The following is a 55,862-nucleotide window of genomic DNA, read 5'->3' on the forward strand; positions in this document are numbered from 1 at the left end:
CTTTTCGGGCTCGGCATCGACAACATCGTCATCGAGATCGACGGTCATGAGGTTCCGATCCTCGATGGCAGTGCGGTGGCGTTCGTGGAAGCCATCGACCAGGCCGGCATCGAGACGCTGGCGGTCAAGCGCCGCTACATCAGGGTGGTCAAGCCCGTCCGCATCGAGAATGGCGCGTCCTGGGCCGAGTTCAGGCCCTATAGCGGCACGCGCTTCGAGGTCGAGATCGATTTCGAAAGCCCGGCGATCGGCCGCCAGCTATTCGCCTCCGACATCAACCCCGACATCTTTCGCCAGGATATCGCGCGCGCCCGCACCTTCGGCTTCATGAAGGATGTCGAGCGGCTGTGGGCGGCCGGCTATGCGCTGGGCTCCTCGCTGGAGAACTCGCTGGTGATCGGCGACGACAACCGGGTGATCAACATGGGCGGCCTGCGCTACCCCAATGAGTTCGCTCGTCACAAGACGATGGACGCGATGGGCGATCTGGCGCTGGCCGGCGCCCGTTTCATCGGTTGCTTCCGCTCCTATCGCGGCGGTCACCGGATGAATGCGGCTGCTTTGCGGCGGCTTCTGTCCGACCGTTCGGCCTTCGAGGTCGTCGAGACCACGCGCCGCGAGCGCGGCCGCACCGCCGAGATGAGCGCCGTCACCGGCCCTGTCTTTGCGCCCTGGGTGATCTGATTCTTAACGATTTTCTGGCTTTCTGAACGCTGGCCGGTGTTGCACGAAAGCATCACCGGCCTGTGAAAGTGCGTAGCATTCGGGGCAACACCAAGCCGCCACAAAAATGTGCGATTGGCTAGACATAGCGTTGCTGGGCAAGGCAGTTATGGTTTATGGCTGCTGCCGTCTGTTAGGCGCATGTCGCTCAAAAGTGGGGATCAGTTTTGAGGGAACGCCATGCGAAAGGCATTGAACTAACGCCGAAAGGGCGCAATCCAATCATGTTCTTCAAGCGAGTTGGTCAATCGAAAGCGCCGTATCGGGCTGTTTTCCTGGCGCTTTCGGTGGTTGTGCCATCGCTCTTCCTCTCGGCCTGCATGTCGTCCGAGAAAGACGTCGACCTGTCGACCTATGTCGACCAGACCGAACCGGCCGACGTCCTTTACAATCAAGGCCTTGCCAATCTCAATGCCGGCCGCCTGGATGAGGCGAGCAAGAAGTTCGACGCCGTCGACCGCCAGCACCCCTATTCGGAATTCGCCCGCAAATCGATGGTGATGGGCGCCTTCGCCGACTATCGCGCCGGCCGTTATGACGAAGCGATCGGCTCGGCCAAGCGCTATCTCACGCTTTATCCGTCGACCGACGACGCGGCTTACGCCCAGTATATTATCGGGCTGAGCTACTACAAGCAGATCAAGGACGTCACCCAGGATCAGAAGGAAGCACGCCAGACCGTGCAGACGATGCAGGATCTGGTGACGCGCTGGCCGACGTCGGAATATGTCGACGACGCCAAGGAAAAGATCCGTTTCGCCAACGACCAGCTGGCCGGCAAAGAGATGCAGATCGGCCGCTATTATCTCGAGCGGCGCGAATACATTGCTGCCGTCAAGCGCTTCCGCAACGTGGTCGAGAACTATTCCAACACCCGCCATGTCGAAGAGGCGCTGGCGCGTCTGGCCGAAAGCTATTACGCCATGGGCTTGACCTCGGAAGCGCAAACCGCCGCTGCGGTGCTCGGCACCAATTATCCCGACAGCCAATGGTACAAGGATACCTACAAGCTGTTGCAGAGCAACGGGCTTGAGCCGCGCGAGAATGCCGGATCGTGGATATCCAAGGCCGGCAAGCTGATCACCGGCGCCTGACTCCCGAGCATCGACTGAGGCGGAACGCGCTTTTCGGATTGATCCGACGCTCAAACAAAAAGATAGTGCGGCGCTGCGACTCCATCGGTCGGATGCCGCTTCACAGCGGTTCAGCGGTTTGATTGAGGCGCTGAACCGTCCTAACTTTTTGTTCTACGCAATTCCGGACGGAAAACCGCTACGCACTTTTCCTGGAATTGCTTGAGGTCCGGCTTCTGATGCTTTCCAGACTGTCGATCCGCGATATCGTCCTGATCGAGAAGCTGGATATCGACTTCCAGCCCGGCCTTTCCGTGCTGACCGGTGAAACCGGCGCCGGCAAATCCATCCTGCTCGACGCGCTGTCGCTGGCGCTTGGCGCGCGCGGCGACGCCTCGCTGGTGCGCCACGGCGCGGCACAGGGCCAGGTCATTGCCGTCTTCGATGTGCCGCGCAACCACCCGGTGCGCGCGCTGCTGGCCGAAAACGCCATCGAGGATGACGGCGACATCATCCTGCGCCGGCTGCAGACCGCGGATGGCCGCACCCGTGTCTTCGTCAACGACCAGCCGTCCAGCGTCACCCTGATGCGCGACATCGGCCACGCGCTGGTCGAGATCCACGGCCAGCATGACGAGCGCGCTCTGGTCGATCCCGGCGCGCATCGCGAATTGCTGGACAGTTTTGGCGGCCATCTGGGCGCTGCCCGCGCGACCGGCGAGGCGTGGCGCTATTGGCGCGGCGCCGAGCAGGAGTTCGTCAGGCACCGCGCCAAGGTCGAGGCGGCGGCGCGCGAGGCCGATTATCTCAGGGCCTCGGTGGCGGAACTGGCAAAGCTCGATCCGCAGCCCGGCGAAGAGACGCAACTGGCCGAATTGCGCGCCACGATGATGCGGGCCGAAAAGATCGCCTCGGAAATACACGATGCGCAGGATGTGCTGTCAGGCCCGTCCTCGCCACTGCCGCAACTGGCCAGTTTGCTCAGGCGCCTGCAGCGCAAGGCCAGCGAAGCGCCGGGCCTGCTCGAGGATGTGGTGAAGTCGCTGGATGAGGCGATGCTGTCGCTGGATGCCGCGCAATCGGGCGTCGAGGCGGCATTGCGCGCCACCGAATACGACCCGCAGCGGCTGGAGAAGGCGGAGGAGCGGCTGTTTTCGCTGCGTGCGGCGTCACGCAAGCACAGTGTGGCCGTCGACGATCTGGCGCAACTGCGCGACACCATGTCCGCCGATCTCGCCGATCTCGATGCCGGCGAGGGGCGCCTGCATCTCTTGGAAAAGCAGGCCTCAGCGGCGCGCGAAGCCTACGATATTTCCGCAGCCCAGCTCTCCGCGCTTCGCCACGCCGCGGCGGTCGGTCTGACCAAGGCTGTGATGGCCGAACTGCCGGCGCTGAAGCTCGAACGGGCCGAGTTCATCGTTGAACTGGCCAGCGATGGCGAGAACCGCATGGAAGAAGGCATCGACCAGGTCGAGTTCTGGGTGCGCACCAATCCCGGCACCAGGCCTGGGCCGATGATGAAGGTCGCCTCCGGCGGCGAGCTGTCGCGCTTCCTGCTGGCGCTCAAGGTGGCGCTGGCCGACCGTGGCTCGGCGCCGACATTGGTCTTCGACGAGATCGACACCGGCGTCGGCGGCGCCGTGGCCGATGCGATCGGCCAAAGGCTGGCCAGGCTGTCGAAGCGCGTGCAGGTGCTGTCGGTCACGCATGCTCCGCAAGTGGCGGCACGTGCTGCGACGCATTTCCTGATCTCCAAATCCGGCGGCTCGGACAAGGTCGCCACCGGCATCGCCGAAATGGACCGGGCGGCGCGCCAGGAAGAGATCGCGCGCATGTTGGCCGGCGCTATCATCACCGACGAGGCGCGCGCAGCCGCGGAACGGCTGCTGCGCGAGAATATTGCTGCAGCGTAGTCGTCGCAAGGCTTTCGGGCTGAGTCAGGATATGGCTCCATCCCGCTGTTCAGGAATGCTTTTTCCGAAATCCTGATTTATGGTGTCGCGCCACTGTCCAGGGACCGCTGCATGTCTGAAAAACCAGTCGAATCGTTGAGCGAAAGCGAAGCCGCGGATGAGCTCCAGCGGCTGGCCGAGGAGATCGCCGGTCATGACAGGCGCTATCATGCCGAGGACGCGCCGACGATTACGGACGCGGAATATGACGCGCTGCGGCGGCGCAATCTTGCCATCGAGGAGCGCTTTCCCGGTCTGGTGCGCGAGGATTCGCCCTCGCTGCGGGTCGGCGCCGCGCCGGCGGAAGGCTTTGCCAAGGTGCGCCATGCGGTGCCGATGCTCAGCCTCGCCAAGGCCTATACAGACGAGGACGTCACCGATTTCATCGAGCGTGGCCGGCGCTTCTTCGACCGCGACAAGGATCTCGACATCGCGTTTACGGCCGAGCCGAAGATCGACGGGCTGTCGGCGTCGCTGCGCTATGAACGCGGTGTGTTCGTGCAGGGTGCTACGCGCGGCGACGGCGCTGTCGGCGAGGACATCACCGCCAATCTCAGGACCATCGCCGACATCCCCGCCAAGCTGAAAGGATCGGGCTGGCCCGAGACCATCGAGATCCGCGGCGAAGTCTACATGACCTATGCGGAATTCGAGGCACTGAAGGCCCGCTCGGCGGCGGTGGGGGGCCAGGACTATGTCAATCCGCGCAACACGGCAGCGGGCTCACTGCGACAGAAGGATGCGTCCGTCACCGCCAGCCGCAATCTTAAATTTTTTGCCTATGCCTGGGGCTACACGACAGCGGATCCGGCGCCGACCCAATATGATTCGGTGCAGAAATTCGCCGAATGGGGGTTCAAGGTCAGCCCATTGATGGTGCGGGCGAAGTCGGTCGAGGAGCTGATCGCGCACTACCACAAGATCGAGGAGCTGCGTTCGTCGCTCGGCTACGACATCGACGGTGTCGTCTACAAGGTCGACCAGCTGGAATTGCAGCGTCGCTGGGGCTTTGTCACCGGCGAGCCGCGCTGGGCCGTTGCGCACAAGTTCCCGGCCGAACAGGCGATGACGACGGTGCAGAAGATCGATATCCAGGTCGGTCGTACCGGTACGCTGGCGCCGGTGGCGCGGCTGGCGCCCGTCACGGTCGGCGGCGTGGTGGTCGAAAACGTCACGCTGCACAATGAGGACTACATCAAGGGCTTCGACAGCAACGGCCTGCCGATTCGCGACGGCATCGATGTCCGCATCGGTGACACGGTTGTCATACAACGGGCGGGCGATGTCATTCCGCAGATCGTCAGCGTCGTCGTCGACAAGCGGCCGGCTGATGCGGTGCCTTATGAATTCCCGCACATTTGTCCGGTCTGCGGCTCGCCGGCGACGCGCGAAATCAACGAGAAGACCGGCAAGGAGGATTCGCGCCGGCGCTGCACCGGCGAGCTGATCTGCGCCGCGCAGGCTGTGGAGCGGCTGCGTCATTTCGCGTCGCGCGGCGCGCTCGACATCGAGGGGCTGGGCGCCGAGAATATCGACCTGTTCTTCAATTCGGGACTGGTCAAGACCGCCGCCGATATCTTCACCCTCAGGGATCGCCGCCCGGCCGTCACCAGGGCGCTGGCCGAGCGGCGCGAGGAGCAGGCGCGGCTGCGCGAGGCGGCATCGGGCAAGGCGCGCAAGAATGTGCGCGGTGTCGAGGACCGCAATTATGAAGGTCTCGACAAGCTGTTCGCGGCCATCGATTCGCGCCGCCAGCCGGAGCTCGACCGCTTCATCTTCGCACTCGGCATCCGCCATATCGGCGAAACGACGGCGGCCGTGCTTGCGCGGACGTTTTCGACCATCGAGGAGCTGATCCGCGTCGGCAAGGAAACGGCGGCGGCTGAGGATCCGCACAGCGTCTTCCCCTCCATCAACGGCATTGGCGATACAGTGATCGATGCGTTGCGCGATTTCTTCGGCAATGAACGCAATGACGACGTGCTCGACAGACTGCTCGAACAGGTCAAGCCGAAGCCGTATGTCGTCACCGTGTCGACCGACAGCGAGGTTGCCGGCAAGACCATCGTCTTCACCGGCACGCTGGAAAAGATGACACGCTCCGAAGCCAAGGCGATGGCCGAACGGCTCGGCGCCAAGGTGGCGGGTTCGGTGTCGGCGAAGACCGATCTGCTGGTGGCCGGGCCGGGTGCCGGCTCCAAACTGAAGCAGGCCAGTGAACTCGGCGTCGAAGTCATCGACGAGGACACCTGGCTGCAACGGGTCGGCAAGGCGTGATGGCCGGTTCGTTCAAAGGGTTCGGGCAAAAAGCCATCCCGTTCCTCAAGGCGCTCGACTTCCACCAGAGCCGCGAATGGTTCCAGGAAAACCGCGCGCTTTACGACAGCGAGTTGCATGAGCCGTTCTGCGATCTGGTCGAGACGCTGACGGAGCGCTTCGCGGCGGCGGGTCTGGGCTTGCGCGGAGACCGCAAGAAGTCACTGTTTCGCATCAACCGCGACGTGCGCTTCGCCAAGGACAAGCGGCCCTACAACCAGCATTTGTCGGCCATGCTGTCGCCGGATGGCACCAAGATGGAGCAGGGCGTGTTCTTCGTCTATGTCGGGATCGACCGCTGCTTTGCCGACGTTGCCTGGTGGAACCCGGAGCCGCCCCTGCTGCTGGCGATGCGCAAGGCGATTATCGCCCGGCCAGCCGAGTTCCGAAAACTGCTTTCAACGCTGAAGAAAAACGGCTTCGAACTCGAAACCGAGGGTCGGTTGAAGCGCACGCCGCGCGGATTCGAGCAGGTCAACGAACCCGATCTTGTCGACGCCATCCGCAACCGGCACTTCTATGTCCAGCACATGATCGATCCGGCCGGCATCCACGCGCCAGCGCTGGTCGACGAGCTTGTCGATTTCACATTGCGCGCCAAGCCGTTGCTCGACTGGGGCAGGGCGATCCAGGGCACGGCACCGCGGAGCTAAATCAGCCCGGCGCACTGCACGGCTACATCCGCATCAAAAGACCGCCGTCGACTGCCAGTTCGATGCCGGTGATGTAGCTTGCCGCATCGGAAAGCAGGAATAGCGCGGCATTGGCCATGTCCTGCGGCGTGCCGATGCGGCCGAGCGGCGCATAATTGGCAACGGCCGCGCGTTTCTCCTCGGTGTCCCAGCGCGCCTGCAGCGGCGTCAACGCCATTCCCGGGCAGATCGAATTGGAGCGGATGCCATCGCCCGCCAACTGCATGGCGAGCGACTTCGACAGCGCACAGACGCCGGCCTTCGATGCCTGGTAGGCATCCTGCGGGGTCGGATCGCCGCGATACCACTGGATGGTGGAGAAGTGCACCATGGCGCCGCCGCGTCCGCCGGCCCGCATATGCGGAACCACCGCCCGCGCGGTGTGGACGAAGGATTTCAGATTGATGTTGAAGACCTGATCCCAGACATCGAGGTCCATCTCGAGGGCCGATTTGTCGCGACCGAACCAGAGCACGCCTGCGACATTGGCGAGATAATCGATGCCGCCGCGCTCGCGGCCCGCGGCATTGATGGTCTGCTCGACGAAGGCGGCGTCGGTGAGGTCGCCCTGGGCAAAGGTGAGCCGGTCGTCATAGGCGGCAAGCGACGCCGGACGCGGCTTGACGTCGATGGCGGTGACCGAGGCGCCGGCATCGAGCAGCGCCAGCGAGATCGCCTCGCCCATACCGCCACCGGCGCCGGTGACGACCGCGTGCCTGCCGGTGAAGTCATAAGCGATCATCCGAACCCCCTCATTTGTTTTTACAACATCAGTTTCGCTGATTTGTTGGCTCAAGCGAATTCGTCTGACTTTTCAAACGCCGGCTCCTACATAGCAGCGCGAGATGGGAATGTGACATGTCGGCAGAGACCTTAAGCGAAAATTCCGTGGCCAGCGACTTCTGGGACGGCGTGCGGCTGTCGATGCCGGTGGTTGTCGCCGCGGCGCCATTTGGGCTGCTGTTCGGCGCCATCGCCGTCGACAACGGCTTTTCCGTTCTCGAAGCTTTCTTGATGAGCGCGCTGATCTTCGGCGGCGCCAGCCAGATGGTCGGCATCGAATTGTTCGGCCAGCATGTCGCGCCATGGCTGATCGTGCTGTCGATCTTCGCCGTAAACTTCCGTCACGTGCTTTACTCCGCCAGCATCGGCCGGCGAATCGCGCACTGGCCGGTTATCAGCCAAGCGCTGGGCTATTTCGTGCTCACCGATCCGCAATTCGCGGTGGCCGAGCGTAAGGCCGAAGCCGGCGAGACCGTTGGCTTTGCCTGGTACATGGGGCTTGGCCTGCCGGTCTATGTGTTCTGGGGGATCGAGAGCGCGCTGGGCGCGGTGTTCGGCAAGCTGATCCCGGACACGCATGCGCTCGGCATCGACTTCCTGCTGCCGATCTATTTCCTCGGGCTGGTCATGGGCTTTCGCAACCGGCCACTGTGGCTGCCGGTGGTGATCGCCAGCGCCGCGGCGTCGATCATTGCCTACAAAACTGTGGGATCGCCATGGCACGTCTCCATCGGCGCCATTGCAGGCGTGCTTCTGGCCGTCATCCTGCCGCCGCACCATAGCGGTGTGGAGGCAAAACGATGAGCGCGACCTTGTGGATCATCATTGCCGGCGCGATCGCCACCTATCTCACCCGCGTCGGCGGCCATCTGGTGATCTCGCGCTTCGACCACATCCATCCACGCGTCGAGGCGGGTTTGAATGCCGTGCCGGCCGCAGTGTTGACGACGCTGGTGGCGCCCGCCGCACTTAGCGCCGGACCGGCGGAATGGGCGGCGCTGGTCGTCGCCGCTGTGGTCTCGCTGCGCGGCGGCCTGATGGCGATGTTTCTGGCCGGGGCGGTGGTGCTGGTCCTCGCGCGGCAGTTTGTGGCATAGGGCGCCTGCGCGCGGAACAGTTTCGAACTGTCGGCGCCGCCGCTCATTGCCCTGGCGGGCGTTCGTCACTCGAAAAGCCAAGCAATTGGCTTTTCGTCCGCTTCGCGGACCGCTCCTCACCTCCCCGTATAGTGACGGGGAGAAAGAAGCTCATTTCAGATCTTGGCGTCGTGCGGCAGCGGCGCTGTTGCCTTCTCCAGCCAGGCCAGCGTCTCGCCGTCGAGCATCGGGCCGATCTCGGCCAGCACCCAGGCATGGTAAGTATCCAGCCAGTGCAACTCCTCGCGCGTCAGCAGGTCGGTGCGGATCAGCCTGATATCGATCGGCGCCAGTGTCAGCGTCTCGAAACCGTGCATGGCGATGTCGCCGCCCTCCACCTGTTCAGCCGGTGTCACCAGGATCAGGTTCTCGATGCGGATGCCGTAGGAGCCTTCCTTGTAATAGCCGGGCTCGTTGGAGAGCATCATGCCGGCCAGCAGCTTTTCGGTGCCGGTGCGGGCGATGCGCTGCGGCCCTTCATGCACGGCCAGATACGAGCCGACACCATGGCCGGTGCCATGGGCAAAGTCGCAGCCATGCTTCCACAGCGCCATGCGCGCCACCGCGTCGATTTCCGAGCCGCGCGTGCCGGCGGGAAAGCGCAGCGTCGAAATGCCGATCATGCCCTTCAACACCAGCGTGAAGCGCTCGCGCATCTCCTCGGTCGGCTGGCCGATCGGCACGGTGCGGGTGATGTCGGTGGTGCCATCCTGATACTGGGCACCGGAATCGAGCAGGAACAGCTCGCCCTTTGCCAGCTTGCGATTGGTGGCGCGCGAGACGCGGTAGTGCATGATGGCGCCGTTCGGCCCGGCGCCGGAAATGGTGTCGAAGGAGACATCGCGCAGCGGCATCTGCGTTTCCTCGCCGGTCTGCCGGCGCGTTTCCTCCAGCTTGGTGACAACGGTTATTTCGTCGAGCGTGCCCGGCTCCTGCCGTTCCAGCCAGCACAGCAGTTTCGCCACCGCCGCGCCGTCCCGGCGGTGCGCGGCGCGGCTGCCGGCGATTTCCGCCTGGTTCTTGGTGGCGCGCGGAATGCGGGCGGGATCGGCCGCTGAAACAAATGCGCCGCCATTGTCCTCGACCAGCATTTTGAGCTTTTCCGCCGCCAGCACCGGATCGAGCCCGATCTTGGCGCCGCCCTTGGCAAGGGCTGCGACCGCCGCCTCGAATTCGCCGGGCTCGTGCAGATCGGCGAGTTGGGTGAGATAGGCGGCGACCGTGCGCGAAAACTTGCGGCTGTCCATGAACAGCTGATGCTTGCCGTCGGCGGCGAGGATCGCAAAGCCGAGCGCCAGCGGCGTGTGCGGCACGTCACCGCCACGGATGTTGAAGGCCCAGGCGATCGAGGAGGGGTCGGTGAGCACGGCGTGCGTCGCGCCCTCCTTGCCGATTGCCGCCGCCAGCCGCGCCAGCTTGTCCTTGGCGAGTTCCCCGGCAAAGCCGATCGGGTGGATTTCGACCGGCGCCACGGGCGGCGCCGGCTGATCCTTCCAGATGATGTCGATCGGGTTCCTGTCGAGCGGCACCAGCGTCGCGCCGGATTGCTCGGCCGAGGTTTTCAGCGCCTTGACCTCAGCGATCGTGTGCAGCCACGGGTCGAAGCCAAGCCTGGCGCCCTTGCCGAGATTGTCCTTGATCCAGGAGGCCGGCGGGTTGTCGACGAGACTCTCGATCGCAAAAATGTCGAGATCGACCTCGTGGCGCACTTGCAAGGTATAGCGGCCATCGACGAACATGAAGGCGCGGTCACGCTGCACAAGTGCTACGCCGGCCGAGCCGCTGAATCCGGTCAACCATTTCAGCCGCGCCGAGCGATCGGCGACATACTCGCCCTGGTGCTCGTCGGCGCGCGGCACCAGGAAACCGTCGAGGCCATTATCCGCCAGCCATCGCCGCAGCAACGTCACGCGCGGCTTGCCGACGCTGGGGTCGCCTGCGGAATCGAAGGTCTGGAACATGGTATGCCTCCTGTATCGGGCGCGACCGTAGCGCATGACCCGGAAAACCGGAATCGATTTTCGCCAATCGCAACAGGCTCGGATGGTCCAAAGCGCGTTGCGTCTCAGTGCTTCAGGTGGATCGTCACCCAGCCTTCGCGATGCAAGGTCCTGACATGCCGGAAATTCTGGCCGACATAGGCCGAGATCACCGCATTGCATTGGCGCTCGAGGATGCCGGACAACACGATCGAGCCGCCGAGGCTGATGTGCCTGGCCATCTCAGGCGCCAGCCGCATCAGCGGCCGCGCCAATATGTTGGCGACGATGAGGTCGAAAGGCGCGCGCTTGCCGAAGATCGGGTGGTGGAAACCGGGCGCCGTCACCGTTTCGACCAGCGCCTTGACGTGGTTGAGGCGGGCATTGGCGGCGGCGACCCTGACGGCGATCGGATCGATGTCGGTCGCCAGCACCGGAATATGCGCCAGTTTGGCGACGGCGATCGCCAGCACCGCGCTGCCGGTGCCGAGGTCGAGGGCATTCCTGGGACGTTCGCGGCGCACGACCCGCTCCAGCATTTCGAGGCAGCCGGCCGTGGTGCCGTGATGGCCGGTGCCGAAGGCAAGGCCGGCCTCGATCTCGATGGCCAGTTCGCCGCTGTGGCGCTTCCTGCGGTCATGCGCGCCATGGACGACGAAACGTCCAGCGCGCACCGGCTTCAGTCCCTCCAGCGAGCGCGCCACCCAGTCGATGTCGGGCAAAACCTCGCGCTCGATCGGCTTCGACAGGGACAGTCCGGCAAGGCTGTCCCTTAGCCGCGCCTCAACCGCGTCGACATTGCCGTCGGTGTAGAGCGAAACCTCATAGATGTCGCGGTCTTCATCGACTTCGAGCACGGCGATCGGCAGGCCTTCATCCTCGAAAGCCGGCTCGAGCGCGGCAAAGATGCGGTCGGCCTCGATCTTCCCAGCGATGAAGTGGAGCCTGGTCTGACCCATCAGTTGGTCTCTTGCTTGAGCATGATCTCTGGACAACACTTTTCTGTCCGAGAAAACCGGAATCCACGTTTCGGGATCATGCCTAGCCTGCCGCCAGCCGCTTCAGCTTGGCGATAGCGGTATCGGCGCTTTCGCCATAGGCTATGGTGCCCGAAAACTCGCCCTTGGCGTTGAGCAGCAGCGCGGAGGCGGTGTGGTCCATCGTGTAATCGCCGTCGCCGGTGTCGACCTTCTTCCAGTAGATGTTGAAGGACTTCGCCATGGCGTGCACCTTGTCGGGATCGCCCGATATGCCGACGATGCGGTCGGAGAAATTGCTGACGTAAGTGTTCATCACAGGCGGCGTGTCGCGCTCTGGATCGACGGTAACGAAGTAGGCGTTGAGGTTCTTGCCGTCGTCGCCCAGCGTCTTCAGCCAGCCGGCCATTTCGAACAAAGTGGTCGGGCAGACTTCCGGGCAATGGGTGAAGCCGAAGAAGACGATGCTGGGTTTTCCCCGGAAGGCGGCTTCGGTGATTGGCGCGCCTTTCTGGTCGACCAGCGTGAATGGCGCGCCATACGGTTCGCCACCATAGTGGCCGCGATAGAAGTCAAAGGTGAGCCAGCCGATGCCCGCCGCCATCAGAACGAGAATGCCGACCAGAATTGAACGCATCATCAGGAATTGTCCGTAGCAGAAATCATCGAGCGCCGGATCGGCGCCTCTCTGCCGGCAGTCTTAGCCGGTCGCAGGGGGCAAGGCAAAGATGCCGCGTTGCCGCAACCGGGCTGGGCGCTACCTTGCAAACAGCTGGCCCTTATCCCACCTGAGACCGGCAAACTGAACCTGAGGAGGCTCCCTTGCAAAGACGGACTGGGCAGAGACGGATTGGGCAGAAACTGATCGGCGGCGCGCTGGCCGCATGCATTGCCCTTGGCGCCGGTGCCGCAGCGGCAGAGGAAGTCGGCAAGGTCGGCGTCGATTGGGTCGGCAACGACATCATCGTCGAGGCGATCAAGGATCCCAAGATCGACGGCGTGACCTGCCATGTCTCCTATTTCGACCGCAGCGTCATCGACCGGCTGCACAAGGGCAACTGGTTCGAGGATCCGTCTGATTCCTCGATCTCCTGCCGCCAGACCGGGCCGATCACCATCGGCGACATCGACATGAGCGAGGGCGGCGAAGAGGTGTTCAAGCAAGGCATCAGCCTGATCTGGAAGAAGCAGGTGGTGAACCGCATCTACGACAAGAAGAACGAGACGCTGATCTATCTCTCGCATTCGCGCCAAGTGCAGGACGGCTCGGCGAAAATGTCGGTGACGACCGTGCCGCTGTTCGGCCAGAACGTGGTGTGGACCGGCGGCAAGCCGAAATAACGATCCTCCGGGCGCAACGCGACAATTGCTTCCGCAATTGCGCGGGGGTAAATCCGCCAGATGGACCGTACCGAAAACCTCGTCCTGAAAGATCCCGAGCCGCGCATCCATTCGACCGCGGAGCTGAAAGCGTGCAAGCTTGGCCGCTATGCCTCGATCGGCGAACGGGTGGTGCTGCGCGAGGTCAATGTCGGCGATTTCTCCTATTTCGAGCGCCACGCCGAGGCGATCTACACGACGATCGGAAAATTCTGCTCGATCGCCGCCAACAGCCGCATCAATGCCTTGGAGCATCCGATCGAGCGGATCACGCAGCACAAGCTCAGCTACCGGCCGAACGAGTATTTCCGCTGGCTGGGCGTCGACGCGGCGTTCCGCGCGCGGCGGCAGGCCAAGGCGGTCGGCATCGGCAATGATGTCTGGATCGGCCATGGCGCCGTCATCATGCCCGAGATCAGCATCGGCAATGGCGCCATCATCGGCGCCAATTCGGTGGTGACGCGGGATGTGCCGGCCTACACAATCGTCGCCGGCGTACCGGCGAAGCCGTTGCGCATGCGCTTTCCCTCCGAGATCGCGGCGCGGATCGAAAGCCTTGCCTGGTGGGACTGGCCGCCGGAGAAACTCGCCAAAGCGGTTCCCGACATGCAGGCCTTGCCGATTGAGGATTTCCTCGATCGTTGGGAGCAAGAGCATTCCTGAGAGCTCGCCGCGCGTGCGCGGTTTCATCGACTGGCTGGCCGAAATCCTGGCGCCAAAATTCTGAACGGCACGTGTCGGGAAGAGTTCCGCCGGTCTGCGGCAACGCAACGGACCCCTTCCGCCATGCGGGGGTGGCGCAGCGGAAGGGGCTTGGAGACAAATCCGCCGTGAAGCGGAACGAACAGGTTTTGGCCTGCATGGTGACTAATGGCAACAAACCGATAAGGCGGCTTTTCACGGCGCTGCGCCTTTGGCGTGCATACAATTGCACCAGCGATGCCCTCTGCGACAGGGAACCGGAAGCGGCTGCCGGTTGTTTATTGTTGGAGCGATGAATGCGGCCTTGGTCAGCTCGTCGCGCTTTGAACGGTTGAGGATGTGAATGATCGAAAAGCTGTTTACCAGAATCGCCAACACCGTTTCGCACTTGGCGGGCCTGCCGCCGACTTTCATCGCCTGTTGCGCCATCGTTATCGTCTGGGCGGTAAGCGGGCCATTCTTCGGCTTCTCCGATACGTGGCAGCTCGTCATCAACACGGGAACGACGATCATCACCTTTTTGATGGTGTTCCTGATTCAGAACACCCAGAACCGCGACGGCGCCGCGGTTCAGGCCAAGCTCGACGAACTGATCCGCGTCAGCGAGGGCCACAATCATTTCATCGGCATCGAGCACCTGACCGAATCCGAGGTCGAGGAGATCAGAGACAAATGCGAGCGGGCGGCAAAACGCCATGACCACGAGCTCGCCGAACTGGCGGGCAAGAAGGCCGTCGCGCAAAAGCGCACCGCGAAAAAACGCGCGCCCGCCTGAGTCTCGGCTTTGGCTGAGTTCGACGATCAGTTTCCCATAAAGGCCGCGAAAGCGTCCTTATGGTCGGGGTGCCAGCGCGAGAGAGCAGGCCGGTTCTCGATGATGTCGCCGATCGCCCAGGCCATGCGCTTTTCATCGGTCGGCCGCATCACCTCATTGTCGGGGCACAGGATGTAGAAGTCCCCGCGCGCCAGCGAAGCCAGCATGAAGTCGACCACCTGCTCGCCGGTCCAGGCGCCAGCGGGTTTTTCGACCGCTCCTTCGGTGAGGCCGGTGAAGGTGAAGCCGGGAATGAGAAGATGCGCCGCGACCTTCGCGCCCGGCTCGTTGCGCAATGCGTGCGCCAGGCCTTCGGTGAACGTCTTCAATGCCGATTTGGATACGTTGTAGGCGAGATTGCCGGGTGGCGTGGTGATGCCTTGCTTGGAGCCGGTGTTGATGATCAGGCCCGGCTCTCCGGAGGCCAGCATGGCCGGCGCAAAGGCCTCGACGCCATGTACGACGCCCCAGAAATTGATGTCGATCAGCCGCTTCCAGGCGTCGCCGTTCTCCCACGGTTTTCCCGGATTGTTGCCGACGCCGGCATTGTTCATCAGCAGCGATACGGCGCCGAAAGCGGCATGCGTCTTTTCCGCCAGCCGGCCGAGTTCGTCGGCCTTCGAGACGTCTGTGGCGACCGCAAGCACGGCATTCTCGCCGGCGATCGCGGCGACTGCCTGGCGGGCCGCATCGAGGCGCGCGCCGCCAATGTCGGCCAGCACCAGTCTCATGCCCATAGCCGCCAGCCTTTTGGCGGCGGCAAGCCCGATGCCGCTGGCGCCCCCGGTGATGACGGCGACGTTGCCTCGGCTGAGGGCGGGCAAAGCGGATTGGATTTCGGCGTCGGAGGTCATGATCTTTTTCCTAGGGTTCGGGTGGCGCCGAACTTAGCGCGGGACGCGCATCGTGCAAGGCCGTCCCGCGTGTTCGGGTTGACCGCATCAACGGCGGCTGTGCATGCTGCGGCTGAACAGGAGACTGCCGATTGACCGACTGGGTTGCGATCCTGAAGGAGCAGACCGCCACCGGCGACCAGATGGGCCGCGAGGTGCCACAGATGCTTGCCAATCCGGACATAAGCGAAGCGCAGGTGAAGACCTTGTTTTCGGCACTCGAAAAACAGGCCGAGTTCGTCGAGAAATTGCGCATGGCGCTGGAAAAATTCGGCCATGATTTTTCGATCATCAAGGCGGCCGAGCGGCTGGAGGAGCGCTATGCCGACCTTGCGGCGTCGGTTGCCGAAAAGCTGAAGGCGATGCGCAAGTAGAGACGTCCTACGCTACTTTTCCAGCACCCGCGAAAAACGCGTGTCCGGCACGAACCAGACGGCGGCCACCAGCACGAAGATCGCAACGCCGATCCATTGGTTGACGAAGGCAAGCGGGACGGCTGCGGCGTAGAGGGCCACCGAGATCTTGCCCTTGCGGTCATTGCCCAGCGCCTTGGCGAAGGCGGTGTCGTTGCCGTGCAAATGGTGCAGCTTGGTGGCGAGAAAGGTGTAGGCGACCGCGCACAGCACCAGGTCGATGCCATAGACCGCGACGGGGACGGGCGCGAAATGGTTCTCGCCCATGAAGGCCGTCGTTGCCGGCATCAGCGACAACCAGAACAGAAGGTTGAGGTTGGCCCACAGCACGCGGCCGTCGACCCTTTGGACGGTGTGGAACATGTTGTGCAGATTGTTCCAGTAGATTCCGACATTGATGAACGACAAGACATAGCTGAAAAAGATCGGCCACAGCGGCAGAAGCGCTGAAAAATCCTGGCCATGCGGCACTTTCAGCTCCAGCACCATGATGGTGATGATGATGGCGACCACCCCATCGGTGAATGCCTCGACTCTACCTTTTCCCATGGATTCTCCCTCTCGATGGAAAGACGTTAAGCGAGGATTTCGGGCAAGACCATCCTGACAAGGTTGTCAGGATGAAGTTCGGCGCGTGGAACGGCCATCCTTACATGGACGTTGGGGCGCAATTGGGCGTTGGGCGATTGGCCGGAGGTTGCCATGACCAGCTATGCCGAGACCACGACGCGCGACAACGGACTCGATGGCCGGCCCGCGATGGCCGCGGTTGCCGCCATGATCGCCGCGCTGTTCGCCGGCAGCACGGTGCTGACGCCGCTTTACGTCATCTACAAGCAGGCCTTCGGTTTCTCGCAGATCACGCTGACGCTGGTCTACGCCGTCTATGTCGTCGGCAATCTCGGCGCATTGCTGATGTTCGGGCGCTTGTCCGACGGCATTGGCCGCCGTCCTGCGGCGCTGGCGTCGATGGCCATAGCGGTGGTCAGCGCGGTGGTGTTCCTGCTGGCCGAGAATGTCGCATGGCTCGATGTCGCCCGCATATTGAGCGGCCTTGGCATCGGCGTCGGCGCGGGAACCGGCACGGCCTGGCTTGCCGAGTTGATCGAGGGTAAGGACAAATCGCGCGCGGCAATCATCGCCACCAGCACCAACTTCGTTGGCCTTGGCCTCGGCGCGCTGGCATCGGGCCTGCTCGCCGAATATGCGCCCTGGCCGTTGAGACTAACGTTTGCGGTCTATCTTGCCTTGCTCGTGGTGGTGACGCTGTTGATCTGGCGCACCAGGGAAACCGTTTCGCGGCCGGGAAGGCTGGCCGATGTTTCGCTGCGGCCGCGGCTGTCGGTGCCCGCTGATATCCGCGCCGCTTTCGTGGCGCCGGCCGTCACCGGCTTCGGCGCCATGGCGCTGGTCGGCTTCTATGCAGCCCTGGCGCCGAGCATCCTGGCGCAGCAGCTGCATGTGGCCAACCATGCCGAGGCTGGCGGGCTGTTCTTTGAACTGTCGATCGTTGCGGCCGCGACCATTCTGGCCACGACCCGACTGTCCAGTCGCGCCGGCATGCTGGCCGCGCTGGCGCTGATGATCCCGGCCGTAGGGCTGATGGTTGCTGCTCAGTTTTTCGCGTCGATGTCCCTGATGGTTGCCGCCACCGCTGTGTGCGGCGTGGCGGCGGCGCTCGGCTATCGCGGCGGCCTGCAGGTGGTGAGCCAGATCGCACCTGCCGAGCGTCGCGCCGAATTGGTGTCGGCGTTCTTCATCTGCTGCTTCTGCGGCAATGCGCTGCCGGTGATCGGCATTGGGCTGCTGTCGAGTTGGGCCACTCCGACGACGGCAAGCCTGGCCTTCGCCGGTATGATCACGCTGTTCTCTGTCGTAGCGCTGGGGTTCGGCGTCAAATACGCGCGCTGAGCCTCACCCGCTTGGCGTCCCGGGCGCCATGTTTGCCCGTCCGCGCGGGATGCCGAGGCCGGTGTCGGGCGGCTCGCCGGCGGCCGGCCGGTCCTCGATCATGTGCATGGTGCGCCAGCGGCCGAAGCGATAATAGGCGGCGGCCAGCACCAGCGAGGTGACCGATCCCGCCGGAAAACTCCACCACAGCGCTTCCTCGCCGATGTAGCTCCTGAAGAAGTAGGCAAAGCCGGTACGCACGACCATCACGGAAATCACCAGAATGATCAGCGGCGGCATCACGGCACCGGTGGCGCGCACGGTCGCGAACAGCACGATGGTGACGCCGAACAGGATGAACGACCAGGACGCCACCTTGTTGATGTGGGCTGCAATGTCGATTGCGGTGCTGTCCCCGCTAAGGAACAGGCCGAGTACCGGCCTGTCGAAGAAGAACAGCAGCGCCACCAGGGCGCCGGTGAGCACCAGGTTGAAGCCGACGCCGGACGCCGCGATCCGACCGATGCGGTCCCACCGCCCTGCGCCGACATTCTGGGCCGCCATCGACGAGACTGCGGCGCCGATCGCCAGTGCAGGCATCTGGATATAGGTCCACAGCTGCGCCGCGATGCCATAGGCGGCGGCGACCTGCGAGCCGTAGGAGTTGACGATGCCCATCACGGTCAGCGCCGCCGCCGAAATGACGATCATCTGCAGGCCCATCGGCACGCCCTTGAAGACGACGATCCTGAGCAGCGCCGGATCCGGCCGCAGCAGAGCGAGGTTCGCGCCGGCGAGCCGCAACGGATGCTTTCTGGCATAAAGCACGACGAGGATGGCGATCACGCTCACCGTCTGGCCGATCAGCGTCGAGGTGGCGGAGCCGGCGATGCCGAGCTCGGGGAAGGGGCCGATTCCGCGAATGAGCAGCGGATTGAGGATGATGTCGAGCACGACGGCGAGCGCCATGAAGAAGAATGGCGTGCGCGAATCACCCGCACCGCGCAGCACCGTCATGACGAAGGACAGAAGATTCATCATCGGCACGGCGACGAAGATGATGCGCAGATAGGAGCGCGCCAGCGGCAGCGCATCGGGCGGGGTGCCCAGTGTGTTGAGGATGGCGTCGACCCAGATCCAGCCGCAGACGGCGAAGATAGCCGAGACGAGGAAGAAGAAGCTGGCGCTGGTGCCGACGATGCGCCGCGCCTCGGGCAGGTCGCGGGCGCCGACCGATTGCGCCACCAGGATGGTGGCGGCCATGCCGATGCCGAACACGGTGCCAAGAATCAGGAACAGCACCAGATTGGCGTTTGAGGTCGCCGTCAGCGCCGATTCACCGAGGAAGCGGCCGACCCAGACGGCGTTGATCGAACCGTTGAGCGACTGCAGCACATTGGAACCGAGCACCGGAAGCGCGAACAACAGCAGCGTGCGAGGGATTGGGCCGCTGGTGAGATCGCCGGTGCGCCGGCGCGGTAGTATTTTTTCGTCCATGGGCTGTTCGGCGAAGGTTCATCTCAAAGTCCGCCCGGCAATGATCGCCGATTTAACGGACAAGGTCGATGCGGCATTGGAACATGCCACCTGGCGGCTTCACGCTAATCAGTTCTCAAAACATTCGGAATGGGATATGGGTCGTCGCCGCGTGGGGTCGCATATCCTGTTGGATATGATGAATAGGCTGGGGGGATCATGTCCGACAATCCGCTTTTTTCCGAGCGCCTGAACCGGCGCGCGTTTCTTGGAATATCCGCTTTGGGTGCCGCTTCCATGGCGCTTTCAGCCTGCACCACGACCGACGTCGTGGTGCCGCCAACGCCCGCTCCGGCGCCCGAACCGGCTCTGGGCGATGCCGCCACCATGTATTCGGCGCGCGTCGATGAGGGCTTTTCATTGCCGGCAATCCCCGTGGCCAAGCTCGATCCGAAGTTCGTGCGCCAGATCGTGGACGATCCGACCGGCGAAAAACCCGGCACGATCGTCGTCGATACATCCGAGCATTTTCTCTATCTGGTGCGCGATGGCGGCAAGGCAATGCGCTATGGCGTAAGCCTCGGCAAGGCCGGGTTTGGCTGGACCGGCAGCGCCGTGATCCAGGCGCGCAAGAAATGGCCGGTGTGGACGCCGCCGCCGGAAATGATCCAGCGCCGGCCGGAACTGGCGAAATACAAGGACGGCATGCCGCCCGGACCGCAGAGCCCGCTCGGCGCGCGCGCGCTCTATCTGTTCCGCGACGGCAAGGACACGATGTACCGGCTGCACGGCACGCCGGAATGGGATTCCATCGGCAAGAACGCGTCGTCGGGCTGCGTGCGCTTCATGAACCAGGACATCATCGACCTCTACAGCCGGGTCAACGGCGTAGCCCAGGTCTATGTGCGCCCGAACCTGTCGGCCGCGGGCAAGATCATGGCTGTGTCGAGCCGGACCGCCGAGCCGATCGATGCCGGCGTGCCAAGGGATGCGGAGATTTTGAAATAGGTGCCTTCACGGCATCGCTGATCGCCGACAAACGGTTAGAGGCGGACGCGCCGGGCGCGTCCGCCTCTCCGTATACGGCTACTTCTTGGCGAGGCCCGGAAGCGTGACCTGATAGACCAGGAACATGGTGTCGACATCGGCGCCGTCTTCGGCCTTGTAGGGCGCGCCGACCTGAAAACCGTCCTCGGTGAGAAAGTCGTTATCGTTGCCGACGAACAGGAAATAGTCGTCGGGCAGCGCCGGATCGAGCACGCTGACCACCGACATTGCTTCCCACTTCTCCGACAGATTGTTCTTGTCGTTGGGCTTGCCGTCATGCAGGCCGAAACGGCCGAGTTCCTTGTTGTCGTTGATGTCGATGAACGGCGTCAGCTTGGCCGGCGTCACCGAGGGGTCGAGCACGCCCTTGGGCGCCAGCGGCTTGTCGGCGGCATCGAAGGCGCCGCCGGCAATGTCGGTGGCGCCAGAGACGTCGACGACGAAAATCTGGCGCAGCAGCGAAGTATCGCCCTTCACCCCCTGGCCGTTTCCGCTGTCGCGCGCCAGCATCAGGAAGGTCTTGTCGGACAGCGCCACGATTTCGCTCTGCGCGGCGACCTTGGTCTTGTCCTTGGCGTCCTTGAACACCGGCAGCGGCACGGCATATTCATGCACCAGCTTGAGATGGGCCGGGTCGGAGGCGTCGTAGACCAGCGCGCGGGTGTTCTGGCGCGTCGCGGGCGAATCGCCGCCATCCTGGCGGGGCGCCGACTGCAGCACAGTAATCAGCGACTTGCCGTCCGGCGTCAGCGCCATGCCTTCGAGGCCTTGATTGTTCTGGCGGCCGGTTTCGGGATCCTTCGGATCGGGTTCGGCTGCACCGGGGCCCGGATTGTCGGAGGCGAAGTTCGGCGCGCCCTTGCGCATCGGCACCAAAGCGGCGGGCGGCTGCGTTGCCGACAACAGATGGCCGTCGGCCGAGAAGCGGTAGATGTTGGGGCCGTATTCGTCAGAGATGAACATGGTGCCGTCGGGCAGCCGCGCGATCGCCTCATTGTCGAGCGCCAGCTTGCCATTGGCCTCGGGCAGGATCGGCAGGTCGCCATTGGCCGCGCGCAAGCCGTTGAGCGGATCGAGACCGGTGGCGTCTGCGCCCTTGTCGTCGGTGAGCAGCAGGGAATCGGCTAGCGTCGCCTTGACGCCGGTCCTTTCCTGGCCGGCGGTGGGCGTGGCGCCCAGTGCGGTCGGCGTGAACTCGATGCGAATAGTGTTGAGCCGCGGCCGGTAGTCGGTGGTGACGACGACATTGTAGCCGCGATCCGGCAGCAGCCACAGCGAACCCTTGTAGCCATCCGCGCCATGGGTCCAGCTTGCGGCGTCGATCGACATGCCGGAGCCGGAGCCGAAGGTCTCGCCGAACTTGTCCTTCTGATCGGCCGGAATGCGGCCGACGCCGACCAGGCCCTTGTTGACGAAGCCGCCAACGGTGGCGGTGCTGTCGGCAAGGGCAGGGGTCAGGGCGCTAAACAGCGCCAATGCGGCGCCGAGCGACACGGTTCGGTGCAGATTTTTCATGGGATAACCTCTTTGTGACGGAACGGGCCGGAACGGCCGGATGACGAAGCCGCCGCAATCGACGATGCCGCGCCCACCGATGAGCGGTCTAGGACGCGAAGATGATAGTTGCGTGACAGACCGTGTCGCACGCGCTCCGGAACCATTTTCCAGCCTGATCCGTTGCACGCGAGCCCAAGCGTCGCCTGCGATGGCCGGTCGAGCCCCGGGCCCAGGAGGGATAAATGGGTTTCGATCAGTATCACGAGCCACCGGAAGAACTGACGCAGGAGGTGCGGACCTTTGCCCGCATGATCACCTCGTTGATCGAAGAGGCCGAGGCGATCAGCTGGTACGAACAGCGCATGTCGGTCGAGAAAGACCCTCAGGCCAAGGCGATCATGAAGAACGCGCAAGGCGAGGAGTTCAAGCATTTCGGCATGGATCTGGAATTCCTGCTGCGCCAGAAGAAAGACTGGCGCACGGAACTGAAGGAAATCCTGTTCACCACCGGCGACATCGTCAAGGCCGGCGAGCGGGGCGAGAAGAAGGTGGATTGAGGCCCGCCGGCCTTCCTCCGCGGCGGATCAATCGCTGTCGCGGGCGATCAGCTCCAGCGGCCAGACTTCGCGGATGATGCGCGGACCTTCCGGGCCGGCAAAGGCGGGAAGCGAGGCCAGCAGCATTTCGGCCAGCCGCCGGCCCATCGGCTCCAGCGACGGACGGAAGGCGGTCAGCGCCGGCGAGAAATAACGGCAGAGCGGCGTGTCGACGATGACGATCACCGCGATGTCGTGGCCGGGCCTGATGCCCATCTCGGCCAGTGCCTTGCAGCCGCCGAGCGCCATTGCGTCATTGTTGAAGATGATGGCTGTGGGCCGGTCCTTGGAGAGCATCACGCGCGGCGTCACCTGGTAGCCTCCGGCCTCGTTGATGAAGCCGTCGGCGATCAGGCCGGGGTCGACTTCGATGCCATGCCGCCCCAGCGCCTTGCGGTAGCCGTCGAGGAACAGGTAGCCGAAGTTGAGATCCAGCGAAGGGCGGATGGCGGCAATGCGGCGGTGGCCGCGCGCGACCAGCCGGTCGACGGCTTCGTCACCCGCCCTCTCGAAATCGATATCGAGCGAAGGATAGGTGTCGTCGCCGGATTGACTTCGGCCAAGCGTGGCGAAGGGAAAGCCAGCCTTGCTGAGATAGTCGATCCGATCGTCTTCCCGCCGTGTATTGGCCAACACGACCGCGTCGGCTCGGCGCGTCTCAACCACGCGGCGCAGCCTCTCCTGCTGATATTGGCCGGGCTCGCCCATGACGACCATCAGATCCAGGTCATCCTCGGCCAGTCGGCCCTGCAGACCGATCAGGAACGGGATGAAGAACGGTTCGCCATATTGCTGGTCGCCCGGATGCGGCTGCAGCATGAAGGCGATCGAATGGGTGGTGCCTTGCCGCAGACTGCGGCCGGACTGGTTGGGCGAATAGTTCAATTGCTTGGCGGCGGCGAGCACGCGCTGGCGGGTGTCGGCATTGACGTCGGCGCGGCCGTTCAGCGCCCGCGACACGGTGCCGATCGAAATGTTCAGGTGACGCGCAAGGTCATGGATGCTGGACGCCAAGGACAGTTCTCCCCCTGTCTTGGCTAGCACCGGCTGCCGCCCAGGCCAAGGCTTCGGGATGATTTTTCGCTGGCAGCCGATTGACATTCTACGCCATCGGGTGTGTTCTCGTAAACGTTTACGGAGAAACGTTTACGGTGATGCCGGAAATGCCGTGACATTCGGTCTGGAGGGACCGGACGGGAGGAATGCCGGATGATGAATGCCGTCCTCGTCGGCTGTGGTGCGATGAGCAAGGCCTGGCTCGATGCCGCGAGGCAGATCGACGGGCTGGCCATTGTCGGCCTTGTCGATCTCGACGCCGAACGGGCGAAGGCGAGGGCGCACGAATACGGGCTCGACGGCGCGGTAATCGGCACCAGCCTCGACGCGGTGCTCGACCAGACCAGGCCCGACGCGGTGTTCGATGTCGTGGTTCCAGCCGCCCGGCGTGATGTCGCCTTTGCCGCCTTTGCCCATAATTGCCATCTGCTGACGGAAAAGCCGCTGGCCGATACTCCGGAAAATGCGCGCGCCATCGTCGATGCGGCGCGTAACGCGGGGCGCGTCCATGCGGTCGTGCAGAACCGCCGCTATGTCGCAAATGTCCGGCGCATAAGGCGCTTTCTCGACTCCGGCGCCATCGGCAAGCCAACCAGCATCCATGCCGACTTCTTCGTCGCGCCGCATTTCGGCGGCTTTCGCGAGGAGATGGCGCATGTGCTCTTGCTCGACATGGCGATCCACACATTCGACGCCGCCCGCTACATGGTCGCAGGCGATCCCGCCGGCGTCTATTGCCAGGAATGGGATCCGGCGAATTCCTGGTACCGGCAGGGCTCGTCGGCCAGCGCTATCTTCGATCTCGGCGGCGGCAAGCGCTTCACCTATGCAGGCTCCTGGTGCGCGGCGGGCTTCCGCACCAGTTGGGAGAGCACATGGCGCATCGTCGCCGAGCACGGCAGCCTGCTCTGGGACGGCGAGGACGGACTGAAGGCCGAGGTTGTGTTGTCGGTCCGCGACGGCCTGTTCGACCTGACCCAGCCCATCACAGTACCGCCGCTCGATTCCGCCGACCGCGTCGGCGGTCATCTCGGCATCATCAAGGATTTCATCCACGCCATCGAGACCGGCAGCGAGCCGGAAACCCGTGGCAGCGACAACATCAAAAGCCTGGCCATGGTTTTTGGCGCCATCGAAAGCGCCGAGACCGGACGGCGCGTCGCAATCACACAGGAAGCATCATGATGCCAAACCCGCTTCTCGACATCCGTATCGGCACCATGGTGCGGGCCAATCTCGAAGACCCGGCCGCCTACATCAAAGAGATTCTGCCGCTCGGCTTCGAGAGCATCCAGCCCTTCTTCTGGCAGACGCTGGGCGGCAAGGATTTGGCGCGGCTCGCCGGTGAGATTGGCGAGGCGATCGGCGATGCCGATGTCGCCGTGTCGTCGATCGGCGTGTTCGGCAATCCGCTGGAGGATGGCGAGGTCGATCGCGGCGTGCTCGCGGCCTGGGAAACCGTCATCGACAATGCGCATCTGTTCGGCGCTTCGATCGTCAGCGGCTTCACCGGACGTCTGCGCGGCAAGAAGCTGACCGACAGCCTGCCGCGCTTCCGTGAGGTCTGGGGGCCGCTGGCCAAACGCGCCGCCGACAAGGGCGTGCGCATTGCCTTCGAAAATTGCGCCATGGACGGCAACTGGGCCGCCGGCGACTGGAACATCGCCCACAATCCGGACGCCTGGGAGCTGATGTTCAACGAATTGCCCGACGACAATCTCGGCCTCGAATGGGAGCCCTGCCATCAGCTGGTCTATCTCATCGACCCGATGCCGCAGATCCGCAAATGGGCGCCGCGCATCTTCCATGTCCACGGCAAGGACGCGACGGTGCGCTGGGATGTGATCCGCGAGCACGGCGTGTTCGGCAGGCTGCCCTTCGTGCAGATGCGCACGCCCGGTTTTGGCGACAGCGACTGGACGCGGGTGATCAGCGAATTGCGGCTGGCCGGTTACAAGGGCGCCATCGACATCGAGGGCTGGCACGACCCGGTCTATCGCGGCGACCTCGAAATCACAGGCCAGGTGCGCGGGCTGGAATACCTCAAGCAATGCCGGGGAGGAGCGACCTACCTGCCGAACCCAGCGTGAGCGAGGGCCGGTGGGAGGAGCCGGCCTGACAGATTGCCAAGCACTGCCGACAAGCACTGCCGAAAAGCGAACGACGAACCCCTCGGCTCACCGAGGACAAAAGGGAGGAACGTGCATGAGCATCGCAATGAGAACGACACTTCTGCGCTCGACCGTCGTGGCCGCCGCCACGGCGCTGTGCGCTGCCATCTCCACTCTGCCGGCGCAGGCGCTCGACGCCCAGTGGTGCAAGGATGTCCACATCCGCTTTTTCGTCGGCGGCGCCGAGGGCGACGCTTTCGGCACCATCGTCTACAATGGCGCCAAGCAGGCGGGGTCCGATCTCGGGCCGAAGGTCGACTACATCTTCTCGCAGTGGGACGTCGAGAAGATGGTGCAGCAATTGCGTGAGGCCGTCGCCGTGAAGCCAAACGGCATTGCCATGATGGGCCATCCGGGCGACGCCGCGATCATGCCGCTGGCCGAACAGGCGCATAAGGACGGCATCAAGATGATGTACCAGAACGTGCCGGTGCCGAAGGTGGTGGACGCGTTCGGCGGCGGCTATGTCGGCGCCCAGCAGGAGCAGCAGGGCCGCGCGCTCAGCACTGAGGCGTTCAAGCTCGGGAAGCTCAAGTCCGGCGACAAGGCAATCATGATCGGTCCGTTCGAGAACGAGGCCCGCGGCGCGCGCGAGCGCGGCACGGTGGCAGCACTCAAGGAAGCCGGCGTCGAGGTCATCCAGCTGTCGTCGCCGCCGAGCGGCGAATGGGCGTCCGACCCCAATTTGGCGATCCCGGTGATCACCGCGGCCCTGCTCAACAATCCCGATGTCAAGGCGGTCGGCTATCCCGGCGGCCAGATGCTGGGCAACGTCGCCACCTACATGCAGGCGGCGGGGCGCAAGCCGGGCGACATCTTCAATTTCGGCTTCGACACCAGCCCGCAGATCGTCGAGGCGTTCAAGGGCGGCTGGGTGCAACTGACGGCCGATCAGCAGCCTTTCCTGCAAGGTTATCTGCCGATCCTCAGCCTTTGCCAGCAGGTGGTGCTGGGCCTGGCGCCGATGAATGTCGATACTGGCGCCGGCTTCGTGACGCCGCAGAATTACGAGATCGTCGCCGAGCTCGCCAAGCAGGCGCTGCGCTGACCTCCCAAACTGCCGGCTGGGCGCAAGCCCGGCCGGCAGGACCGCCGGCACCAGGCCGGATGATACCACAGGAGCGAGGATCACCATGGCCGAACGCATCATCGAACTGCGCGACATCAGCAAATCCTATGGCCAGGTCTATGCGCTGGGCGGGGTCAATCTCTCGGTCGACCGCGGCGAGGTGGTTGGCCTGATCGGCGACAATGGCGCCGGCAAATCGACGCTGATCAAGATCCTGTCCGGCGTCGTCAAGCCGACCAGCGGCGAGATCCTGGTGCACGGCAAGCCGGTGACCGGCTGGAGTGCGGCACGCTCGCGCGACGCCGGCATCGAGACGGTCTTCCAGGATCGGGCGCTGGCCGTGCAGCAGACCATTGTGCGCAACATCTTCATGGGCCGCGAACTCACCGGCTTCATGGGCTTTCTGAAGGTCAATAAAGAGATAGAGGAGGCGAGCCGGCTGATGCGCGAGATCGGCTTCACCTCGAAGGTGTTCACGCCGCACTCGATCGTCGGCCAGCTCTCGGGCGGCGAGCGCCAGGGCGTGGCGATCGCGCGCGCCATCTACAAGCAGGCCGAGCTGATCATCCTCGACGAGCCGACGACGGCGCTGTCGCTGACCGAGACCGCCAAGGTCTTCCATTTCGTGCGCCAGGTGCGGGCGAGCGGCCGTTCGATCCTGTTCATCGGCCACAACATCCACCATGTCTTCGACATCGCCGACCGCTTCGTGGTGATTGACCGCGGCAAGGTGGCGCTGACCGCCGATCGCACCGAGGTCAAGTCGGCCGAAGAGCTGATCAACTTCATGGAAGACGTTGCGCATCCCGGCGGATTGCCGGGGCTGCACGAGGCCGGCGACGCGGAGAGGGCAGCACGATGAGCAAGACCATGGAACCCGATCTGCAGAGCCCTCTTGGCGGCAAGGCGGCCCGACCTGAGTGGAAGCATCCGTCCGACCATTGGCTGCGCGGTTTCGTCATCGACAACCGCGCAGCGCTCGGCACGCTCGCCGTGTTCATCATCATGATGGCGGCGTTCCTGATCGCCAACCCGACCGTGTTCACCACCTGGTATCTCTACAGATCCGTGCTGACCACGCTGCCCGTTGCGCTGTTCGTGGTGGTGCCGCTGGTCTTCGTCGTCACCTGCGGCGAGATCGACCTGTCGTTTCCCGCAACCATGGGCTTTGCCTCCTGGGTGTTCGCGCTGGTGGTGCAGGCCGGCTGCGATCCGTTTCTCGGCATCGCAGCGGCGATTCTCACCGGCACGCTGCTCGGCTTTCTCGTCGGATCCCTGGTCGTTTATGGTGGGCTGTCGTCGCTGATCGCCACCCTTGGCATGAATTTCCTGCTGCGGGGACTGATCCAGATCATCAACGAGGGCAGATCGACGGCATTGACCGGTCTCAGCGACAGCTGGGCGTACACCATCTTCTCCGGTCAGGTGTGGGGTTTTCCGGTACAGGTCTTCTGGGCACTCGCCTTCGTCATTTTGTCGGCAATGCTCTACAACCGGCACCGCTTCGGCGCGCAGGTGAGGGTCGTCGGCGATAACCCCGACAGCGCCCAGCAAATGGGCATCGACGTCAAGCGTGTGCGGGTGAAAGTGTTCATCTTCACCGGCATCGGGGCCGCGATCGCCGGCACGTTTTCGGTGATGATCAACTTCACCTGGTGGCCGACCGCGGGCGACGGCTACCTCTTGCCGGTGCTGGCTTCGGTGTTCGTCGGCGGCACGCCGACCTGGGGCGGCATCGGTACGGTTGCCGGTGGAGCGATCGGCGCGGTCACCGTGTCGTTCATCCAGACCGGCGTCGTGGCGGCGGGCCTGAGCGGCTTCTACGTCCAGTTCTTCAACGGGCTGATCATCATCCTGTCGCTGCTGGGGCACAAGTGGAACCAGGCGCGGTACAGGTGAGGGGCGGGCTAAATTGACGGGGACGCTCATGTTGCGGACCGCATGCCCCGGCGACTGGGCAGACGCCCGTCGCTTCGTCATTCTAGGGCGGAGCAGGAGCGAAGCTCCGTCGCGTAGACCCTGGAATCCATTCCGCGACCTTGGAGTGCAGCTGCGCAGGATTCCGCACCGTGGCAACGCGTTGAAGACGCGGGATGGATCCTCGGGTCTACGCTGCGTCGCTACGCTCCTTGCTCCGCCCGTGGATGACGATGCGGGGAGGGCTCCGCCAGACTACAACAATGTGGTCGCTTGTAGGACAACAGGACAAGCGGGCGCTCACACCGCCGCCACAAACCCGTCCAACACGCGTTTCTGGCCGGCCTTGTCGAAGTCGATGGTCAGTTTGTTGCCTTCGATGTTGGAGATGTTGCCGTTGCCGAATTTCTGGTGGAAGACGCGGTCGCCGACACTAAAGGCTGACGGCGTGTCGGCGACGGATTTGGCGACCAGTTCGCCGTCAATGGTGCGGCCTTTGACGCTGGTTCGGCCGGCGCCGTAGCCGGAGTCGGTCTCGCCATAGCCGATGCGCTCGACCTGGTGGCCGGAGCGCGAGCCCCAGTTGCGGTCGGTCGCCTCGGTGCGGTTGGCCTGCGCGCGCTGCCAGCCGGGCGTCGCATAGGTGTTGGAGAAGGCGCCGGATTTTTCCGCGCCGACATTGTCGAAGCGCGAGGCGCCGTAGGGGTTCTGCCGCCCTGCGCCCTGGCCGCCACGGCCCGACGCGAACGAACCGCCGCCATAGGAATTGCCGTAGCCGCCATAGGAGTTGCCGCTTTCGGCGACCTCGACATGGGCTTCCGGCAGTTCGTCCAGAAAGCGCGACGGGATGGTCGACTGCCACAGGCCGTGGATGCGGCGGTTGGAGACGAACCACAGATGCAGGTTCTTCTTGGCCCGGGTCAGGCCGACATAGGCGAGACGGCGCTCTTCCTCCAGGCCGGAGCGGCCGCCTTCGTCCAGCGCGCGCTGGTGCGGAAACAGGCCTTCCTCCCAGCCGGGCAGGAAAACCGTCTCGAATTCGAGGCCCTTGGCCGAATGCAGCGTCATGATGTTGACGGCGTCGAGCTCGGCGTTCTGCTCGGCGTCCATGACCAGCGCGACATGTTCGAGGAAGGAGCGCAGCGATTCGTACTCCTCCATCGAGCGGATCAGCTCTTTCAGGTTTTCCAGCCGGCCCGGCGCCTCGACCGAACGGTCGTTCTTCCACATGTCGGTGTAGCCGCTCTCCTCCAGAATGGTCTCGGCGAGTTCGGTGTGCGGCGTGGTTTCCAGCGCCTTCTGCCAGCGCTCGAAATTGGCCGCCACTTCGCGCAGAGCGGCGCGGGGCTTGGGCTTCAGCTCATCGCTTTCTGCGAGCTTGGCCGCGGCCTCCAGCATCGGGATGCGCAACGCACGCGACGTGTCGTGGATCTGCCGGATGGTGGCTTCACCCAGGCCGCGCTTGGGGACATTGACGATGCGCTCGAAGGCGAGGTCGTCGGCGCCTTGGGCGACGACGCGGAAAAAGGCCAGTGCATCGCGGATTTCCATGCGCTCGTAGAAGCGCGGGCCGCCGATAACGCGGTAGTTGAGGCCGAGCGTGACGAAGCGGTCTTCGAATTCGCGCATCTGGAAGGAGGCGCGGACCAGGATGGCCATGTCGTTGAGATTGTGCTTGGCACGCTGGTAGGTCTCGATGGTTTCGCCGACGGCGCGCGCTTCCTCCTCGGAATCCCAAGCGGCGTGGACATGCACCTTCTCGTCGTCCTCGGCGACCTTCTCGGTGAACAGCGTCTTGCCGAAGCGACCCTCATTGTGGGCGATGAGGTGCGAGGCGGTGCCGAGGATGTGCGCGGTCGAGCGGTAGTTGCGTTCCAGCCGGATGATGGTGGCGCCCGGGAAATCCTTGTCGAAGCGCAGGATGTTGTCGACCGCGGCGCCACGCCAGCCATAGATGGACTGGTCGTCGTCGCCGACGCAGCAGATGTTGACTTTGTTTTCGCTCACGGGCTGTTCCGCGCCTGCCGGCGCGGGCCCTCCGCCCCCTCTTTTTTGCGCGCCTTCGGCGTCGCGGGAGTCGCCTCGCAACGGCTCGGACGCCCGGTCGGGCTTGCGGCCTTCGGCCGATCGCGCTTTACCCTCCCCTGGATGGGGAGGGTCGCCGCGACGCGGCGGGGAGGGGTGACTGGCGGCGGCGCGGGCGGGGGCGGGGGGGGGGGGGGGGGGGGGGGGGGCGGGGGGGGGGGCGGGCGGGGGGCGCGGGGGCGGGCGCGGCGGGGGGGGGGGGCCCCCCCCGCCGCGCCGCCCGGGGGGGGGTTGCCTGGCCGCGCCGCGCCCCCCCCCCCCCGCGCCGCACCGCGCCGCGACCTCCCCCATCGAGGGGGAGGTAGGTCTTTGCGCCAGCAGCCGCAGCCACATGTATTGCGCGGTGTTGGTGTCCTGGTACTCGTCGACGAGGATGTATTTGAAGCGCTTGTGGTAGTCCTTCAGCACGTCCGGATTGGCGCGGAAGATGCGGATCGGGTGGCAGAGCAGATCGCCGAAGTCGCAGGCGTTCAGCGTCTTCAGCCGCTCCTGATAGGCCTTGTAGAGTTCCCGGCCCTTGCCGTTGGCGAAGCTGCGCGCGTCGCCCTCGGCAATGTCGGCGGGGCCTTGGCCCTTGTTCTTCCAGCCGTCGATCATCTGCGCGAACTGCTTGGCCGGCCAGCGCTTGTCGTCGAGGCCTTCGGCCTGGATCAGCTGCTTGATCAGCCGTACGACGTCGTCGGTGTCGAGGATGGTGAAATCGGATTTGAGCCCGGCCAGCTCGGCGTGGCGGCGCAAGAGCTTGACGCCGATGGAGTGGAAGGTGCCGAGCCACGGCATGCCCTCGACGGCTTCGCCGACGAGATGGCCGATGCGCTGCTTCATCTCGCGCGCGGCCTTGTTGGTGAAGGTCACCGCCAGGATCTGCGAGGGGAAAGCCCTGCCGGTGGCCAGGATATGGGCGATGCGGGTGGTCAGCACGCGGGTCTTGCCGGTGCCGGCGCCGGCCAGCACCAGGACCGGGCCTTCGGTGGTTTCCACCGCCAGCCGCTGCTCGGGGTTGAGGCCGTTGAGATAATCGGGTGCGCTGTTGGGTCCGCTGCGGGCCGCCATGGCGCGCGCCGCTATGCCCGACGGGGCCGCGGGCCGCGCATTGGGTTCGTCAAAAAAGGGCATGTCTTCCGCAAAGCCGGACATCTCTCCCGAATGTAGTGATTCGGGAGCGAAAGACCAGAAGTGTCTACGTTTTGTTCTGGTTTGGAAGTGAGATTCTGGGGCGCAGTGCGAATTTCATCGTCCCGACGCCCGACAATGTCGTGGAGGTGCTGCAGCGTGGGAGCGGAATGAAGTCGAGCGTTTGCTCTCGCCTTATGCTGGCAGGGCCAGCTTGACACACGCGGCCTGGGGGAGAAAGCTGGCGACAGGGCAGGGGCGGCTGCCCGTGAGGCGCTGCAAAGCGCATCAGTCGAAGGAGTATCGTCTTGGCTGTCGTCATCACCTCCCTCATCCTGTTCCTCATCGGCCTCGCACTTGGCGGCGGCGGCGTCTGGCTCGCGATGCTGGGCGGCAGCTGGTACTATGTCGTCACCGGTCTCGCCTTCCTCATCGCCGCATGGCTGCTCTTCCGGCGCAAATCGACGGCGCTCTGGCTCTACGCGGCGATCGTGCTCGGCACGCTGGCCTGGGCGGTGTGGGAAATCGGCTTCGACTGGTGGGAACTCGGACCGCGCGGCGGCATCATCGTGCTTCTGGCGCTGTGGCTGCTGACGCCTTGGGCAAGGCGGGGCCTGACCGGCCCCGACGCGCGAGCGCCGCTCATTCTGGCCGTGCTCGCTTCGCTCGCCGTCGCCGGTTATTCGATGACGGCCGATCCCAAGGACATCGCCGGCGACCTCAGCGCCGACAAGGTGACGCCGACTGCCGATCTCGGCGGCAACGTGCCTCCGGGTGAATGGCACTTCTACGGCCGCACGCAATTTGGCCAGCGCTATTCGCCGCTCGACCAGATCACGCCCGACAATGTCGCCAAATTGCAGCCGGCCTGGACATACCAGACCGGCGACGTGAAAGGGCCGGACGATGTCGGCGAAACCACCTATCAGGTGACGCCGCTGAAGGTGGGCGACGCGCTCTATATCTGCACGCCGCACAATTTCGCCATCGCCATCGATGCCGCCACCGGCAAGGAGAAATGGCGTTTCGATCCCAAGATCAAGCTCGACAAGGACCGCCAGCACCAGACCTGCCGCGGCGTGTCCTATTATGCCGATGCCAAGATCGCCGCCGGCCAGCCTTGCGCGACACGCGTCTATCTGCCGACCTCGGATGCGCGGCTGATCGCGCTCGACGCCGCCAACGGCCAGGTCTGCGCGTCCTTCGCCGAGGCCGGCACGCTCAATCTGTTGACCAACATGCCGTATCCGAAGTCGGGCTATTATTACTCGACCTCGGCGCCGCTGATTGCCGGCGGCAAGATCATCATCGGCGGCGCGGTCAACGACAATTATTCGACGCAAGAGCCGTCCGGCGTCATCCGGGCCTTCGACGTCGACACCGGCGCCCTGGTGTGGAACTGGGATTCCGGCAATCCGGACCAGACAACGCCGCTGGCGGCAGGCCAGACCTACACCCACAACTCGCCCAACATGTGGTCGACGGCAAGCGCCGACGAGAAGCTCGGCCTGCTCTATGTGCCGCTCGGCAACCAGACGCCGGACCAGCTCGGGATGGGCCGCAGCGCCAATGTCGAGAAGTTTTCCTCCTCGATCACCGTGCTCGATCTGGCCACCGGGCAATTGCGCTGGGTGCGGCAGACCGTGCATCACGACCTCTGGGACATGGACGTGCCGGCACAGCCGACGCTGGTCGACATCACCACCGCTGCCGGCGTCGTTCCGGGTCTGGTCGGGCCGACCAAGCAGGGCGACCTCTACGTGCTCGACCGGCGCAGCGGCGAGCCGATCATCCCGATCAAGGAAGTGCCGGCGCCGGGCGGCGCTGTCGAGGGCGATCACACGTCGCCGACGCAGCCGGTTTCGGATCTCTCCTTCAGTCCGAGGCCGCTGACCGGCGCCGACATGTGGGGCATCACCATGTTCGACCAGCTGGCCTGCCGGATCGAATTCCAGGGCCTGCGCTACGAGGGTCGCTATACCCCGCCGTCGGTGCAGGGGTCGCTGGTCTATCCCGGTAATTTCGGCACATTCAACTGGGGCGGCGTCGCCGTCGATCCGGTACGGCAGGTGATGTTCGGCATGCCGACCTATCTGGCGTTCAAATCGCAGCTCATTCCGCGCGACCAGGTGCCGCCGCCGGATGAGGGGCGCGGCAGCGAGCAGGGGCTGAACCGCAATGAGGGCGCACCCTACGCGGTGGTGATGGGGCCGTTCCTGTCGCCGCTCGGCGTGCCCTGCCAGGCGCCGCCATGGGGCTATGTGGCGGGAGCGGACCTCAGAACCGGCAAGATCGCCTACAAGCACCGCAACGGCACCGTCTATGACATGACGCCATTGCCCTTGCCGCTGAAGGTCGGTGTTCCCGGCATTGGCGGGCCGATGATCACCGCCGGCGGTGTCGTCTTCCTGGGCGCGGCGGTCGACGACTATCTGCGCGCCTATGACCTGACATCGGGCAAGCAGCTCTGGCAGGCCAGGCTGCCGGCCGGTGGGCAGTCGACGCCGATGACCTACGCCGTCGCCGACGGCCGCCAGTTCGTGGTCATCGTCGCCGGCGGCCACGGCTCGGTCGGCACCAAGCCGGGCGACTATGTGATGGCCTATACGCTGCCGAAGTAGCAGCGATGTGACTTAGGTAGGTGATCGGCCCGGCAGATATTCTGGCAATGTCGCGCCGCCCCTCATCTGCCTGCCGCATCTATACGGGGAGAAGTGCCCGGCAGGGCGATGAGGGGCAGCAGCAGCCTTGGTCAGCTTGCGTAAGAGATGGCCTTTGAGGCTGGGCACGGAGCCAGTACTTCATTGGTTAGCTGCGGCCCTGTTTCGGCCTGCTGGATCAGCGTGGTGACGGCCGACGCCGGTCGACGCGGACCTTCACCATCCGAGCGGCGGCTGCGACAGCAGCGGAGCGCATTGCCAGCAAGGCAGCAACAGCAAGCACGAGCGCGCTTGCAAGGATCGGAGTAGACAAGGTCATGGCGTTGTTCCTTCTCGTCGGGCTCGCCGCTACGAGCGAGACCATCATCAGCTTCCTTCCATATTGTGGCGGCACCATCGACATTCTCTGAAATGACCAAAATGTGATGGGCGCGTTCCGCGGGGTCGCCGCATCGTTCGATGGCGCAAGCGTCACCCATCCGAGACTGGACCGTGCGAGCTTGCACCCTATCTTGATCCGCGAGTCATCCCGGAGTGACCGCGAGGTCATCCCGGAGTGACCATGAGGTCATCCCGGAGTGACCGTGAGATCATCTCCTAACGAGGAGCACGCCATGACGAACCCCACCGCCGAAGCCGTCAAACCTGCCAAACCTGCCATCACCCAGGCGATGATCGATGCCTATGACGAATACACGCATCTGACGCTCGACCGCCGCCGCTTCATGGAACAGCTGACCAGGCTTGCCGGATCGGGCGCGGCGGCGGCCGCGATCGCGCCGCTGCTTGCGGCGAATTCGGCGCAGGCGGCAATCGTCGCCGACAACGATCCGCGCGTGAAGGCTGAAGATATCACCTATTCCGGCAGCAGCGGTGAGATGAAGGGCTATCTGGTCAGGCCGGCGGACCAGTCCGGCAAGCTCGGCACCGTCATCGTGGTGCATGAGAACAGGGGGCTCAACCCGCATATCAAGGATGTGGCGCGGCGCGTTGCGCTGGAGGGGTTCGTGGCGCTGGCGCCGGATTTCCTGTCGCCGCTGGGCGGCACGCCCGCCGACGAGGACAAGGCGCGCGACATGTTCACCAAGCTCGACGCCAGCCAGGTCACCGCCGATGGTGTGGCGACCATCGCCTATCTCAAGGGCGAGAAGGACGGCAACGGCAAGGTCGGTGCTGTCGGCTTCTGCTGGGGCGGCGGCACGGTCAACAATCTGGCGGTCAACGCGCCCGATCTCGCCGCCGGCGTCGCCTATTACGGCATGCAGCCGAAGGCCGAGGATGTGGCGAAGATCAAGGCGGCGCTGTTGCTGCACTATGCCGGGCCTAGACGAGCGCATCGACGCCGGCATCGATGCCTACAAGAAGGCGCTCGACGCCGCCCATGTCGAATACACCGTCTATGTCTATGACGGCGTCAACCATGCCTTCAACAACGACACCTCGGCCGCGCGCTACGACAAGAAGGCAGCCGATCTCGCCTGGGGACGGACGATCGCTTTCCTCAAGGAGAAGCTGGCGTAAGCTTCAGGCCGCCGACGACGCCCATACGCTTTCATAGGCCGGCGACAGCGTAAAACCGGCCGGCAGCACCGAGACCGGGGGCGGGCGCCGCACGCCCTCCTGCAGATAGCGCAACGCCGACACCAGTCCGTTCATCGTGTAGGGCTTGGCGATGACGCCGATCGCGCCGGCGAAATGGTCGGGGATGCGTTTTGGATTGGCGGTCATGAACACCACCATGGAACGGTTACCCTCGCGGATATGCTCGGCAACCTCGACCCCGGTTGGTCCGTCGGCGAGGTGGATATCGACAAAGGCAATATCGGCATCGGCGGTATCAATCATACCTCTTGCTTCGGCCAACGATGTCGCCCAACCCACAACGCTGTGGCCGGCTTCCTCGACGAGGCTTTCCAGTTCCATCGCCAGCAACGCCTCGTCCTCGACGATCAGGACCTTGAGCGGTTCGTTCATGACAGCTTCCCTTTCTGCTGCGGTTCGTTCGGCATCGAGATGACGACCTTTGTGCCCGGGCCGGCGTCGCGCCATTCGATGTCGGCATGCAACTGACGGGCAAGCGACTTGATCAACCGCATGCCGAAGGAAGCATCGCCGCTGGCCTCGGCCATGCCGACGCCGTCATCGGAAACCTCGATGTTGAAGTGGCCGTCGGGCTGGCTCATCTTGATGCCGATGCGCCCCGCGGTGGTGCCGTCCGGCTTTTCCTTGAAGGCATGCTTCAGCGCGTTGGTGACAAGCTCATTGACCATCAAGGCAACAGGCGTGGCTTTTTCGGCCGGAATGACGATGGGTTCGAGGTCCAGCGTCGGCTTGATCTCGGCGCGCCCCGATGCGGTCAGCAGGTCGGTGACCAGATCCCTGGCGAAATCCGAGACATCGAAGCGGCTGACATCCTTTGACTGGTAGAGACGGCGATGCACAGTGCTCAGCGCCTCGATGCGCTCCAGCATGGTGGTCAGGGATCGCTTCGTCGCTTCATCCTTGATTGCCCGGCTTTGCATGATGATCAGCGAGGAGATCATCTGCAGGTTGTTTTTCACCCGATGGTCGACCTCGTGCAGCAGCGTGGTCTGCGCCTCAAGGGCGGCCTCAAGCTCGCGCGTGCGTTCCTTGACAGCCTTTTCAAAGCGGTTCTTGTCGGCGGTGATGCGATCCTCGGAGCGCTTGCGATCGGAGACATCGAGCTGTGAGGCAAAGAAGAACAGGAGTTCGCCTTCGTCGTTGGAAACCGGGCTGATGTAGAGCGCATTCCAGAATGTCGAGCCGTCCTTGCGGTAGTTCAACAGATCGATGGCGATATCGGTTCCCGCTGCTATCGCGTCGCGCACGCTAGCCACAGCTGCCTTGTCTGTCTCTGGCCCCTGCAGGAAGCGGCAGTTCTTGCCCATGACCTCGTCGCGCTCGTAGCCGGTCAGGCGCAGGAACGCGTCATTGGCAAAGACGATCGGATTGTCCGCCTGACGGGGATCGGTGATGACCATCGACATGCGGGTGGCGCGGATGGCGGCCGCGAACGGATCGCCCTTGCCGTGCTCGGCATGCAGATTGTCCGTCATGTGCCATGCGTCGGCCGGTTCCCTGGTCCTTTTCCAGTCCATGCTTTCACTCCAAGCCGTTTTTCAGGGGTCACAACGGCTTAGACGTGGAATTGGTTCAATCTTGATCTTCTTGTCGCAGGCGGCCGTTTGCGAAACCGAATCGCCGGTTGCGCAAACTGTCGAAATGAACGGTTTTGAAGGTTGTCGGATGTAGCCGATTCGCTGAAAGCAGGGCTGGCGCCGACCTATAGAAATGATCAGGTCGCAATGGTCCGTGGCGGCGCTCGCCGGTGGCGGCTTTCTCAGAACAGCGGAAACATCAGGCGTGGCCACGCTTCATGCGCGCCTGCTTCAGGATGGCGCGCCAGCGGATCATGTCGAAGGGGATAGGCTCGTTGTTGTTGGCGATGTGGAAGATCTCGTTGTTGACGTTCTTCAACGAGCGCCAGAAATCATAGTCGGTGATGCGCGGATCGGCAGCCAGCCTGTCCACCTCGACCTTGATGTCGGTTTTCATGCACGTTCCTCGAACCGCCTGTTGCCCGCCGCCCGCGTCGCAACTCGCATGGCACCGTTCTCAAACGGTCAGCTGAGTCGTTCAATGGCCCAAATGGCTTGTTCACGTTAAAACCTTGGTAAGGTTAACGCGGGCGCGGCAGCGCTTCAAGCGGTCCTGCGGCGAATACCGATCGAACGGCCGGCGCGCTCGGGCATCGGCAGTGCAGAATGGGCGGCGCGCATGGCTTTCACCTTGGCCTGCACATCGGCGGGGAAGGGCGCGACTTTCGGCCCGGACATGTCGACATGCAGCGACAGGGTTTCGGAAGTGGCGGCGAGCCAGCCATCGACATGGCGGATTTCCTGGTAGGCCCGCAGCCGCTTGTCGTCGTGATCGATCAGCTGGAAGGATACGACGACCTTGTGTTCGAGGTGCAGTTCCTGGACATAGCAAACATGGACTTCGGCCGTGTAGATGGTCAGGCGCCGCTCTTCGACATAGTCCAGCCCCATGCCCATCGCCTCGAACGCCTCATCCGAGCAGCGGTCGAACAACACGTTGTAATAGGCCATGTTGAGATGGCCGTTGTAGTCGATCCAGTCCTTCTCGATGTCCATCGGTTTGGAAACGAAGGGGGCAGGGATGGGCATGGAAACTTCCTTGTTCTGGTGCTGGACAGAGCGCGGCAGTCGAGACTACGCATCCATAATCGCATAACAAGCGTGGACGCTGGTCCATTCGCGGAGGAATTCATGGCTCTGAGCGACCTCAATCCGGTCGAACGCAACGAGGAAGGCATCGCCGCCGTGCTCGGCATTCTCAAGCAGCAGCTCGGCGAACGCTTCCAGACAGGCGCGGCGATCCGCTCGCAGCATGCGCATACCACCACCTATATTCCGACGCAGGCGCCTGACGGTGTCGCGTTCCCGGAGACGACAGAAGAGGTGCAGGAGATCGTACGTGCCTGCGCCGCGCACCGCGTGCCGGTCATCGCCTTCGGCGTCGGTTCCTCGCTGGAGGGCCACACCAACGCGCCGGGTGGCGGCATCTCGGTCGACACCTCGCGCATGAACCGCATCCTGTCGGTCAACCCCGAGGATCTCGACTGCACGGTCGAGCCTGGCGTAACGCGCGAGGATTTGAATCGGCACCTGCGCGATACCGGCCTGTTCTTCCCCATCGATCCCGGCGCCAATGCTTCGCTCGGCGGCATGGCGGCAACGCGGGCCTCCGGCACCAATGCGGTGCGCTACGGCACGATGCGTGAAAACGTGCTGTCGCTGACGGCCGTCATGGCCGATGGCGAGACGGTGACGACCGGCAAGCGGGCGAAAAAGAGTTCGGCCGGCTACGATCTGACGCGGCTTCTGGTCGGCTCGGAAGGCACGCTCGGCATCATCACCTCGCTGACCTTGAAGCTGCAAGGCATTCCGCAGGCGATCTCCGGCGGCGTCTGCCCGTTTCCAAACCTCGAGGCGGCCTGCAACGCTGTCATCGCGACCATCCAGATGGGCATTCCGGTGGCGCGCATCGAACTGGTGAATGGACTGCAGATGCGGGCGATGAAGAATTACTCGAAGCTCGATTACCCCGAGAGCCCGTGCCTGTTCGTCGAGTTCCACGGCAGCGATGCCGGTGTCGCCGAACAGGCCGAAACCTTCGGTGCCATTGCTGAAGACAATGGCGGCGGGCCATTCCTGTGGACGAGCGTCGCCGAGGAGCGCACGAAACTCTGGAAGGCCAGGCACGATGCTTATTGGGCGTCGCTGACGCTGCGGCCGGGCACCAAGGGCCTGTCGACCGATGTCTGCGTGCCGATCTCGCGGCTGGCCGAATGCGTTGCCGAAACCGAGGCCGACATTGCCGAGATGGGCCTGGTTGCGCCGATCGTCGGCCATGCCGGCGACGGCAATTTCCATGTGCTGGTGCTGATGGATGTCAACGACCCCAAAGAGATCGCGCTGGCGGAGAAATTCGTCTCGCGGCTGAACATGCGGGCGATCGCCATGGACGGCACCTGCACCGGCGAACACGGCATCGGCCAGGGCAAGATCGGCTTCCTGCGCCATGAGCTCGGCCATGGTGTCGACATCATGCGCTCCATAAAAAAAGCGCTCGACCCGCAAGACATCATGAACCCAGGCAAGATATTACCTGCATAGCCGAAATGTGAGGAGCGGCAATGGATACCCTGATTATAAGGGCATCGCTTGGCAAGACACTGTTATTGCTGTCGGCCAGCCTCTTCTTTGTCCTGGCCTGCGCTTTCCTGATTTATGTCTCCGAGGACGGCGACACCGCCGGCCTTTGGTGGTGCGTGGCCTTTTTCGGGCTGGTCGCGTTGGTGTTTGCCTGGCAGCTTGTGCGGCCGCAGATTCTGGTGCTGAACGGACAAGGTTTCAGTCTCGGCGGAGGCCTTGTTCGATCGCCCAAGCTGGTCCCCTGGAAGGATATCGAAAGCTTCTTCGTCGTCCATCGCCGGCGCAGAATCGGCGATATGATCGGGTACAATTTCGCACCGGGGGTCAAGAAAAGCTCCGTCATGGGCAGCGTGACCAAAAGCCTGGGCGCCGAAGCCGCATTACCCCAGGGCTGGACATTGTCGCCCGAGGAGATGGTGGTGCTGCTGAACGAATATCGCCGACGGGGCATGGCAGGATAGTCTCTTACGCACAGGCCGGACCGCGGTCAAAGGCGTCCAAAAATCTCTGCTCTTCCAGATACATCAGAGATCAAGCAACTCTGGATGAATTGCCTCTTTATCGACACGCTGATGCGGGTAGAGTGCGGCTGACTTTCAATCAACCCGTTCGGAGCTGATGCTCGCACGCCTGTTCGTGATCTTCGGTGGCTTGTTTGTGCTGGTGCTGGTTGCGGCGCTGGTGGTGCCGTATTTTGTCGACTGGACCGGGTACCGCGCCCAATTCGAGCGCGAGGCGAGCGCCATTCTCGGCCGGAAGGTGACGGTGCAAGGCGACGCCACGGCGCGGCTGTTGCCGTTCCCCTCGGTGACCTTCTCAAACGTCACGGTCGCCGGCGGCCCCGGCGGCCAGCCGGCAATGACCGTCGAGACCTTTTCGATGGACGCGGAACTGGCGCCGTTCCTGCGCGGCGAAGTGCTGATTTTCGACATGCGGCTGGTGCATCCGAAGGCGACGATCGACATCGCCGATAACGGCACGGTCGACTGGGCGATACGGCCGTCCTCGCCCTTCGATCTCAACCAGATCTCGATCGAGAAGCTCACGGTGACGGAGGGAGAAATTGCGCTCCGCCATGCCGCAGGCGGGCGCAGCCATCTGATTTCCGAGATCAATTCGACCATCTCTGCCAAGTCGCTGGCCGGGCCGTGGCGCATGGACGGAACGTTGCTGCTCGACGGACTGCGTTCGACGGTTGCGGCTTCGACCGGCAAGGCCGAAGGCAGCGGCCAGATGCGGCTGAGGCTCAAGGTCGATCCCGATGCCTATCCACTGGTCATCGAAACCGACGGCAATGCCGGCATCGTCAATGGGGCTGCCGTCTATTCCGGCCAGTTCAAGATTTCCGGCGACGACAAAAACAGCGCTGAACTGCGCGGCGGCGATGGCGAGAGCGTCAAAATCAGCGCCGGCAAACCCGATCCGGGGTTCAGGCTGAACGGCAAGTTCTCGCTCGACCACCAGAAGCTTGGCGTCGACGAATTCCGCTTCGAGACCGGGCCGCTCGACAATCCCTACACAGCCGACGGCAAGGCTTCGGTCGATCTCGGCCTTAGGCCGAACTTCGCCATCGAGGCCAATGGCGCGCAGGTGCAACTGGACGAGGCGGTGGGCGCTGAGAAGGGCGCCGGCCTGACGCTGGACCAGCGTATTGCCGGAATCGAGCAGGCGCTGCTCGAACTGCCGAAGCCGAGCATCCCCGGCACTGTCGAGGTCAAGCTGCCGGCGGTGGTGGCTGGCGACACCACGGTGCGCGACGTGCATCTCTCGGCCGAGCCGGTCGAGGGCGGCTGGTCGGTGAAATCGCTGGCCGCGACCTTGCCCGGGCGCACGACGCTGGAAGCCAGCGGCATGCTCAGCTTCGAAGATCATTTCCGTTTCAGCGGCTCCATGCTGCTGGCGGTGGCGCAGCCTTCCGGCTTTGCTGCCTGGTTGTCGAAAGATGTCGACGAGGCGATCCGCCGGCTGCCGGCCGCCGGCTTCAAGGCCAAGGTGGACCTGTCGGAGAAGCGCCAGGCGTTCAGCGATCTCGAACTGATCCTCGGCAAGTCGAAGTTCACCGGCCGCATCGATTCCAGCCAGCCCGGCGACGCCAAGTCCTCGGTGCTGATGCGGCTCGAGGGCGGCGAACTCGATGTCGACGGGCTGACGGCCTTCGCCTCGATCTTCGTCAGCGACAAGGGCGCCAACCGCTTTTCCGACCGTGACCTCGATTTTCAGATCAAGGCAGGGCCGGTCAATGCCGGCGGGCTCACCGCCGACACGGTCGATACCGCGCTCCGGCTCCGCGACGGGCTGCTCGAAATCGACCGGCTGTCGATTGGCGGCCTTGCCGGCGCCTCGATCAGCGCCACCGGCCGGATCAAGGATTTTCCGGCAAGCCCGACCGGCAAGCTCGATGCCTCGGTGGTCGCCGTCGATCTGAAGCCGCTGATCGACATTGCCGCGCAACATTATCCCGACAATCAGGTGCTGAAGGGGCTGGCTGGCCGCACGGCCGCCTATCCTGAACTGTTCCAGGACGCGCGCGTCGATCTGGTGGCGAGCGCCGCCGATAATGGCGACGGCACCACCGGGCTGGCGGTGAGCGGACAAGGCAAGACCGGCGGTTCGGCCTTTTCGGCGTCGCTGTCGGGCAAGGGGGCCGTCGGCCAGTTGCTCGACGCGCCGGTGACGCTGACCTTCAACGCCAAAAATCCCGACGCCACCGTGCTGCTGGCGCTCTACGGCCTGCCGGCGCTGCCGCTCGGCATGCTCGGCCAGGCAAGCACCGATATTTCGGCCAAAGGCACGTTTGGCGGCGGCCTGGCGACGAGCTTCAATTTCGCCGCCGACGACTTCAAGGCGACGTTCGACGGCACCGTTGCCCAGACACCGCAAGGCACCACCGCCAAGGGCAAGATCGGCCTCGACGCCTCCGACATCGAGCCTTGGCTGATGACGACCGGCGCCGGCCTGCCGGGCATGGGAACGGGCACCTCGACCTCGCTCAGCGCGGATGCCGATTTCGGCAATGGCCTGCTGGTGTTGAGCGGTCTCAGCGGATCCATCAACGAGTCGGAGATTTCGGGCGACGTCAACATCGATGCGAAGCAGGGGCTGCCGCATTTTGCCGGTGCGCTGGCGCTCGACGAACTGGACCTCGACCCGATTGCGGTTGCGCTGTTCGGTGACCAGTCGTTCCTCAGCAGCAACGCGAACTGGCCGACGGCGCCATTCAGCCAGAAATCCAGCCTGCCGTTCAGCGCCGATCTCGATCTGACGACGGCGACGCTTGCCGCCGGACCGCTGGCGACAGCCTATGATGCGTCGCTGTCGTTGAAACTGGACCAGGAAGGCATCCGCGTTTCGGACCTGAAGGCAAAACTGCTCGGCGGCGCGCTCACCGGATTGTTCGAGTTGAAGAACACAGACGGCACGGGGCTGTTCTCCGGCCAGATGAGGCTTGCCGGCGCCGACCTGGCGACTGTGCTGCCGGCTGCCGGATTGAGTGGCAACGGCGATTTCTCGACAGGGCTGTCGACCAGCGGCAAATCGGTCGACGCGATGATTGCCGCACTCTCCGGCTCGGGCACGGCGGCGCTGAAAGGCCTCACCATTGCCGGCGTCAATCCCGACGCCTTCGGCGCGTTGATTGCCAGGGCCGATGCGATCGGGCGCGACATCGACGTGGCCAAGACCGCGGGCTTTGCACCTGAGATCGCTGGCGACGGCAGCTTTGCTGCCGGCGATGCCGACATCGCCTTCACGGTCGCCGGCGGCACGTTGCGGGCACCACCGATCAAATTCGAAAACCAGGCGGCGACGCTGTCTGCCGACATCACGGCCGACCTCAACACCGGCACCGTCGCCACCAAGGGCGCTGTCACCTACAAGCCTGGCGACGAGGCGCTGATCGGCTCCGATCCGACGGTCAATTTCAGCGTCGATGGGCCGTTCGGGGCGCTGAAGAAGCAGTTCGACAGCGAGCCGCTGGCGCAATTTTTGACCCAGCGCGCGCTGGAAAAGGAGCAGCAGCGGGTCGAGGCGATGCAGGCCGCACTGCTCGAGAAGCAGCGGCTGCGGCGCGAGGTGCGCTACTACGCCGCCCTGCAGACCGAGCGCGACAACGCCGCCGAGGAATTGCGCAAGCAGGAGGAAGCGGCACGGCTCAAAGCCGAGGCCGACGCCAAGGCGAAGGCACAGGCCGATGCGAAGGCACAGGCCGAAGCGGATGCCAAGGCCAAGGCGGATGCCGAAGCAAAGGCCGATGCCGATGCGAAAGCGCAGGCAGAGGCTGACGCAAAGGCCAAGGCAGATGCGGACGCGAAAGCCCAGGCGGAAGAGCAGGCTGCCGAAGACGCCGCCAAGGCCGAGGACGAACGGAAGAAGGCCGAACAGGCTCGGATCGCTTCGCAGGAAAAAGCCAGGCTGGAGGCCGAGCGCAAGGCTCAGGAGCAGGCGCCGAAGGTCGACCGCTCACTTCCCGGTGTCAGTGACGGTTCGGCCCCGGCGCAGCCGAAGCCCAGGACAAATCCGTTCTCGGTCGACAATTTGCTGAAGTCGCTGGGCAATTAAGAACCATTCAGACCGCGCCGCGCTTGGCCCAGTCCAGCACGTGGAGCCTGAGCGCAGAGGACAGGTTCGCATCGCGCGGTCTTGTTTCGTCGATTTCGGCGACCAGGGCAGCAAGCGTCAGCTTGCGCGCGGCGGCGATGGCGAGGAGATCGTCGTAAAAGGGTTTTTCGAGGGAATAGCTGGTGCGATGGCCGCGGATGGTCACGGAGCGTTTTTCGACCGGGCTCACCGCAGGCGGTCCATCAATCGCCCTGGTCTTCCGGGCGTTCGCGGCGGTGGCCGGCGACGAATTTTTCGGCCTTGTCCAATGTCAGACGGTCACGAGTTCTTTCGGCTTTGGAACGGCCGTGCAGAGCGCGGTTCTCGCCGGCGAGCTTTTCCTTTTCGGTGCGCGCCTTCTGCTTGCGGACCTGGCGAAGGTTGACGATTTCGCCCATGTCGCGCCGACCGTCCCGCTACTTCTTGCGGAAGGCGTCGAGCGACACGACGTCGGCGCCCTTGCCGGCGGCGGCATCGGCCACGGCGGGCTTTTTCTCCGCCTCAGTGGCAGCTGCCTTCTTCTCGGCCTTCGGCTTTTTCTCGGAGACGATAGCCAAAGGCTCGGCAGCCGGCTGGGCGGCTGCATCGTCTTCCGCCGGGACGTCGGTCTTAACGTCGAATTCGAGTTCGAAATTGACCGATGGGTCGTAGAAGCCGCGTACGGCCGAGAACGGGATTTCCAGCTTCTCCGGCACGTCGGAGAAGGACAGCCCGACCTCGAAGCCGGTATCGGTCACCTTGAGGTCCCAATACTGGAACTGGATGACGATGGTCATCTGTTCGGGATAGCGCTCGCGCAGCCTGGAGGACACCCGCACGCCCGGCGCGCCGGTCAGGAATGTGATGAAGAAATGATGATTGCCGGGAAGGCCGGTGCGCGCGACTTCGGCCAGGACCTTGCGCATGACGCCGCGCAATGCCTCCTGGGCCAGAATGTCGTAGCGGATGTGGTCGTCGGCCATGTGCTGGTCGGGTTCCGTTGAATCGTCCGCATAGCTGTAATCAAGCTTGAGCGCGGCGTAAACCGGATATAGATCGCTGATGCGCCGAAGCGAAGCCCGTAACGGACGATTTGATCGCCGGCTTTGACGTTCAGGCGCTGGCCAGCTGTTTTTCCACCGCTGCCGCTGATCTGCGCTTGCCGAAGGCGCGCAGGAATGTGCGCACGCCGTGGGTGGCGGATTGCAACACTTCGTCTTCCGACGGCATGCCGCCTAGCATGAAGGTGGTCTGCAGTTCGGCGTTGGCTAGCGCCAGGAACTGGCGTGCGGCGACATCGGGATCGTCGACCGCGAGATGGCCGGCATGGGCGAGGCGGGCAAAACGGGCGGCAAGTGCGGGCCAGGTCCGGCCCGGCCCTTGGTCGCGCCATTCTGCGAAGAGCTCGGGATAGCGCTCGCCTTCGGTCTGGATCAGCTTGCGCAGGAAGCGTCCGTCGCGGTTGCAGATGCAGTTCTGATTCATGCGCACGGCAAAGCCGATCAGGTCGGCTTCCAGATCCTTCGGCTGGTCTGGGAAAGAGGCGAAGGTGGCGAAGATGCCGGCATTGCAGCGCTCCGTCAGATCGCGCACCACAGCCATGAAGAGCTTTTCCTTGTCGCGGTGGTGATTGTAGATGGTCTGGCGTGACACGCCGGCCTCCACCGCGATCAGGTCGATATTGGCGCCGGCAAAGCCTTCCCGGCAAAAGACCGAAGCCGCCGCATCGATAATCGACATACGCTTGGCCTCGTGGCCGCGTGGCGGGAAAATGTCAGGAGAAACGGCAAGCTTCATTGAAATCTATATAGAGGTGATTGACGAATTAGACAAGGCTGTCTAAATTTGTGGACACAATAAATGGGGAATTCGCTCCGTAGAGACGAATAATCTCGCTCTGAGCCGTCGGATTTCAACGGGATGGAACGTCCTAGGGTTAGTCGTCGCGTTGGCGGCGCCAACCAGACTTGAAAGAAGCCTTTATCATGAGTCCCAAATTCCTCCGCATCGCGGTCGTGCTCGGCCTATTGTCCGCTATCGGCCCCTTCGCTATCGACATGTATCTGCCGGCGTTGCCTTCGATCGGCGAAGATCTGCATGCCGGCACCGCCGCCGTTCAGATGAGCCTTTTGATCTTCTTCCTGTCGATGGGCTTCGGCCAGATCGTCGTCGGACCGATCTCCGACATGGTCGGCCGCAAGCTGCCGCTTTACGGCGGCCTCGCGCTGTTCATGGTCGGCGGCATTGGTTCGGCCATGAGCCCGACCATCGAATGGCTGATCGCCTTCCGCTTCCTGCAGGGGCTGGGCGCCAGCGCCGGCATGGCGGTGCCGCGCGCCATCGTGCGCGACCTGCACACCGGCACCGAAGCCGCCAAGCTGATGTCGCTGCTGATGCTGGTGTTTTCGGTGTCGCCGATCCTGGCGCCGCTGACCGGCAGCCAGATCATCGAGAATTTCGGCTGGCGCGCCGTGTTCTGGACGGTGACGGGCGCGGCCCTGCTGGCCACCATTCTGCTGGCGACCTCGCTGAAGGAGACGCGGCCGGCGGAAGAACGCGTCGGTTCCTCCTTCGGAACCGCACTCGCCGGCTATCGCTTCCTCATGGGTGACCGCAATTTCCTCGGCCTGGTGGCGATCGCCGGCTTCGGCATCGCCAGCTTCTTCGTCTACCTCTCGAGTTCGTCCTTCATCCTGATCGACCATTACGGGCTGTCGCCTTCCGTCTACAGCGTGTTCTTCTCGATCAATGCGGTGGCCTTCATCGGCATGTCGCAGCTGACGGGACTGCTGTCGGAGCGCTTCGGGCTGAAGCGCGTCGTCTGGGTGGCGGTAACCGGCTATGCCACGACGATGGTTGTGCTGTTCGCAGTCATGGCGACCGGCGTCGACCGGCTCGATGTGATGGCGGCACTGCTGTTCGTCGGCTACGGCTTCCTTGGCCTGGTCATCCCGACGACGTCGGTGCTGGCCATGGAAGAGCATGGCGAGATCGCCGGCACGGCCTCGGCGCTGATGGGCACACTGCACTTCGCCATCGGTGCGCTGGCGATGGGCGTCGCCGGCATCTTCTTCGACGGCACCCCGCTGCCCATGGTGGCCGGCATCACGCTCTGCGCCGTAATCTCGTTCACGCTGGCCAAACTGACGCTCGGCCGCTCGCGCGAAGCCGTTGAAGCGCCGGCCGAGTAATCTGACCGCAATCGACCGGAAAGGCCGGGTCATCCCGGCCTTTTTCACGTCTGGGGTAATCCGGCCCCGGCCAGAACCACGGCCTTCGACCGACGCCAGCGGCAAATTGCACCAGCTCATGGCTCAATTTGGTGTAGGCTTCGCGTCCCATCGTCATGCGAAATCCGGCCAGCAGCAGCCGGCATTGAGCGTACGATATCGAGGAGGGGAGAAGTGGAGGTTTCTGTTGCCAGGTACCTCCGAACCCCGCCTAGAAGTGCGAACCTCTAGGGCTTGATTTGAAGCTATCGCACCGCTTACGCGGCGAGACGTGCTTCCGCATAGTTGTCATTTGCAACTACAGGTTTAGCCCGATGACGGTGGTACCATGCCGGGCAAAAGTACGATCTTTACACCTTCGTCGATCCTATTTCGCCCCCAGCAACAGCCGCTCTGATCACAGAGCGGTTCTTGGTGGAGGCGCCGGGTACCGCCCCCGGGTCCGAACGGCTTATTACATCGCCCATTTATCGCCATAGTCGGTCAAGCCGACAAAACGAATATAGGGGGGCGGCGCACAAAATGAAAGGCCGCAATGGCACTTCTTGGCCGCACCAAACTGCGGCGCCGAGGGTTGACTCGCGCGCGGTCTCAACCGAAGCTTTGCGATGGTGAGGACCATCGACATAGCGCACAAGTTGCGGCAGCGCGCCACAGCCCTCATCGATCGGATCCCGTGGCGCCGACATGGGGAAATTTGATGGCCGATTATCTCGCAGACGTGAAGAAATACGACGCCGCCGCAAATGCCGATGCGGTTGCCAAGATTGTGAAACATCTGGGCATTGCATTGCGCAACCGCGATTCCTCGCTGGTATCCTGCACCGACCCCAAGGAATTGGAGCGCGTCAAGACCAACTGGGTTGCCAAGAAACTCGGCGTGACCGACGGGGCGAAAGCCGACTCGGCGATCGAGAAGACCTGCAAGGCGTTGGCCGCCGACAGCTCCAAGAGCCGCGTGACTTTCTACTATCTGGTCGCCAAGGATCTGGGCAAGCTCGGCTCTTTGTGAAGATTACTGCCGATCGGCAAAGCGCGCGTTTGATTTGCTCCTCTCCGGGGGTCAGCACCGCCCCTCATTGCCCTGCCGGGCATTTCTCCCCGTATAGTGACGGGGAGAAAGGGCTGACCGCAGCCTTGGCTCTCTCTCTCTCTCTCTCGAACGCTTGTGATTGGCGAAACCGCGCTGATCACAGCGCCCCTCTCCCCGTCCCTATACGGGGAGAGGATGCCGGCAGGCAGGTGAGGGGCAGCGCTAACCATTGAAGAGTGATGGGGCAAGCCGCGTTCTGGTCCCTTTTGCTGTGTTCGGCCGGCGGCCAGTCGGTTATGATGGCGGTAACCCCGAATCGAGGCGAAGCCGATGCGCCAGTATCTCGACCTTTTGCAGCATGTGCTGGACAATGGCGCCGACCGTGGCGACCGCACGGGCACCGGCACGCGTGGGGTGTTCGGGTACCAGATGCGCTTCGACCTGTCGCGCGGCTTTCCCGTCACCACCACCAAGAAGCTGCATCTGAAGTCGATCATCCATGAACTCCTGTGGTTCCTGGCCGGCGACACCAACATCAAATACCTTAGAGATCATGGCGTTTCGATCTGGGACGAATGGGCCGACGAGAATGGCGATCTCGGCCCGGTCTATGGCAAGCAGTGGCGCTCTTGGCCGGATGGCCATGGCGGGTCGATCGACCAGATTGCCAATGTTCTGAAGGAGATACGCAGGAATCCGAATTCACGCCGGCTGATCGTTTCGGCGTGGAACCCGGCCGAAGTAAAGGCGATGGCGCTGCCGCCCTGCCACTGCCTGTTCCAGTTCTACGTCTCGGACGGCAAGCTGTCCTGCCAGCTCTACCAGCGCTCGGCCGACATTTTTCTCGGCGTACCCTTCAACATCGCTTCCTACGCGCTGCTGACCCTGATGGTGGCGCAGGTGACCGGGCTGAAGCCCGGCGAGTTCGTCCATACGCTGGGCGATGCGCATCTCTATTCCAACCATTTCGAGCAGGCGCGCGAGCAATTGCGGCGCACACCCAAGGCGCTGCCGACGCTGTGGATCAATCCGGAGGTGAAGGACCTGTTCGCCTTCCGCTTCGAGGATTTCCGGCTGGAAAACTATTTTGCCGACGCGTCGATCAAGGCGCCGATCGCGGTCTGATCCGCCCACCTTCAATCAATGCCGACCATGACGCCCGATGCCTTGATCACGGCATAGGCCTGCTTGCCTTTTTCGAGCTCGAGATCGGCAACGGCCTCGTTGGTGATCGAAGCGTGACGACGGAGCCGGCGACATCACCGCGGACAGGCGAGGTGCTTCGACGATCTCGACGATCGTTCCCTTGAGGATGTTGCGGGCGCTGATCTTCATCGGAGTTCCTTTCCGGGTTTCGGTGCACGTCCAAACCAGAACAATCGATGCCGAACATACGCTTTCGCAGGAGGCGGCCTTCCCTTGTTATATTCATCCAGATATATCGGTCGGCAGGAGTCGAGCCAGCAGATTTCAAGCCCAGGGAGAGTTTTCATGTTGGGGCACAAAGGTTTTGGTATGAGGGCAATCGCGATTGGCGGCTTTGCCGTAGCTCTGATGGCCGCGATGCCGGCGGCTCACGCGGGAGACAAGGTGATCGTGTTTGCCGCAGCCAGCCTCAAGGACGGGCTCGACGCCGTCACCAAGGCCTGCGAAGCCGATGTCGGTGAAGCGGCGACCGTCTCCTACGCCGCGAGCTCGGCGCTGGCCAAGCAGATCGAAAGCGGGGCGCCCGCCGATGTGTTCATTTCGGCCGATCTCGACTGGATGAAGTACCTCTCCGACAAGAGACTGACCAAGCCGGAAACCGAGGTGAAACTGCTCGGCAACCAGATCGTGCTGGTGGCGCCACAGGATTCCAAGGTCGAAACCAGGATCGAGAAAGGCTTCGACCTGGCCAAGCTGGTTGGCGACGGCAGGCTTGCCATGGGCGACGTCAAGGCGGTGCCGGCCGGCAAATACGGCAAGGCGGCACTTGAATCGCTCGGCGTCTGGTCGTCGGTCGAAGGCAAGGTGGCGCAGGCCGAGAATGTGCGCGCCGCGCTCAAGCTGGTTTCAACGGGCGAGGCCGCGCTCGGCATCGTCTATGCCACCGACGCGCATGCCGACAAGGGAGTCAAGGTGGTCGGCACCTTCCCGGAGGATTCGCACCCGCCGATCATCTATCCGGTTGCCCAGACCACCGATTCGAAGGACAAGGATACCCCGGCTTTCCTGAAGTGCCTGCAGTCCGCCAAGGCGGTGGAGCTGTTTAGGGATCAGGGTTTCACCGTGCTCACGCCGAGCAATTAAGGTAGCGGCTGACGCATGAACTGGCTGCTGGACCTCACTCCGGACGAATGGAATGCGGTCCGGCTGTCGATCAAGGTGGCGACGGTGGCGATGCTGTTCAGCCTGCCGCCGGGCATCTTGATGGCGCTTTTGCTGGCCCGCGGAAAATTCTGGGGCAAGACGCTGCTCAACGGCGTGGTTCACCTGCCGTTGATCCTGCCGCCGGTGGTGACAGGTTATCTCTTGCTGCTTACCTTCGGCCGGCGCGGGCCGGCGGGAGCGTTCCTGGCCGAGCATTTCGGCATCGTCTTCTCGTTTCGCTGGACCGGCGCCGCACTGGCCTGCGGTATCATGGGCTTTCCCCTGATGGTGCGGGCGATCCGGCTGTCGATCGAGGCGGTCGACCGCAAAATGGAGGCAGCGGCGGGAACGCTCGGCGCCAACCCGATTTGGGTCTTCGCCACCATCACGCTGCCGCTGATCCTGCCCGGGCTGATCGCCGGCTCGATCCTGTCCTTCGCCAAGGCGATGGGCGAGTTCGGCGCCACCATCACCTTCGTCTCTAACATTCCCAACGAGACGCAGACGCTGCCTTCGGCGATCTACACCTTCACGCAGGTGCCTGGCGGCGATGACGGGGCGCTCAGGCTGACGCTGATCTCCATCGTCATCTCGATGGCCGCATTGGTCACCTCGGAAGTGCTGGCGCGGCGCGTCGGCCGGCGGATGGACATCGAATGAGCGTGCTGGTGGACATCAGCCATCGGCTCGGCGGTTTCGCCGTCGACGCGCGTTTCGAAAGCGCCGGGCGGCTGACGGCGCTGTTCGGGCCATCGGGCTCCGGCAAGACGACGCTGATCAACGTGATCGCCGGCCTGATCCGACCGGACAAAGGGCGTATCGCGGTCGATGGCCGCGTGCTGGTCGACACCGATGCCGGCATTTTCGTGCCGAAGCACAAGCGCCGGACCGGCATGGTGTTCCAGGACGCGCGGCTGTTTCCGCATATGAGCGTGGCCGGCAATCTGCGCTATGGCCGCTGGTTCACGCCACCGGCGGAGCGCTATGCGGATATCGACGCGGTCGTCGAACTGCTCGGCATCGGTCCTCTGCTCGACCGGCGACCGGCAAAGCTCTCGGGCGGCGAGAAGCAGCGCGTGGCGATCGGCCGGGCGCTGCTTGCCAGCCCGAAACTGCTGTTGATGGACGAGCCGCTGGCCTCGCTCGACGATGCGCGCAAAGCCGAGATCCTGCCCTATATCGAGCGGCTGCGCGACGAGACCAAGCTGCCCATCGTATATGTCAGCCACTCCGTCGCCGAGGTGGTGCGGCTGGCCAGCGACGTGGTGGTGATGGCGCAAGGCAAGGTCGCAGCCTCCGGTCCGACCGGCGCGATCATGCAACGGCTCGAATTGCTGCCGGCGGAGGAACGCGGCGAGGGCGGCGCGGTTCTCGACACCAAGGTGCTGCGCCATGACGAGATCTTCGGGATGACCGTGCTCGGCTCGGCGGCGGGGGAAATCCGGGTGCCGCAATTGGCGGTCTCGGTCGGCGCGCCTGTGCGCATCCGAATCCGCGCCCGCGACGTGATGATCGCCACCGAACAGCCGAAAGGTCTCAGTGCGCTCAACATCCTGCCGGGCGCCATCGTCGCAATCGGCTCGGGCGAGGGGCCGACGGTCGAAATCGGCATCGACTGCAATGGCGCAACCGTGCTTGCGCGCATCACCGAACAATCCAGGCAGGTACTGAACCTTCAACTCGGCGGCAAGGTGTTCGCGGTGATCAAGACGGTCAGTTTCGACCGTGCCAACACCGGCGCCGGGCTGCCGGCCGAAGCGGATGGCTGATAGCCGCTATATCGTTTTGGAATAGCGCTATGGGTCGAGAGGGGCTAGTGTGACCGTGGAGGACAAGAGATGCCGTCGCTGAGCCTGCGGATAAATCTCGATCCGGACGGGCGCATAGGTCCGGGCAAGATCGAATTGCTGGAGCAGATCGCCACTTTCGGCTCGATCTCGGCTGCGGCACGCGGCATGGAGATGTCCTACAAGCACGCCTGGGATCTGGTGGAAGATATGAACCGTGTGTTCGGCAAGCCGCTGGTCGCGGCGCAGACCGGCGGCAAAAAGGGCGGCGGCGCGCAGCTGACATCAGTTGGCCTTGCAGTCGTCAGCCGTTTTCGCGCTATCGAGCGCGCTGCGGCGGCAGCGGCGGCCACGCATATGGACGCCTTGCAGGCCGAGATTGATGCTGGGTGAGGGTTGAAGCTTGCGATCCGTCACAACCCCCTCTGTCCTGCCGGACATCTCCCCGCAAGGGGGGAGATCAGCTCGCCCGTAGACGGGCGCTAATCTGTTAGGCGATTGGCGAAATCCTCCGTGACGGCCAATCTCCCCACTAGAGGGGGAGATGTCCGGCAGGACAGAGGGGGGCGCGAAGGAACTCGACCTTTGAGCGCGCTATTCCTCGGGCTCTGCTGCTTTACGCAGCAGATAGGTGTCCATGATCCAGCCCTTTCTTTTCCGGGCTTCTTCTCTCGTCCTCTCAATCTCCTCGCCGACATCACCCAGGCGACCGGAAACGAGGATCTCATCGGGTGTGCCGAGATAGGCGCCCCAATGGATGATCAGATCCTTGTCTGCCAGCGTGTTGAAGGCGCATTTGCCGTCGAGCATGACCACGGCGCTGCCGGCATTGTGCGGCATGCCTTGTTCGGCGAGGCGGCGGCCGGTGGTGATCAGCACGGGGTCGCCGATGCGGTTCAGCGCCATCTTGTGGCCGGCGGCTAGCGCCTGGACGGCGGTGATGCCGGGAATGACCTCCAGTTCGAATGCGACATTGCCCCTCAGTCGTACGCGCGCGAGGATGCGCAGCGCGCTGTCATAGAGCGAGGGGTCGCCCCAGATCAGGAAGGCGCCGCAGCCGTCCTCGGCAAGTTCGTCGCGGACCAGGCTCTCATAGATCTGGGCGATGGCCTCGTGCCAGTCATCGACGGTCGAGCGATAGGAAGGCGCCGGCTCGGCGCGCACCGGCACGTCGAACTCGACGCGGCGCGATTTCGGATTGCTGACGAAACGGTCGCAGATATGGCGGCGCAATTCGGCAAGGTCGTTCTTCTTCGCCCCCTTGTCGGGGATAAACAGGACGTCCGCCCGGTTTAGGCCTGATATGGCCTGCACGGTCATATGGTCGGGATTGCCGGCGCCGATGCCGATGACGAGAAGCTTGCGCATGACGCGAACTCCTGCCCGATCGAAACCTGTTAGTCCAGACCGCCGATTGGCGTGTCCAGACACTGTGGCGTCCTGCTGGGAGACGGAAGGCTTTGAAACGCCACATTGAAACGGCTAGGGTCGCGGCATTCTTGGCGAGGGGCTTCGATGTTGCAATATGTTCTGTCCGTAGCGCTGGCGCTTTTAGCCGTGCCCGCGCTGGCCAATGATACGACCGCCGAACTCGGCACAGGTGGCCTGATCCTGTCGCGTAGCGACGCGGTGTCGATGCAAAGCGAGGATCTCTATATCTCGCCGGAAAAGATCACGGTCGACTACGTCTTCCACAACAACACCGACACGGATGTAAATGCCATCGTCGCTTTTCCGCTGCCGGACATCGAAGGCAATCCGGAGGAAATGCCGGCCATCCCGGAAAACCAGAGCGACAATTTCCTTGGCTTCGAGGTGATGATCGACGGAGCGCCGGCAAAGCCGCAGCTCGAGCAGAAAGTGTTCGCTGTCGGCATCGATATCGGCGCCGATCTGAAGGCGCAGAACGTGCCGTTCAATCCGTTCGGCGATGCGGCCAAGGCGGCCCTGGCGAAGCTGCCGAAAACGGTCGCCGAGGATTGGGAAAACCGCGGCATCATCATCGAGGATACGGGCAGCGACGGTACCGAGGCGAACAAGGTCTATACGCCGTGGTGGCAGTTGCGCTCGACCTATTGGTGGCGCGCGATATTTCCGGCCAACAAGGATGTCCACGTCTCGCACCGCTACAAACCGAGCGTCGGCGGCACGTCATCGGTGAGTTTCTTCTATGACGGCAAGTTCACCGAGGGCAGCCAGTACACGACCTACAAGACCCGCTACTGCATGGACGACAGCTTCGAGAATGCGGTGCGGCAGGCCGCCAAGGCCGACGGTTATCCGCATTTTTACGAGAACCGCATAGCCTATATCCTGACCACCGGCGGCAACTGGGCCAATGGCAGCATCGGCAAGTTCAAGCTAACCGTCGACAAGGGCAATCCGAAAGCGCTGATCTCGTTTTGCGGCGACAATGTCAAGAAGGTCGGGCCGACGACCTTCGAGACGGCGGCGCAGGATCTCTATCCCGAGCACAACATCGACATATTGCTTTTGGAGCCGTCGGATGACGGCACCGGGGGAGCCAACTGATGGACGTCGCGATCTATGTCGCCATTGCGCAGAACGGCGTCATCGGGCGCGACGGCGGCTTACCGTGGCGGCTGTCCACCGATCTCAAGCGCTTCAAGGCCGATACGATGGGCAAGCCCGTCATCATGGGCCGCAAGACTTATGAAGGCATCGGCCGGCCGCTGCCGGGCAGGTTGAACATCGTGGT

51 protein-coding genes, 1 other RNA gene and 2 pseudogenes (2 of these 54 cut by a window edge) are annotated in these 55,862 nt (G+C 63.6%); 33 read left to right on the top strand and 21 right to left on the bottom strand.

The window, feature by feature from the left end; all coding sequences use genetic code 11:
- The 5 genes from lpxC to NKJ78_RS14285 all read left to right on the top strand — a co-directional run.
- Positions 1 to 684 carry the 3' portion of a UDP-3-O-acyl-N-acetylglucosamine deacetylase gene (gene lpxC, locus NKJ78_RS14265; RefSeq protein ID WP_023668283.1) on the top strand. The gene continues 264 nt to the left of window position 1, outside the view, so the window shows 684 of its 948 coding nt (coding positions 265-948); its start codon lies beyond the left edge, outside the window; it ends in the stop codon at positions 682 to 684.
- A 263-nt stretch (positions 685 to 947) separates the two neighbouring features.
- Entirely contained in the window at positions 948 to 1,817 is an 870-nt protein-coding gene (locus NKJ78_RS14270) for an outer membrane protein assembly factor BamD (protein WP_023668284.1), read from the top strand.
- Positions 1,818 to 2,035: 218 nt separating this feature from the next.
- Positions 2,036 to 3,709: a DNA repair protein RecN gene (gene recN / locus NKJ78_RS14275; RefSeq protein WP_352562483.1), complete on the top strand. Its 1,674-nt coding sequence runs from the start codon at positions 2,036 to 2,038 to the stop codon at positions 3,707 to 3,709.
- 111 nt (positions 3,710 to 3,820) lie between these two features.
- Positions 3,821 to 6,025 (top strand): NAD-dependent DNA ligase LigA, encoded by a 2,205-nt coding sequence (gene ligA, locus NKJ78_RS14280; protein WP_352460238.1) that lies wholly within the window; start codon positions 3,821 to 3,823, stop codon positions 6,023 to 6,025.
- Positions 6,025 to 6,717, top strand: coding sequence for a DUF2461 domain-containing protein (locus NKJ78_RS14285; RefSeq protein WP_023753052.1), 693 nt, complete (start codon positions 6,025 to 6,027; stop codon positions 6,715 to 6,717). Before ligA ends, NKJ78_RS14285 begins: the two co-directional genes overlap by 1 nt.
- Before the next feature lie 22 nt (positions 6,718 to 6,739).
- Here NKJ78_RS14285 and NKJ78_RS14290 read toward each other — a convergent pair whose 3' ends face one another.
- On the bottom strand, positions 6,740 to 7,498 hold the full coding sequence (locus NKJ78_RS14290; RefSeq protein ID WP_023682129.1) for an SDR family NAD(P)-dependent oxidoreductase: 759 nt from the start codon (positions 7,496 to 7,498) through the stop codon (positions 6,740 to 6,742).
- A gap of 116 nt (positions 7,499 to 7,614) precedes the next feature.
- Between NKJ78_RS14290 and NKJ78_RS14295 the strand changes: the two genes are divergently transcribed.
- Entirely contained in the window at positions 7,615 to 8,343 is a 729-nt protein-coding gene (locus NKJ78_RS14295; protein WP_352460239.1) for an AzlC family ABC transporter permease, read from the top strand.
- Complete coding sequence (locus tag NKJ78_RS14300; RefSeq protein WP_023741691.1) at positions 8,340 to 8,636, top strand: AzlD family protein; 297 nt, start codon at positions 8,340 to 8,342, stop codon at positions 8,634 to 8,636. Before NKJ78_RS14295 ends, NKJ78_RS14300 begins: the two co-directional genes overlap by 4 nt.
- A gap of 155 nt (positions 8,637 to 8,791) precedes the next feature.
- On the opposite strand, the gene NKJ78_RS14305 is transcribed toward NKJ78_RS14300, so the two are convergent.
- The 3 genes from NKJ78_RS14305 to NKJ78_RS14315 form a co-directional block, all read right to left on the bottom strand.
- Positions 8,792 to 10,636 carry an aminopeptidase P family protein gene (locus NKJ78_RS14305; protein ID WP_352460240.1) on the bottom strand — a complete coding sequence of 615 codons (1,845 nt, stop codon included), beginning with the start codon at positions 10,634 to 10,636 and terminating at the stop codon, positions 8,792 to 8,794.
- 104 nt (positions 10,637 to 10,740) lie between these two features.
- Entirely contained in the window at positions 10,741 to 11,613 is an 873-nt protein-coding gene (locus tag NKJ78_RS14310; RefSeq protein ID WP_352460241.1) for a 50S ribosomal protein L11 methyltransferase, read from the bottom strand.
- Positions 11,614 to 11,695: 82 nt separating this feature from the next.
- Positions 11,696 to 12,271: an SCO family protein gene (locus NKJ78_RS14315; protein WP_023697009.1), complete on the bottom strand. Its 576-nt coding sequence runs from the start codon at positions 12,269 to 12,271 to the stop codon at positions 11,696 to 11,698.
- Between the two features lie 182 nt (positions 12,272 to 12,453).
- On the opposite strand from NKJ78_RS14315, the gene NKJ78_RS14320 reads away from it, so the two are divergent.
- The 3 genes from NKJ78_RS14320 (at position 12,454) to NKJ78_RS14330 (ending at position 14,488) form a co-directional block, all read left to right on the top strand.
- The gene (locus NKJ78_RS14320; protein ID WP_023753104.1) at positions 12,454 to 12,972 is read left to right on the top strand and encodes a CreA family protein; all 519 of its coding nucleotides are present in this window, start codon (positions 12,454 to 12,456) and stop codon (positions 12,970 to 12,972) included.
- 60 nt (positions 12,973 to 13,032) lie between these two features.
- Entirely contained in the window at positions 13,033 to 13,674 is a 642-nt protein-coding gene (locus NKJ78_RS14325) for an LbetaH domain-containing protein (protein ID WP_023733062.1), read from the top strand.
- A gap of 382 nt (positions 13,675 to 14,056) precedes the next feature.
- On the top strand, positions 14,057 to 14,488 hold the full coding sequence (locus NKJ78_RS14330) for a low affinity iron permease family protein (RefSeq protein WP_023750938.1): 432 nt from the start codon (positions 14,057 to 14,059) through the stop codon (positions 14,486 to 14,488).
- Between the two features lie 26 nt (positions 14,489 to 14,514).
- Here NKJ78_RS14330 and NKJ78_RS14335 read toward each other — a convergent pair whose 3' ends face one another.
- Complete coding sequence (locus NKJ78_RS14335; protein WP_023682121.1) at positions 14,515 to 15,381, bottom strand: SDR family NAD(P)-dependent oxidoreductase; 867 nt, start codon at positions 15,379 to 15,381, stop codon at positions 14,515 to 14,517.
- Between the two features lie 131 nt (positions 15,382 to 15,512).
- On the opposite strand from NKJ78_RS14335, the gene NKJ78_RS14340 reads away from it, so the two are divergent.
- The gene (locus NKJ78_RS14340; protein ID WP_023668298.1) at positions 15,513 to 15,794 is read left to right on the top strand and encodes a hypothetical protein; all 282 of its coding nucleotides are present in this window, start codon (positions 15,513 to 15,515) and stop codon (positions 15,792 to 15,794) included.
- A 12-nt stretch (positions 15,795 to 15,806) separates the two neighbouring features.
- On the opposite strand, the gene NKJ78_RS14345 is transcribed toward NKJ78_RS14340, so the two are convergent.
- The gene (locus NKJ78_RS14345) at positions 15,807 to 16,382 is read right to left on the bottom strand and encodes a TMEM175 family protein (RefSeq protein WP_023668299.1); all 576 of its coding nucleotides are present in this window, start codon (positions 16,380 to 16,382) and stop codon (positions 15,807 to 15,809) included.
- Between the two features lie 153 nt (positions 16,383 to 16,535).
- Here NKJ78_RS14345 and NKJ78_RS14350 point away from each other — a divergent pair, with 153 nt between their 5' ends.
- On the top strand, positions 16,536 to 17,744 hold the full coding sequence (locus NKJ78_RS14350) for an MFS transporter (protein ID WP_352460243.1): 1,209 nt from the start codon (positions 16,536 to 16,538) through the stop codon (positions 17,742 to 17,744).
- A 3-nt stretch (positions 17,745 to 17,747) separates the two neighbouring features.
- On the opposite strand, the gene NKJ78_RS14355 is transcribed toward NKJ78_RS14350, so the two are convergent.
- Positions 17,748 to 19,220, bottom strand: coding sequence for an MATE family efflux transporter (locus NKJ78_RS14355; RefSeq protein ID WP_352460244.1), 1,473 nt, complete (start codon positions 19,218 to 19,220; stop codon positions 17,748 to 17,750).
- Positions 19,221 to 19,418: 198 nt separating this feature from the next.
- On the opposite strand from NKJ78_RS14355, the gene NKJ78_RS14360 reads away from it, so the two are divergent.
- Positions 19,419 to 20,207, top strand: a complete 789-nt coding sequence (locus NKJ78_RS14360) for a L,D-transpeptidase (RefSeq protein WP_023668302.1) — start codon at positions 19,419 to 19,421, stop codon at positions 20,205 to 20,207.
- 78 nt (positions 20,208 to 20,285) lie between these two features.
- On the opposite strand, the gene NKJ78_RS14365 is transcribed toward NKJ78_RS14360, so the two are convergent.
- On the bottom strand, positions 20,286 to 21,761 hold the full coding sequence (locus NKJ78_RS14365) for an esterase-like activity of phytase family protein (protein WP_352460245.1): 1,476 nt from the start codon (positions 21,759 to 21,761) through the stop codon (positions 20,286 to 20,288).
- A 224-nt stretch (positions 21,762 to 21,985) separates the two neighbouring features.
- Here NKJ78_RS14365 and NKJ78_RS14370 point away from each other — a divergent pair, with 224 nt between their 5' ends.
- Positions 21,986 to 22,300: a ferritin family protein gene (locus tag NKJ78_RS14370; protein WP_023712452.1), complete on the top strand. Its 315-nt coding sequence runs from the start codon at positions 21,986 to 21,988 to the stop codon at positions 22,298 to 22,300.
- 27 nt (positions 22,301 to 22,327) lie between these two features.
- Here NKJ78_RS14370 and NKJ78_RS14375 read toward each other — a convergent pair whose 3' ends face one another.
- Entirely contained in the window at positions 22,328 to 23,353 is a 1,026-nt protein-coding gene (locus NKJ78_RS14375) for a LacI family DNA-binding transcriptional regulator (protein ID WP_023697001.1), read from the bottom strand.
- A 195-nt stretch (positions 23,354 to 23,548) separates the two neighbouring features.
- Between NKJ78_RS14375 and NKJ78_RS14380 the strand changes: the two genes are divergently transcribed.
- The 5 genes from NKJ78_RS14380 to NKJ78_RS14400 all read left to right on the top strand — a co-directional run bounded on the left by NKJ78_RS14380 (position 23,549) and on the right by NKJ78_RS14400 (position 28,534).
- Positions 23,549 to 24,580: a Gfo/Idh/MocA family protein gene (locus NKJ78_RS14380; protein WP_023739845.1), complete on the top strand. Its 1,032-nt coding sequence runs from the start codon at positions 23,549 to 23,551 to the stop codon at positions 24,578 to 24,580.
- On the top strand, positions 24,577 to 25,485 hold the full coding sequence (locus NKJ78_RS14385) for a sugar phosphate isomerase/epimerase family protein (RefSeq protein WP_352460246.1): 909 nt from the start codon (positions 24,577 to 24,579) through the stop codon (positions 25,483 to 25,485). Before NKJ78_RS14380 ends, NKJ78_RS14385 begins: the two co-directional genes overlap by 4 nt.
- A gap of 115 nt (positions 25,486 to 25,600) precedes the next feature.
- Positions 25,601 to 26,614: a substrate-binding domain-containing protein gene (locus NKJ78_RS14390; protein WP_352562484.1), complete on the top strand. Its 1,014-nt coding sequence runs from the start codon at positions 25,601 to 25,603 to the stop codon at positions 26,612 to 26,614.
- A gap of 85 nt (positions 26,615 to 26,699) precedes the next feature.
- A complete protein-coding gene (locus NKJ78_RS14395; RefSeq protein WP_352460248.1) occupies positions 26,700 to 27,497 on the top strand; it encodes an ATP-binding cassette domain-containing protein in 798 nt (265 codons plus the stop codon).
- On the top strand, positions 27,494 to 28,534 hold the full coding sequence (locus NKJ78_RS14400; RefSeq protein WP_352460249.1) for an ABC transporter permease: 1,041 nt from the start codon (positions 27,494 to 27,496) through the stop codon (positions 28,532 to 28,534). The genes NKJ78_RS14395 and NKJ78_RS14400 overlap by 4 nt, the downstream gene beginning before the upstream one ends.
- Before the next feature lie 318 nt (positions 28,535 to 28,852).
- Here NKJ78_RS14400 and NKJ78_RS14405 read toward each other — a convergent pair whose 3' ends face one another.
- Positions 28,853 to 31,774 (bottom strand): ATP-dependent helicase, encoded by a 2,922-nt coding sequence (locus tag NKJ78_RS14405; RefSeq protein ID WP_352562485.1) that lies wholly within the window; start codon positions 31,772 to 31,774, stop codon positions 28,853 to 28,855.
- Positions 31,775 to 32,058: 284 nt separating this feature from the next.
- Between NKJ78_RS14405 and NKJ78_RS14410 the strand changes: the two genes are divergently transcribed.
- Positions 32,059 to 34,371 (top strand): glucose/quinate/shikimate family membrane-bound PQQ-dependent dehydrogenase, encoded by a 2,313-nt coding sequence (locus tag NKJ78_RS14410; RefSeq protein WP_352461181.1) that lies wholly within the window; start codon positions 32,059 to 32,061, stop codon positions 34,369 to 34,371.
- 653 nt (positions 34,372 to 35,024) lie between these two features.
- Positions 35,025 to 35,931 (top strand): annotated as a pseudogene (locus NKJ78_RS14415) (dienelactone hydrolase family protein).
- Positions 35,932 to 35,934: 3 nt separating this feature from the next.
- Here NKJ78_RS14415 and NKJ78_RS14420 read toward each other — a convergent pair.
- The 4 genes from NKJ78_RS14420 to NKJ78_RS14435 all read right to left on the bottom strand — a co-directional run bounded on the left by NKJ78_RS14420 (position 35,935) and on the right by NKJ78_RS14435 (position 38,618).
- Positions 35,935 to 36,384: a response regulator gene (locus NKJ78_RS14420; RefSeq protein ID WP_023668313.1), complete on the bottom strand. Its 450-nt coding sequence runs from the start codon at positions 36,382 to 36,384 to the stop codon at positions 35,935 to 35,937.
- Positions 36,381 to 37,529 carry a histidine kinase dimerization/phosphoacceptor domain -containing protein gene (locus tag NKJ78_RS14425; protein WP_352562486.1) on the bottom strand — a complete coding sequence of 383 codons (1,149 nt, stop codon included), beginning with the start codon at positions 37,527 to 37,529 and terminating at the stop codon, positions 36,381 to 36,383. Before NKJ78_RS14425 ends, NKJ78_RS14420 begins: the two co-directional genes overlap by 4 nt.
- Before the next feature lie 259 nt (positions 37,530 to 37,788).
- Positions 37,789 to 37,986 carry a hypothetical protein gene (locus tag NKJ78_RS14430; protein ID WP_013531006.1) on the bottom strand — a complete coding sequence of 66 codons (198 nt, stop codon included), beginning with the start codon at positions 37,984 to 37,986 and terminating at the stop codon, positions 37,789 to 37,791.
- A gap of 146 nt (positions 37,987 to 38,132) precedes the next feature.
- Entirely contained in the window at positions 38,133 to 38,618 is a 486-nt protein-coding gene (locus tag NKJ78_RS14435; RefSeq protein WP_023688057.1) for a thioesterase family protein, read from the bottom strand.
- A gap of 102 nt (positions 38,619 to 38,720) precedes the next feature.
- Between NKJ78_RS14435 and NKJ78_RS14440 the strand changes: the two genes are divergently transcribed.
- The 3 genes from NKJ78_RS14440 (at position 38,721) to NKJ78_RS14450 (ending at position 44,726) form a co-directional block, all read left to right on the top strand.
- Entirely contained in the window at positions 38,721 to 40,130 is a 1,410-nt protein-coding gene (locus NKJ78_RS14440) for an FAD-binding oxidoreductase (protein WP_023690898.1), read from the top strand.
- Positions 40,131 to 40,195: 65 nt separating this feature from the next.
- On the top strand, positions 40,196 to 40,630 hold the full coding sequence (locus NKJ78_RS14445) for a hypothetical protein (protein ID WP_352461180.1): 435 nt from the start codon (positions 40,196 to 40,198) through the stop codon (positions 40,628 to 40,630).
- A gap of 157 nt (positions 40,631 to 40,787) precedes the next feature.
- Entirely contained in the window at positions 40,788 to 44,726 is a 3,939-nt protein-coding gene (locus tag NKJ78_RS14450; protein WP_352562487.1) for an AsmA family protein, read from the top strand.
- 7 nt (positions 44,727 to 44,733) lie between these two features.
- On the opposite strand, the gene NKJ78_RS14455 is transcribed toward NKJ78_RS14450, so the two are convergent.
- The 4 genes from NKJ78_RS14455 to NKJ78_RS14470 form a co-directional block, all read right to left on the bottom strand.
- Positions 44,734 to 44,955 carry a ribbon-helix-helix domain-containing protein gene (locus NKJ78_RS14455; RefSeq protein ID WP_023699587.1) on the bottom strand — a complete coding sequence of 74 codons (222 nt, stop codon included), beginning with the start codon at positions 44,953 to 44,955 and terminating at the stop codon, positions 44,734 to 44,736.
- A gap of 13 nt (positions 44,956 to 44,968) precedes the next feature.
- A complete protein-coding gene (locus NKJ78_RS14460) occupies positions 44,969 to 45,163 on the bottom strand; it encodes a DUF4169 family protein (protein WP_023699586.1) in 195 nt (64 codons plus the stop codon).
- Between the two features lie 18 nt (positions 45,164 to 45,181).
- Positions 45,182 to 45,727, bottom strand: coding sequence for an SspB family protein (locus NKJ78_RS14465; RefSeq protein WP_023667419.1), 546 nt, complete (start codon positions 45,725 to 45,727; stop codon positions 45,182 to 45,184).
- 130 nt (positions 45,728 to 45,857) lie between these two features.
- Positions 45,858 to 46,541 carry a TetR/AcrR family transcriptional regulator gene (locus tag NKJ78_RS14470; protein ID WP_023668320.1) on the bottom strand — a complete coding sequence of 228 codons (684 nt, stop codon included), beginning with the start codon at positions 46,539 to 46,541 and terminating at the stop codon, positions 45,858 to 45,860.
- Positions 46,542 to 46,729: 188 nt separating this feature from the next.
- On the opposite strand from NKJ78_RS14470, the gene NKJ78_RS14475 reads away from it, so the two are divergent.
- Positions 46,730 to 47,935 carry a multidrug effflux MFS transporter gene (locus NKJ78_RS14475; RefSeq protein ID WP_023667417.1) on the top strand — a complete coding sequence of 402 codons (1,206 nt, stop codon included), beginning with the start codon at positions 46,730 to 46,732 and terminating at the stop codon, positions 47,933 to 47,935.
- 212 nt (positions 47,936 to 48,147) lie between these two features.
- On the opposite strand, the gene ssrA is transcribed toward NKJ78_RS14475, so the two are convergent.
- Positions 48,148 to 48,506: a transfer-messenger RNA gene (gene ssrA, locus NKJ78_RS14480) on the bottom strand.
- A 168-nt stretch (positions 48,507 to 48,674) separates the two neighbouring features.
- On the opposite strand from ssrA, the gene NKJ78_RS14485 reads away from it, so the two are divergent.
- Entirely contained in the window at positions 48,675 to 48,986 is a 312-nt protein-coding gene (locus NKJ78_RS14485; protein WP_023739832.1) for a DUF2853 family protein, read from the top strand.
- A 351-nt stretch (positions 48,987 to 49,337) separates the two neighbouring features.
- Positions 49,338 to 50,132 carry a thymidylate synthase gene (locus NKJ78_RS14490; RefSeq protein WP_352460251.1) on the top strand — a complete coding sequence of 265 codons (795 nt, stop codon included), beginning with the start codon at positions 49,338 to 49,340 and terminating at the stop codon, positions 50,130 to 50,132.
- Positions 50,133 to 50,143: 11 nt separating this feature from the next.
- On the opposite strand, the pseudogene NKJ78_RS14495 reads toward NKJ78_RS14490, so the two are convergent.
- Positions 50,144 to 50,342 (bottom strand): annotated as a pseudogene (locus tag NKJ78_RS14495) (TOBE domain-containing protein).
- A gap of 159 nt (positions 50,343 to 50,501) precedes the next feature.
- Here NKJ78_RS14495 and modA point away from each other — a divergent pair.
- The 4 genes from modA (at position 50,502) to NKJ78_RS14515 (ending at position 53,536) form a co-directional block, all read left to right on the top strand.
- The gene (gene modA, locus NKJ78_RS14500) at positions 50,502 to 51,296 is read left to right on the top strand and encodes a molybdate ABC transporter substrate-binding protein (protein WP_156929846.1); all 795 of its coding nucleotides are present in this window, start codon (positions 50,502 to 50,504) and stop codon (positions 51,294 to 51,296) included.
- A 15-nt stretch (positions 51,297 to 51,311) separates the two neighbouring features.
- A complete protein-coding gene (gene modB, locus NKJ78_RS14505; protein WP_023740252.1) occupies positions 51,312 to 52,016 on the top strand; it encodes a molybdate ABC transporter permease subunit in 705 nt (234 codons plus the stop codon).
- Positions 52,013 to 53,125, top strand: a complete 1,113-nt coding sequence (gene modC, locus NKJ78_RS14510; protein ID WP_352562488.1) for a molybdenum ABC transporter ATP-binding protein — start codon at positions 52,013 to 52,015, stop codon at positions 53,123 to 53,125. Before modB ends, modC begins: the two co-directional genes overlap by 4 nt.
- A 69-nt stretch (positions 53,126 to 53,194) precedes the next feature.
- A complete protein-coding gene (locus NKJ78_RS14515) occupies positions 53,195 to 53,536 on the top strand; it encodes a winged helix-turn-helix domain-containing protein (RefSeq protein WP_023667411.1) in 342 nt (113 codons plus the stop codon).
- Between the two features lie 201 nt (positions 53,537 to 53,737).
- Here the strand turns inward: NKJ78_RS14515 and cobF are convergent, their stop codons facing one another.
- A complete protein-coding gene (gene cobF / locus NKJ78_RS14520; protein ID WP_023740249.1) occupies positions 53,738 to 54,511 on the bottom strand; it encodes a precorrin-6A synthase (deacetylating) in 774 nt (257 codons plus the stop codon).
- 147 nt (positions 54,512 to 54,658) lie between these two features.
- Here cobF and NKJ78_RS14525 point away from each other — a divergent pair, with 147 nt between their 5' ends.
- Positions 54,659 to 55,675, top strand: a complete 1,017-nt coding sequence (locus NKJ78_RS14525) for a DUF4424 domain-containing protein (protein ID WP_023740248.1) — start codon at positions 54,659 to 54,661, stop codon at positions 55,673 to 55,675.
- Positions 55,675 to 55,862, top strand: partial view of a dihydrofolate reductase gene (locus NKJ78_RS14530; RefSeq protein WP_023667408.1) — the start only. Its footprint extends 331 nt past the window's final position; the window shows 188 of its 519 coding nt (coding positions 1-188); it begins with the start codon at positions 55,675 to 55,677; its stop codon lies beyond the right edge, outside the window. The genes NKJ78_RS14525 and NKJ78_RS14530 overlap by 1 nt, the downstream gene beginning before the upstream one ends.

Source organism: Mesorhizobium sp. M0037 (genome assembly GCF_040323635.1).
Taxonomy (GTDB): Bacteria; Pseudomonadota; Alphaproteobacteria; order Rhizobiales; family Rhizobiaceae; genus Mesorhizobium.

Excerpts from the sequence above, each read along its gene's own strand:
- NKJ78_RS14325 (WP_023733062.1), top strand. The coding sequence starts at position 13,033 with ATGGACCGTACCGAAAACCTCGTCCTGAAAGATCCCGAGCCGCGCATC.
- NKJ78_RS14285 (WP_023753052.1), top strand. The coding sequence starts at position 6,025 with ATGGCCGGTTCGTTCAAAGGGTTCGGGCAAAAAGCCATCCCGTTCCTC.
- NKJ78_RS14330 (WP_023750938.1), top strand. The coding sequence starts at position 14,057 with ATGATCGAAAAGCTGTTTACCAGAATCGCCAACACCGTTTCGCACTTG.
- NKJ78_RS14370 (WP_023712452.1), top strand. The coding sequence starts at position 21,986 with ATGGGTTTCGATCAGTATCACGAGCCACCGGAAGAACTGACGCAGGAG.
- recN (WP_352562483.1), top strand. The coding sequence starts at position 2,036 with ATGCTTTCCAGACTGTCGATCCGCGATATCGTCCTGATCGAGAAGCTG.
- NKJ78_RS14355 (WP_352460244.1), bottom strand. The coding sequence starts at position 19,220 with ATGGACGAAAAAATACTACCGCGCCGGCGCACCGGCGATCTCACCAGC.
- NKJ78_RS14405 (WP_352562485.1), bottom strand. The coding sequence starts at position 31,774 with ATGTCCGGCTTTGCGGAAGACATGCCCTTTTTTGACGAACCCAATGCG.
- NKJ78_RS14315 (WP_023697009.1), bottom strand. The coding sequence starts at position 12,271 with ATGATGCGTTCAATTCTGGTCGGCATTCTCGTTCTGATGGCGGCGGGC.
- NKJ78_RS14295 (WP_352460239.1), top strand. The coding sequence starts at position 7,615 with ATGTCGGCAGAGACCTTAAGCGAAAATTCCGTGGCCAGCGACTTCTGG.
- NKJ78_RS14305 (WP_352460240.1), bottom strand. The coding sequence starts at position 10,636 with ATGTTCCAGACCTTCGATTCCGCAGGCGACCCCAGCGTCGGCAAGCCG.
- NKJ78_RS14465 (WP_023667419.1), bottom strand. The coding sequence starts at position 45,727 with ATGGCCGACGACCACATCCGCTACGACATTCTGGCCCAGGAGGCATTG.
- NKJ78_RS14300 (WP_023741691.1), top strand. The coding sequence starts at position 8,340 with ATGAGCGCGACCTTGTGGATCATCATTGCCGGCGCGATCGCCACCTAT.
- NKJ78_RS14440 (WP_023690898.1), top strand. The coding sequence starts at position 38,721 with ATGGCTCTGAGCGACCTCAATCCGGTCGAACGCAACGAGGAAGGCATC.
- NKJ78_RS14365 (WP_352460245.1), bottom strand. The coding sequence starts at position 21,761 with ATGAAAAATCTGCACCGAACCGTGTCGCTCGGCGCCGCATTGGCGCTG.
- NKJ78_RS14470 (WP_023668320.1), bottom strand. The coding sequence starts at position 46,541 with ATGAAGCTTGCCGTTTCTCCTGACATTTTCCCGCCACGCGGCCACGAG.
- NKJ78_RS14390 (WP_352562484.1), top strand. The coding sequence starts at position 25,601 with ATGAGCATCGCAATGAGAACGACACTTCTGCGCTCGACCGTCGTGGCC.
- NKJ78_RS14430 (WP_013531006.1), bottom strand. The coding sequence starts at position 37,986 with ATGAAAACCGACATCAAGGTCGAGGTGGACAGGCTGGCTGCCGATCCG.
- NKJ78_RS14335 (WP_023682121.1), bottom strand. The coding sequence starts at position 15,381 with ATGACCTCCGACGCCGAAATCCAATCCGCTTTGCCCGCCCTCAGCCGA.
- NKJ78_RS14435 (WP_023688057.1), bottom strand. The coding sequence starts at position 38,618 with ATGCCCATCCCTGCCCCCTTCGTTTCCAAACCGATGGACATCGAGAAG.
- NKJ78_RS14490 (WP_352460251.1), top strand. The coding sequence starts at position 49,338 with ATGCGCCAGTATCTCGACCTTTTGCAGCATGTGCTGGACAATGGCGCC.
- NKJ78_RS14450 (WP_352562487.1), top strand. The coding sequence starts at position 40,788 with ATGCTCGCACGCCTGTTCGTGATCTTCGGTGGCTTGTTTGTGCTGGTG.
- NKJ78_RS14460 (WP_023699586.1), bottom strand. The coding sequence starts at position 45,163 with ATGGGCGAAATCGTCAACCTTCGCCAGGTCCGCAAGCAGAAGGCGCGC.
- NKJ78_RS14395 (WP_352460248.1), top strand. The coding sequence starts at position 26,700 with ATGGCCGAACGCATCATCGAACTGCGCGACATCAGCAAATCCTATGGC.
- NKJ78_RS14385 (WP_352460246.1), top strand. The coding sequence starts at position 24,577 with ATGATGCCAAACCCGCTTCTCGACATCCGTATCGGCACCATGGTGCGG.
- NKJ78_RS14345 (WP_023668299.1), bottom strand. The coding sequence starts at position 16,382 with ATGGGAAAAGGTAGAGTCGAGGCATTCACCGATGGGGTGGTCGCCATC.
- cobF (WP_023740249.1), bottom strand. The coding sequence starts at position 54,511 with ATGCGCAAGCTTCTCGTCATCGGCATCGGCGCCGGCAATCCCGACCAT.
- NKJ78_RS14515 (WP_023667411.1), top strand. The coding sequence starts at position 53,195 with ATGCCGTCGCTGAGCCTGCGGATAAATCTCGATCCGGACGGGCGCATA.
- NKJ78_RS14400 (WP_352460249.1), top strand. The coding sequence starts at position 27,494 with ATGAGCAAGACCATGGAACCCGATCTGCAGAGCCCTCTTGGCGGCAAG.
- NKJ78_RS14350 (WP_352460243.1), top strand. The coding sequence starts at position 16,536 with ATGACCAGCTATGCCGAGACCACGACGCGCGACAACGGACTCGATGGC.
- NKJ78_RS14475 (WP_023667417.1), top strand. The coding sequence starts at position 46,730 with ATGAGTCCCAAATTCCTCCGCATCGCGGTCGTGCTCGGCCTATTGTCC.
- ligA (WP_352460238.1), top strand. The coding sequence starts at position 3,821 with ATGTCTGAAAAACCAGTCGAATCGTTGAGCGAAAGCGAAGCCGCGGAT.
- modC (WP_352562488.1), top strand. The coding sequence starts at position 52,013 with ATGAGCGTGCTGGTGGACATCAGCCATCGGCTCGGCGGTTTCGCCGTC.
- NKJ78_RS14425 (WP_352562486.1), bottom strand. The coding sequence starts at position 37,529 with ATGGACTGGAAAAGGACCAGGGAACCGGCCGACGCATGGCACATGACG.
- NKJ78_RS14360 (WP_023668302.1), top strand. The coding sequence starts at position 19,419 with ATGTCCGACAATCCGCTTTTTTCCGAGCGCCTGAACCGGCGCGCGTTT.
- NKJ78_RS14310 (WP_352460241.1), bottom strand. The coding sequence starts at position 11,613 with ATGGGTCAGACCAGGCTCCACTTCATCGCTGGGAAGATCGAGGCCGAC.
- NKJ78_RS14525 (WP_023740248.1), top strand. The coding sequence starts at position 54,659 with ATGTTGCAATATGTTCTGTCCGTAGCGCTGGCGCTTTTAGCCGTGCCC.
- NKJ78_RS14290 (WP_023682129.1), bottom strand. The coding sequence starts at position 7,498 with ATGATCGCTTATGACTTCACCGGCAGGCACGCGGTCGTCACCGGCGCC.
- NKJ78_RS14380 (WP_023739845.1), top strand. The coding sequence starts at position 23,549 with ATGATGAATGCCGTCCTCGTCGGCTGTGGTGCGATGAGCAAGGCCTGG.
- modB (WP_023740252.1), top strand. The coding sequence starts at position 51,312 with ATGAACTGGCTGCTGGACCTCACTCCGGACGAATGGAATGCGGTCCGG.
- NKJ78_RS14420 (WP_023668313.1), bottom strand. The coding sequence starts at position 36,384 with ATGAACGAACCGCTCAAGGTCCTGATCGTCGAGGACGAGGCGTTGCTG.
- NKJ78_RS14270 (WP_023668284.1), top strand. The coding sequence starts at position 948 with ATGTTCTTCAAGCGAGTTGGTCAATCGAAAGCGCCGTATCGGGCTGTT.
- NKJ78_RS14485 (WP_023739832.1), top strand. The coding sequence starts at position 48,675 with ATGGCCGATTATCTCGCAGACGTGAAGAAATACGACGCCGCCGCAAAT.